This window comes from Streptomyces shenzhenensis (assembly GCF_021462265.1).
Lineage (GTDB): Bacteria > Actinomycetota > Actinomycetes > Streptomycetales > Streptomycetaceae > Streptomyces > Streptomyces shenzhenensis.
This window is the reverse complement of the sequence record NZ_JAJONF010000052.1, coordinates 1-57,671: the sequence shown is the minus strand read 5'-3', so window position 1 is coordinate 57,671 and position 57,671 is coordinate 1. Positions and strand designations below refer to the sequence as shown.

The window sequence follows — 57,671 nt, the reverse complement described above, 5'->3', positions numbered from 1 at the left end:
CCCCGGTCGCGTGCAGCGGCCAGCGGGCGCCCACCCGGATGTGCACGCCCACCGCCGACCGTCCCGACAGCCACTCGATGTAGACGACCTCCGCCCCGTCCCGGACCGCCAGCTGCACGTTCTCGTGCGTCGCCTCGTACAGGTCCTCCAGGTAAGGCAGCGCGACCTGGCGCAGCGCCAGACCGCGCGGCGCCAGCGCGGCCAGTTCCCAGAGACGCAGGCCCACGTGGTAGGTGCCGTCCGCGTCCCGCTCCAGCGCGCCCCATGAGGTGAGCGCACCGACCAGCCGGTGCGTGGTGGTCAGGGAGAGCCCGGCGCGGCGGCTGATGCCCGACAGGCTCAGCGCCGTGTGCCCGTGGTCGAAGGCGGCCAGGACCGCGAGCAGCCGGTCGGGTGCCGAACGGGTGACGGCGGTCATGGCCGGTCGGCGACGCGCAGCAGCAGGGCGTGCAGCGTCGCCCGCTCTGCCGCGTCGAGCGGGCCCAGCAGATCGTTCGTCACGCGTCGGCCCGCCTCGTCGGTGTCCCGCAGGAACGCCCGGCCGGCGCCGGTCAGGACGACGATCCGGCTGCGGCGGTCGTCGGGGGAGGGGCGCCGCTCGGCGAAACCCAGCTTCTCCAGGTCGTCGACCAGGCCGACGATCGCGCTCGGGTCGTAGCCGAGCCGGGTGCTCAGCTCCCGCTGGAGCGAGCCATCCGACGTGGCGAGAAACCGCAGCACCGCGTAGTGGCGCAGTCGCAGCCCCGACTCCTGGAGGAACGTGTTGAAGACCTGCCCCGAGCGCAGGCCCAGGCGGTACAGCAGGTACCCCGTGTCCGCGTGCAGCTCGCGCATCCACGGCTCGTCCGCGTCGATCGAGGTCGGGTTCTCGGGGTGCTGGCGGGTGATGGCGGTCTCCCTGCTACGGGCCCCGGCGGCGGGGCGGTCTGTCGCGCAGATTCCAGCATGAGGCACCCATGGGATGACAACAACTATTGACGTCAACAATTATTGCTCTTAGCTTCGATCTCGAAGTCGCAGGCGGCCCTCCGGCCGCCACCGTCGTCTGTGAAGGGACCGACCGTGCCCACCATCGATCTCACCGGCAAGGCCGCCGTCGTCACCGGCAGCGGCCGGGGCCTCGGCCTCGCCTACGCCCGTGCCCTGGCCGCCCGCGGCGCCCGCGTGGTCGTCAACGACGTGGACGAGACCGTCGCCGACCAGGCCGTGAAGTCCATCGCCGAGGCCGGCGGCACCGCCGTCGCCGAGGTGGTCCCGGTCGGCACCGCCGAAGCCGCGGACCGCCTCGTGAGCAGGGCCGTACAGGAGTTCGGCCGTCTCGACATCCTGGTCACCAACGCGGGCATCCTGCGCGACAAGGTGCTGTGGAAGATGACCGACGACGACTTCGACGCCGTCGTCACCACCCACCTCAAGGGCACCTTCACCTGCGCCCGCGCCGCCGCCGTCCGGATGCGCGAGCAGGGCGAGGGCGGCACCCTGATCCTGGTCGGCTCCCCGGCCGGCCAGCGCGGCAACTTCGGCCAGACCAACTACGCCGCCGCGAAGGCGGGCATCGCCGCCATGGCCCGTACCTGGTCGATGGAGCTGGGCCGGGCCGGCATCACCGTCAACGCGATCGTGCCGGTGGCCGCCACGGCGATGACCGAGACCATCCCCGCCTTCGCCCCGTACGTCGAGGCCATGAAGAACGGCGAGCCGCTCCCGGACTTCCTGCGCAAGGGCGAGGGCTTCGGCACCCCCGAGGACTGCGCGGCCCTCGTCCCCTTCCTGGCCTCCGAGGCGGCCCGCTCGATCACCGGCCAGGCCATCGGCATCGGCGGCGACAAGGTGGCACTCTGGTCGCATCCGCAGGAGATCAGGGCGGCCTACGCCGACGGCGGCTGGACCCCGGACACCCTGGCCGACGCCTTCGCCACCTCGGTCGGCGCCGAACTCCAGACGGTCGGCATCCCGGCGCCCAAGCTCCCGGAGGCATGATGGACATCGCGACATTGACGGCGATCGACGTGCACACGCACGCCGAGGTCTCCGCCAAGGGCCACTCCTCCCTCGACGACGACCTGCACGACGCCTCCTCGGCCTACTTCAAGGTCGAGGGCAAGCGGAAGCCGACGATCGAGGAGACGGCCGCCTACTACCGGGAGCGGAACATGGCCGCCGTGATCTTCACGGTGGACGCCGAGTCCGCGACCGGCACCGCGCCGGTCCCCAACGAGGAGGTCGCCGAGGCCGCGGCCGCCAACGCCGACGTGCTGATCCCCTTCGCCTCCGTCGACCCCTTCCGCGGCAGGGCCGGGGTCCGGCAGGCCCGCCGCCTGGTCGAGGAGTACGGGGTGAAGGGCTTCAAGTTCCACCCCTCCATCCAGGGCTTCTTCCCGAACGACCGCGCGGTGGCGTACGGCCTCTACGAGGTGATCGAGGAGACCGGCACCATCGCCCTCTTCCACACCGGCCAGACCGGCATCGGCGCCGGCGTCCCGGGCGGCGGCGGGATCCGGCTGAAGTACAGCAACCCGCTCCACGTGGACGACGTGGCGGCCGACTTCCCGCACCTGAAGATCATCCTGGCGCACCCGTCCTTCCCCTGGCAGGACGAGGCCCTCGCCGTCGCCACCCACAAGCCGGGCGTGCACATCGACCTGTCCGGCTGGTCGCCGAAGTACTTCCCGCCGCAGCTCGTCCAGTACGCCAACACGCTGCTCAAGGACAAGGTGCTGTTCGGCTCCGACTTCCCCGTCCTCACCCCCGACCGGTGGCTCGCCGACTTCGGGAAACTGCCGATCAAGGACGAGGTCCGGCCGAAGATCCTCAAGGAGAACGCCGCCCGCCTGCTCGGGCTGACCACGCCGTAAGGGACCGCAGATGCGCAACGAGGGACTGGGCTCGTGGCCCGCACGCCGGGCCCGCAAGACCCCGCACCGCACGGCCTTGGTGTCCGGCGAGCAGTCGGCCGACTACCGCACCCTGTACACCCGCACCACCCGCCTGGCCCACGCCCTGCGCGCCCGGGGCATCCGCCGCGGCGACCGCATCGGCTACCTCGGCCCCAACCACCCCGCCTACCTGGAGACCCTGTTCGCGGCCGGCACCCTCGGCGCGGTCTTCGTCCCGCTCAACACCCGCCTGGCCGGCCCCGAGATCGCCTACCAGCTCGCCGACTCCGGCGCCAAGGCCCTCCTCTACGGCCCCTCGCACGCGGGTCTGGTCGCGGGCCTGCCCGGCACAAGCGACGTCCGGACCTACGTCGAAGTGGGCGCCGAGTACGAGGAGTTGCTGGCCGCGGCGGCCGAGGACCCGATCGACGAACCGGTCGTCCCCGACGACACCTGCATCATCATGTACACCTCGGGGACGACCGGCCGCCCCAAGGGCGCGATGCTCACGCACGGCAACCTCACCTGGAACGCGCTGAACGTCCTGGTCGACACCGACCTGATCGCCGACGAACGCGCCCTGGTCTCGGCCCCGTTGTTCCACACGGCCGGCCTCAACATGCTTACCCTCCCGGTCCTCCTCAAGGGCGGCACCTGTGTCCTGGTCGAGGCCTTCGACCCGGCCAGGACCCTCGACCTGATCGAAGAGCACCGGATCACCTTCATGTTCGGGGTCCCCACGATGTTCGAACAGGTGGCCCGCCACCCCCGCTGGCCGGACGCCGACCTCTCCTCCCTGCGCATCCTCACCTGCGGCGGCTCCCCGGTCCCCACTCCGCTGATCGCCAGGTACCAGGAGAGAGGACTGACGTTCCTCCAGGGCTACGGCATGACGGAGGCCGCGCCCGGCACCCTCTTCCTCGACGCCGAACACGCCGTCAGCAAGGCGGGCTCGGCCGGCGTACCGCACTTCTTCAGCGACGTACGGGTCGTGCGGCCCGACCTGACCCGGGTCGACGTCGGCGAGACCGGCGAGGTCGTCGTCCGCGGACCCCATGTCATGCCCGGCTACTGGGGGCTGCCCGAGGAGACCGCGGCCTCCTTCGCGGACGGCTGGTTCCGCAGCGGTGACGCGGCCCGGGTCGACGAGGACGGCTACGTCTTCATCGTCGACCGCCTCAAGGACATGATCATCTCCGGCGGCGAGAACATCTATCCCGCCGAGATCGAGGACCTGCTCCTCGGCCACCCCGGCATCGCCGAGTGCGCGGTGATCGGCGTACCGGACGACACCTGGGGCGAGGTGCCGCGCGCGGTGGTCGTACCGCGCGAAGACGCCGTCCTCGACGCCGACGAGATCCTGGCCTCGCTCTCCGGCCGCCTCGCCAGGTACAAGCTCCCCAAGTCCGTGGTGCTCGCCGACGAACTCCCGCGCACCGCATCCGGAAAACTCCTCAAGTCCCAGGTGCGCAAGCGCTACGGCACCGACTCCTGAGTAAGGAAAGCCACATGACCGTCACCGTCAACGGCCTCGACGAACTGAAGAAGCTCGCGGGCAGCGACCTGGGCACCAGCGAGTGGATCGAGGTCACCCAGGACCGTATCGACACCTTCGCCGACGCGACCGGCGACCACCAGTGGATCCACGTCGACCCCGAGCGGGCGGCCGCGGGCCCCTTCGGCGCCCCCATCGCCCACGGCTACCTCACCCTGTCGTTGTTCATCCCCCTGTTCACCGAGCTGCTGGACGTGCAGGGCGTCACCACGAAGGTCAACTACGGTCTGAACAAGGTGCGTTTCCCGGCCCCGGTGAAGGCCGGCTCCCGGATCCGGCTGGCCGGCCGGCTGACGGACGTCGAGGACGTGCCGGGCGGCGTGCAGATCGTCGTCGACGGCACGATCGAGATCGACGGCGGGACCAAGCCCGCCGCCGTGCTGCAGAGCCTCTCGCGGTTCTACGCGTAGGGCTCGGGCCGGTGCGGTGGGGGCCACCCGTGGACGACGAGCCCCGTAAGGGGCGCGGGGAACTGCGCGACCGGCCCCCACCGGCCCGAAGCCGAACGGGACGCTCAGCCCACCACGTCCCACGAAGACCGGGTCGATCGGGACACGCGGCGTGCACGTACCCCGGCGGCCGGACACGTCCTTCGGCCGCACCCCCCTCGTGTCCGGCGTCTGTCACAGGAGTCAGTGGGTCATGAAGGACGAGACGGGCAGCGCCCGGGAGACGATCCGGACGTCGCCGAGGCGGCCGTGCAGGATCTGGTCGATCCGGTCCGCGTACTCGTAGCCGCCGAGCAGCCAGGGCTTCCCGGCCGAGGCGATGCCGACCGCGGCGGCGTGCGGGTTGCGGGCGACCGGACAGCCCTGCACGTACATCGTGGTGTGCCTGCCGTCGTTGACGACGGCGAGGTGCCACCAGATCCCGGGGTCGGTCTCGTCGCCCCAGTTGGTGGCCAGCTGCCGCTGGTTGAGCGGGTGCACGGCCCACTGCGGGCCCGGACCGTCGGAGATGGAGAGCGTGGCCAGCGGCTCGTCCGGGTCGTCGGTGACGGTGCCGACCGAGCCGTTGCGGCCGGTGCGGCTGACCAGACCGGACCATGCGTTGTGCGCGGCGCTCCAGTCGGCGGGCAGCCGGTAGAACGCCTCGATGGTGTAACCGTCCTTGAAGGTCGCCGAGTTGAGCGGGGCGCCGTCGACGGTCCGCAGGTATGCGCCGGTCAGCGGGGACTTGTAGCCCGTGAACTCCAGACTGCCGTGGCCCGGCTGGTCCGGGTGGTGGTCCGCCGACCAGCCCAGGGTGCCGCCGCCCACCGAGACCACGGTGAGGTCGTTGCCGTTGCCGGACAGGTCACGGACGGTGTCCACGACGGCCGAGTCGAACCGCCAGTAGGCGGCCGTGCCCCGGACCAGCAGCTGCGACGCGGGCCGCGCCGGGCGGACCGGCACCGGGTCGAAGCCGGCGAAGCGCTCCGCGAAGTCGATGCCGACGGAGAAGCGGTCCGCGTCGCCGCTCAGCTCCATCTCCTGCCGCTCCAGCTCGTTGAGGCCCTTCTTGGCCCGGCCGAGGATCCACGGCGAGACCGTCTCCACGTCGATGACGTCGCGGTCCAGGTCGAAGTGGTAGAGGCGGATCATCGCCGCACCGCCGAAGTAGCGGTTCTGGTAGTTCGTCAGGTGCAGGTGCACCTCGTTGCCGGCCGCGTTCTTGCGGGTCGCGCGGCCCGCCGGCCAGTAGTGCCCGTTCAGGGTGAGAAAGATCTGGTCGTGCTCGTTGATCAGCCGGTCCCACAGCTGCTGTCCGTACGACGACAACTCGTCGTCGCCCACGACCAGTTCGTGCGTGGTGAGGATGACGGGTGCCTTCGGGTGGGCGGCGATGACGTCCTTCGCCCAGGCGTAGCCCTTGGCCGACAGCCGCCAGTCCAGCGCCAGGACCAGCCACTCACGCCCGGCCGCCCGGAACAGGTGGCAGGTGTTGTAGCCGTCCGAGGACGCTCCGGCGAACGTCGGCCTGTCCTTGAACCGCTGCGGGCCGAACGCGTCCAGGTAGGGCGTCGCGCCACGCTGGTCGTCCGTGGACGACCTGATGTCGTGGTTGCCGGCCAGCACGCTGTAGCCGACCCCGCGGCGGTCGAGGATCCCGAACGCCTTGCTGATCGCGGCGAACTCCTCCGGCGCACCGTTCTGGGTGAGGTCGCCGAGGTGGGACAGGAAGACGATGTTCTCGTCGGCGGCACCGCCCTGCTCCAGCAGATAGTGCAGCGAGGCCTCGACGGGCGCCGGGTTGATGCTCGGCCCGTCGAAGAGGTACTGGGTGTCGGGCATCACCGCGAGGGTGAAGCGCCGGCTCTCCGGGTCGGGCCGCCGGCCGGAACCGGAGGACGCCTCGGCGACGGCCGGCAGCGCGACCCCGGCGGTGGCGGCGGCACCGAGCAGCGCGGTGGCCCTGAGGAAGTTGCGTCTCCCGGCTCCGGCCTGCGCGGCCTCACCCTGGATGTGGTCATGCGAAGTACACACGAGTGCTCCGTGAGTAAGCAGAAGTGACGGGGAGGGGCGTGGGGGGATCTCAGCGGACGCGCAGGGTCCAGCTCCAGCGGTGGACACCCGGTGCGACGAGGTAGGAGGGGAAGGTGTCGGGACCGCACGACGCCGTGCCCAGGCCCCGGTGTGCGGCGTCGATGTGGACCACGCAGCCGGCCCGCGGCACGAGTTCGTCGTGGTGCGTGACGGCGGTGAGGTCCTCGGCGCGGTAGCGGCTGACGGAGACCTGGCGGGGCCCGTCCAGTTCGACCACGAGTCCGGTGGCGTCCGGCGCCGACAGCGTGAACCGCCGGACGCCGTGCCGGCCGCCGCTCTCCTGGGGCCGCAGATAGGGGGTGAACAACTCGTCCACGGGCGATGAGTGGTGCGCGACCGGGGCTCCGGCGGCGCGGTCGGGGTACGACTCCCAGGGACCCTGGCCGAACCACTCCAGCAGATCGAGCCCGGACACCGTCTCGAAGACCGAGCCGACCCGCGCCACGTCCGTGAACTCCTCGGGCAGCTCGGCCGACTCGTCGACCCGGACACCGCCCTCGACCGGCGTGAACTCCTGCCGGTGCCGTACCACCCCGACCGTGCCGGCGTACTCCGCAAGCACGGTCACCCTCCCCGAGCCTTCGGCCGGGGGCACCCCCCTCTCGCCTTCCTCGAAACCGCGGCGCACCGAGACCACCTTGCGCACCAGCCGGTCCAGGCCCCAGGCGCGCCAGCGCCGCGCCGTCCCGCCCAGCTCGTCGTTGTCGGTGGGCGCCCGCCACAGGGACAGCACCGGCGCGGCCGCCAGCAGCGGGTGCAGCAGCAGCCCCTCGTCGTCCACCCGGACGGCGGGCCCCGCCGGCACCGGCGGCCGGAGCGGGTCCGCCGCCCGGATCCGGATCTGCGGCGCGCAGATCTCCGTACCGGCCGGCGCCCATGCCTGGTCCTCGGCGACCGTCACCCGCAGCGTCAGCCACGCCTCGCCGCCGTCCGCCGGCACCTCGAAGGGCAGCGGTACGGCCGCGGTCTCGCCGGGGCACAGTTCGGGCAGCCCGGCCGGGCCGGTGAGGGTACGGCCGTCGGCCAGCGCCAGCTCCCAGGTGCCGGTCAGCCAGTCGAAACCCCGGAAGTGCTGGTGGTTGGCGAGCACGACGCCCTCGTGCCTGAAGCACCGGATGCGGACCGGTGCCGCGATCTCCCGGTGCTCGTACATCGCGGGCTTGGGGGTGCGGTCGGGGAAGACGATCCCGTCCGCGACGAACGCCCCGTCGTGCGGGGCCTCGCCGAAGTCGCCGCCGTACGCCCAGCGGTGGCCGGGCGCGGCGACACCGTTGTCATACAGTCCGGCGCCCGCGCGCCCGACCGGTCTTCCGTCGCTCACCCGTTGGAGGATTCCGTGGTCCCAGAACTCCCAGATGAACCCGCCCTGAAGCCCCGGAGTGGACTCGATGGCCGCCCAGTGGTCGGCCAGCGTGCCGTTGCTGTTGCCCATGGCATGCGAGTACTCGCACTGGATCAGCGGCTTGGTCTGCTCGCCGGACAGGGCGTGCGCCACGCAGTCCTCCAGCGGCGCGTACATGGGGCAGGCGATGTCGGAGGCCACGTCCGGGTCCGCCCAGCCGCGCTTGGCCGCCCCCTCGTACTGGAGCGGCCGGGTCGGGTCGTGGCGCCGCAGCCAGCCGGCCGCCGCGTCGTGGTTCGCCCCGTAGTCGGACTCGTTGCCCAGCGACCAGATGATGACCGAGGGATGGTTCTTGTCGCGCAGCACCATGCGCGCGACCCGGTCCACGAAGGCGTTCAGGTAGCGCGGGTCGTCGGCGATCTCGTGGGCGTGGTCGTGGGACTCGACGTCCGCCTCGTCGACGACGTAGAAGCCCAGTTCGTCCGCGAGGTCGTACAGGGCCGGATCGTTCGGGTAGTGCGAGGTGCGGATCGCGTTGAACCCGAACCGCTTCAGCAGCACCAGGTCCGCGCGCATGTCGTCGTACGACACCGTCCGCCCGGTGAGGGGGTGGAAGTCGTGCCGGTTGACGCCCCGGACGAAGACCCGCTCACCGTTGACGAGCAGGTCCCGGCCGGCGATCTCGACGTCCCGGAAGCCGACGCGGTGGTACGAGGTGTCGGCGAGCGTGCCGTCGGCGCGGTGCAGCCGGACGGTCAGCCCGTACAGTTCCGGCTGCTCCGCGTTCCAGGTGCGCACGTCGGGCACGGTGGCGTGGATGCGGGCCTCGCCGAGGAAGTCGGAGACCCGGTCGTCCGCGGCGTTGAGCCGGTCGAACGCGGCGTCCTGCGCGAGAGGTTCACCGTCGAGCTCGCCGGTGAGGTACCAGCCCCCGGGCAGTGCCCGGTCGCCCGCCGCGTTCCGTACCCGGCAGTCCACGCGCAACTCGCCGTCCCGCCGCGCCCGCACGGTCACGTCCGCGAGATGAAAGGGGTCGGTCGCGTACAGCAGCACCGAGCGGGTGATCCCGCCGTGCCACCAGTGGTCCTGGTCCTCGATGTGCGAGGCGTCCGACCACTTGACGACGGTGAGCCTGAGGACCGACCGCGCGCCGGGCCGGACGACTTCGGTGAGGTCGAACTCGGCCGCCAGGTGGGAGTCCTTGGAGACGCCCACCGGCCGCCCGTCGACGTGCACGAGCAGTACGCTCTCCGCCGCGCCCACCTGGAGCACGACGCGCCGCCCGGCCCACTGCCCGGGGACGTCCAGTTCCCGTTCGTAGACCCCGGTCGGGTTGGCGGCGGGGGAGTCCGGCGGGAACTCGCCGAACGGCATGGTGACGTTCGTGTACTGCGGCAGGTCGTCCGTGTCCTGCACGGTCCAGGCGCCGGGGACGTGCGCCGTGGACCAGCGGCCGCCGGCCGGCGCGTCGGGAGCCGGCAGCAACTGGAAGCGCCAGTCGCCGTCCAGCGGGAGGGCTCCGGTGCGCCGGTCGACGGCGTTCATGGGGAGCCGGCGCCAGGAGGTCACCTCGGGTGCCTCCCAGGGACGCAGGGCGATCAGGGGATCGGCGGGCCGGGGCCCGGGGACCGACGGATCGTTCATCGGCGGACGGCTCCCTTTTCTGCTGACGGGGGATGACATGGGTTGCGTGGCGAGGCGGGGCGGGGTGGGGTGGGGGAGTCGGGTGGGATGCCGCGCGGGCCGGGCCGGCCCGCGCGGGTCAGGTGCCCTGCACCGCGCCTTCGGTGGCGCCCGCGATGAAACCGCGGGCGAAGACGGCGAAGACCAGCACCAGTGGCAGGGCCGCCATCAGCACCCCGGCCATGACCATGCTGTAGTCGGTGGTGTGGCCGACGTTCAGCTGGGCCAGCTCCACCTGGAGGGTCACGTGGTCGGGGTCGGTGAGCACGACGAGCGGCCAGACGTAGTCGTTCCAGGCGCCGACGAAGGCGTAGATGGCGAGGAAGGACAGCGCGGGCCTGATCATCGGCAGCGCGATGTTCCAGTACTGGCGGAAGAACCCGGCGCCGTCGATGCGCGCGGCGTCGAGCAGTTCGTCGGGCACGCCGTTCTCGATGTACTGGCGCAGCCAGAAGATGCCGAAGGCGTTGGCGAGGGCCGGGGGCACCAGCGCCTGGAGCGTACCGACCCAGCCGATCTTCGACATGAGGATGAACTGCGGCAGGATCGCCAGTTGCAGCGGCAGCATCATGAACAGCAGCAGCGTCCCGAACAGCAGCTTGCGGCCGGGGAAGTCGAACTTGGCGAAGGTGAAGGCGGCCAGCGAGTCGACGAACAGCACCAGGACGGTGGTGACGCTCGCGACGACCACTGTGTTGAGCATCGACCCGAAGAAATCGATGGTGTTCAGCACGTGCCGGATGTTCTCCAGCAGGTGCGAGCCGAAGGTGAACTTCGGCGGGCTCTTGTAGATGTCCTGGGTGGTGTTGGTCGCCATGACGATCGTCCACACGAACGGGAAGACCGAGAGCACGACGGCCGTCATGAGGACGAGGTGCGCGGTCAGGCCCTTGGGACGGCGCAGCCGCCTCGCGCGCGGGGCCGGCCGCGTGGTGTCCGCCGTGGTCACGGCTTCCTCCCTCGTTGGGTGATGCGCCAGTTGACGGCGACGAGGACGATGATCAGCAGGAAGAAGGCCCACACGATGGCCGCGCCGTAGCCGTAGTCGTTGTTGAGGAAGGCCGACTGGTAGAAGTACAGCAGCGTGGTCAGACCGGCCTGTCCCGGGCCGCCGAGGTTTGCGTTGGCGGCGTTGCTGGCGAACAGGACCTGGGGTTCGCTGAAGCTCTGCAGACCGTTGATCGTCGAGATGATCACGGTGAACAGGATGATCGGCCGCATGATCGGGACGGTGATCCGGAAGAACGTGCGGACCGGGCCGGCGCCGTCCATCTTCGCCGCCTCGTAGATCGAGGCCGGGATCGCCTGGAGACCGGCCAGATAGATGATCATGTTGTAGCCGGTCCACATCCAGGTCATCAGCAGCGCGATGACCAGTTTGATCAGCCACGGGTTGCTCAGCCACGGCACCGGCGAGATGCCGACCGTGCCCAGGATCGCGTTGACCAGACCGAAGTTGTTGCTGAACACCGCGCCGAAGAAGATCGCCACCGCGACGATCGAGGTGACGTTCGGCAGGTAGAGGGCGATGCGGTAGAACCCCTTGAAGCGGCGCACCGAGTGCAGCAGCGTCGCCAGCATCAGGGCGCCGAAGAGGGTGGGCACGGTGGACAGCACCCAGATCACCAGGGTGTTGCGGATCGACAGCCAGAAGACCGGGTCGTCCCACAGGAACCGGAACTGCTGCAGGCCCACGAACTGCATGGTGCCCAGGCCGTCCCAGCGCTGGAAGGCCAGGTACAGGGAATAGAAGACGGGGAAGAAGGAGAAGGCGGCGAAGATCAGGTAGAAGGGCGAGATCGCCAGGTACTGCCGCCAGTACGACAGCGGCCCGCGCCGCCTGGGCCGAGCGGTGGTGCCCGCGGGCGTGGCGCGCCGCGGGCGGAACCGGGCCGGGCCCGGCCCGCCGCGGTGCCCGGGCACCGCGGCGGGGCCGGTGACCGGAGGTGACGTCACCTCAGTTCACCCCCTGGCGCCGGGCGATCTGCTTGGCCTGGCTGACCGCGTCGTGCCAGGCGTCGTCGGGCTTCTTGCCCTTGGCCTCGATGTTGGTCAGCTCCGTCATGTAGGGGGCCATGACGGCGGCGTCGGCCGGGGCCTCGTAGCTGTCCGGTATCGCCTTGGCGGCCGGGCCGAAGACCTCGATGACCTTCTGCCCGCCGAAGAAGGCGTCCGGGCCCGTCATGGCCGGCATGGTGTACGCGGCCGGGGCGGCCGGGAAGATGGCGGCGTCGGTGAAGCCGCGGGCGTCGTTGGCGGGGCTGAGGATCCAGCTGATGATCTTGAAGGCTTCCTCGGGGTTCCGGCACTGCTTGGGCAGCGCGAGATAGGAGCCGCCCTGGTTGGAGGGTCCGGCGGGGTTCGCGCAGACCCGCCACTTGCCCTTGGTGTGGGGCGCGGCCTGCTCGATGTCCAGCGCGTGCCAGGCCGCGCCGAGCTCGGTGAGGAGGTTCTTGCCGATGGCGGCGTTCCAGGAGTTGTCGTTGATCTTGGCGTCGATGCCCAGGGTGTAGGGGCGGACGGCCGTGGTCCACGCGCCGCGGATGTGGTCCTGGTCGCCGATGAAGTGGTTGTTCTTGTCGATGAACCGCTGGGTGCCCTGGCCGACCGCGATGTTGAAGACGGCGCTGATGTTGTTCACCAGGTAGGTGCCGGGGTTCTTGCGCTGCAGCTCGGTGCCGAGCGTGAAGTAGTCGTCCCAGGTCCTGACCAGCGCCGCGACCTTGTCGGGGTCGGTGGCCACGCCGGCCTTGGCGAACAGGTCCTCGCGGTAGAAGAGCGCGGTGGGGCCGATGTCGATCGGGAAGCCGATCTGCTTGCCGTCGCCGGTCTGGGCGAGCTTGGCCTTCCAGCCCAGGTACTGCGCGGAGATCTTCTTGAAACCCAGGTCGTTCAGGTCGAGGAAGCGGGAGGCGTTGGGCAGGAAGGACGCCATGTCCTCGCCCTTGATGCCGGTGATGTCCGGCACGGAGGAGCCCGCCGCGAGGGTGGTGGTGAGCTTCTGCTTGAAGTCGCCGCCGATGGACGCGGCGGTCAGCGTGACCGCACTGCCGAAGTGGGTCTTCGCCTCCGCGACCACCTTGTCGCTGAGCGCACCGCCCCAGTACCACAGGGTGAGGTTCTTGCCGTTCTTGGTGCCGCCCGATCCGGAGCCGCCGCACGCGACGGTCAGGCCGGAGGCGGCCGCGGTGAGTGCGGCGGCCTGGAGGAAGCCTCTACGTGAAAGGTCCACGGGTCACTCCTGTTGTTCCTGTTCGTGGTACTGAGGGGCGTTGGTGCTGTGGATCGTGGGGCTGTGGGGCTGTGGGGCTGTGAAGCACTGGGCCTGGTACCTGGGGTTCTGGGCGTGGGCTGCTGTGGATCGGGTGCGGGTCAGTGCGGCCGGGCGGGCGGGGTGACGGGGGCGTGGTGCACCGGGGGGCCCGCTTCCGCCGGCAGCCGGTCGGCGAGGAAGCCGTACGTCGTCCTCAGCTCGGGGTCGGTCAGCGAACGCCACCAGCGGTCGACGCCGTACCAGCCGGGGGCCGCGAGGGCACCGCCGTGGTGCCGGACGGACAGCCCGGCCGCGAGGACCGCGAACCGCAGCCGCTCGGCCAGCGGCCAGCCGCCGAGGGAGGCCGCGACGAAGCTCGCCCCGAAGACGTCCCCGGCGCCCGTCGCGTCCAGGACGTCCACGGGGAGGGCCGGGACCTCCGCGTACTCGCCGGTGGTCTGGTCGACGGCCACCGCGCCGTCCCCGCCCCGGGTGACGACCGCCACCGGCACCAGCTCCGCGAGCGTGCCGAGGGCCGCGACCGCGCTGCCGGTGCGGGTGTAGGCCATCGCCTCGGCCTCGTTGGGGAGGAAGGCGTGGCACAGGGCGAGCTGGTCGAGCAGGTCACGCGACCACTCCTGGGTGGGGTCCCAGCCGACGTCGGCGTAGACGCGGGTGCCGTTCGCGGCCGCCTTGGCGATCCACTCGCGCGGCTCGGCCTCGATGTGCACCAGCGCCGTGCGCGCCTCGGGCGGGTCGCCCATCAGCGTGTCCTGCGAGTAGGGGGGCTGCTGGCCGTGGGTGACGAGCGCCCGGTCGTGACCGGCGGCGAGCGAGACGGTGACGGGGGTGGGCCAGCCGTCCGCGGTGCGGGACAGCGAGAGGTCGATGCCCTCCTGGTCGTACAGGACGTCCCGGCAGTACTCGCCGTAGAAGTCGTCCCCGAAGACCGTGGCGAGCGAGGTGCGCAGGCCGAAGCGGGCCGCGGCCACCGCGAGGTTGGCGATGCCGCCGGGGCCGCAGCCCATGCCCGCCGTCCAGATCTCCTCGCCCGGTGTCGGCGGCTTTCCCAGCCCGGTGAGGACGAGGTCGTAGAAGAGCAGCCCGGTCAGCAGCACGTCGGGCCTGTCGTCGTCCACGCGTACCGCCTCTCGTCAAAACTCGTCATTTTCGATGACCGGAATCGTGCGCCGCTGAGTGAGATTGGTCAATACCCGAGCAGAACTGAGCATGGATTTGATTGAAGATGACGAGTAGTGTTCGCCGCGTGCTGGCAGAACGACGACACCAACTCATCCTGCGGGCCCTTCGCTCCGGCGGCCCCGCGGCTGTGACCGACCTCTCCGAGCAGCTGGGCGTGAGCCCGGCCACGATCAGGCGCGACCTGGTCAAGCTGGAGGAGGACGGGCTGCTCACCCGTGTCCACGGCGGCGCCGTCGTCGACGAGGGCGACCAGCCCTTCGACGAGGTCGCCGAGGTGCGCGTGGCCGAGAAGGACGCGATAGCCGCGTGCGCGGCGGCACTGGTCGAGGACGGCCAGTCGGTGCTGCTCGACATCGGCACCACCGCCTTCCGGCTGGCCCGCCAGCTGCACGGCCGCCGCCTCACCGTCATCACCAGCAACCTGGTGGTCTACGAGGAGCTCGCCGACGACGAGGGCATCGAACTGGTGCTGCTCGGCGGCATGCTCCGCCGCGAGTACCGCTCCCTGGTCGGTTTCCTGACCGAGGACAACCTGCGCCAGCTGCACGCCGACTGGCTGTTCCTCGGGACCAGCGGGGTCCGCCCGGGCGGGCAGGTGATGGACACGACGGTCGTCGAGGTGCCGGTCAAGCGCGCCATGATCGGGGCGAGCGACAAGGTCGTGCTGCTCGCCGACGCCGCCAAGTTCCCGGGCACGGGCATGGCGAAGGTCTGCGGTCCCGGGGACCTGGACATGGTGGTGACCAACGCGCCGGTGGACGCGGCGACCCGGGCCGCCCTGGAGGAGGCCCGCGTCGAGGTGGTGGTGGCGGGAAAGGCTCAGGCTTGAATCCTCTTCCCCGGAGCGGAAGGAGACTGCCGGCTCACGCCCCCCGACCGCTCGGCGGGCGATCGGGTCTTCCGCGATCGACACCAGCCGGGCCGGGACCGGCCCGGGCTCTTGGAGCAAGTGCAAGGAGACGGTGCGTGCCTGGTTCTCACGGCGTACCGCGCAGAGCGCAGCCGTTCATATGGGCAGAGATCCGCCGACGTGGCGGATCTCCTTCTCTCGACGTGTTCCGTGAAGACTCGATCAGTTCGGGGCCTGAACGCGTGGGCATCCTTGGAGGAAGCCGGTGAAACTGACGATTCTGGGCGGCGGCGGGTTTCGCGTGCCGCTCGTGTACGGCGCACTGCTGACGGACCGGGCCGAGGGGCGGGTCACCGAGGTCGTGCTGCACGATCTCGACGCCGGCCGGCTCTCCGCGGTCGCCCGGGTCCTGGCCGAACAGGCGGCCGGCGTCCCCGACGCCCCCGCCGTGACCGCCACGACCGACCTGGACGAGGCGCTCACCGGCGCCGACTTCGTCTTCTCGGCGATCCGGGTCGGCGGTCTGGAGGGCAGGGCGAACGACGAGCGGGTGGCCCTGGCCCAGGGTGTCCTCGGCCAGGAGACGGTCGGCGCCGGAGGCATCGCCTACGGCCTGCGCACCGTGCCCGTCGCCGTCGACATCGCCCGGCGGGTGGCCCGGCTCGCCCCCGACGCCTGGGTCATCAACTTCACCAACCCCGCCGGACTGGTCACCGAGGCCATGGCCAGGCACCTCGGTGACCGCGTCATCGGCATCTGCGACTCCCCGGTCGGCCTCGGCCGCCGGATCGCCCGGGTGCTCGGCGCGAACCCGAAGGAAGCCTGGATCGACTACGTCGGCCTCAACCACCTCGGCTGGGTGCGCGGCCTGCGCATCGCCGGCCGCGACGAGCTCCCGCGCCTGCTCGCCGACCCCGGCCTGCTCGGCTCCTTCGAGGAGGGCAAGCTCTTCGGCGTGGACTGGCTGCGGTCCCTCGGCGCGATTCCCAACGAGTACCTGCACTACTACTACTTCAACCGCGAGGCCGTCCGCGCCTACCAGCAGGCGGAGAAAACCCGCGGCGCCTTCCTGCGCGACCAGCAGGCGCGCTTCTACGAGGCGGTCACCGCCCCGGGTGCCAGGGCCCTGGACGTCTGGGACCGTACCCGCGCCGAGCGCGAGGCCACCTACATGTCGGAGAACCGGGAGACGGCCGGCGCCGGCGAGCGCGACGCCGACGACCTGTCCGGCGGCTACGAGAAGGTCGCCCTGGCCCTGATGCGGGCCATCGCCCGCGACGAGCGCACCACCCTGATCCTCAACGTCCGCAACCGCGACACCCTCTCGGCGCTCGACGGCGAGGCCGTCATCGAGGTGCCCTGCCTGGTCGACGCCAACGGCGCCCACCCGGTCGCCGTCGCCCCGCTGCCCGGCCATGCCACGGGCCTGGTCTGCGCGGTCAAGGCGGTCGAGCGGGAGGTGCTCGCCGCCGCCGAGTCGGGCTCCCGTACGACGGCCGTGAAGGCGTTCGCGCTGCATCCGCTGGTCGACTCGGTGAACGTCGCCCGCCGCCTGGTGGAGGGGTACACGCAGGTCCACCCGGGTCTCGCGTATCTTAAGTAGCCAGCCGCTCGGAAAGCGCTTTCCATCCTTCTTCTGGAGACTTCCATGCACGACGAACGCCGCCGGATCGAGGAGCGCGTAGAGCGCCTCCACAACCAGCGCATCAAGCCCGCGATCTACGCGGCCACCGTCCCCTTCGAGGTGTCCGCCTGGCAGGCCCCGGGGGAGCCGGTGCCCTTCGAGGAGGCCGCGGCCGCCGGGTACGAGCCGTTCGCCATGGACACCCCGTGGGGCCCGCCCTGGGGCACCACCTGGTTCCGGATGCACGGTCAGGTGCCCGCCGGGTTCGCGGGCCGCCGCGTGGAGGCGGTCATCGACCTCGGCTTCGTCGGCGACTGGCCGGGCAACCAGGCCGAGGCCCTGGTCCACCTCCCCGACGGGACCCCGCTGAAGGCGGTCAACCCGCTCAACCAGTATGTACGGATCGCGGACCCGGCGGCCGGCGGCGAGGTGATCGACTACCTGGTCGAGGCCGCCTCCAACCCGGACATCCTGGCCGGCGACTTCGCGGCCCCGACGCCGCTCGGCGACGTCCTGACGGCCGGCGACAAGCCGCTCTACACCTTCAGGCGCGCCGACATCGCCGTCCTCGACGAGGACGTCTGGCACCTCGACCTCGACGTCCAGGTGCTGCGCGAGCTGATGCTGGAACTCGGCGAGCACGACCCGCGCCGCCACGAGATCATGCACGCCCTCGACCGCGCGATGGACCTGCTGGACCTGGACGACATCGCCGGCTCGGCGGCCGCCGTCCGCGAGGCCCTGAGGCCGGCGCTGTCGAAGCCCGCGCACGCCAGCGCGCACATCATCTCCGGTGTCGGCCACGCCCACATCGACTCGGCCTGGCTGTGGCCGATCCGCGAGACCAAGCGCAAGACGTCCCGGACCTTCTCCAACGTGACATCGCTGGCGGAGGAGTACGAGGAGTTCGTCTTCGCCTGCTCCCAGGCCCAGCAGTACGAGTGGGTGCGCGACAACTACCCGCAGGTCTGGGCCCGGATCCAGGAGTCCGTGAAGAAGGGCCAGTGGGCGCCGGTCGGCGGCATGTGGGTGGAGGCCGACGGCAACCTGCCCGGCGGCGAGGCGGTCGCCCGCCAGTTCATCCACGGCAAGCGGTTCTTCATCGAGCACTTCGGCATCGAGACCAAGGGCGTCTGGCTGCCGGACTCCTTCGGCTACAACGCGGCCTACCCGCAGCTCGCCAAGCTGGCCGGCAACGAGTGGTTCCTCACCCAGAAGATCTCCTGGAACCAGACCAACAAGTTCCCCCACCACACCTTCTGGTGGGAGGGCATCGACGGCACCCGCATCTTCACGCACTTCCCGCCCATCGACACCTACAACGCCCGCTTCAGCGGCGCGGAGATGTCCCGCGCGGTCCGCAACTACGCCGAGAAGGGCGGCGCCACCCGCTCGCTGGCCCCCTTCGGCTGGGGCGACGGCGGTGGCGGCCCCACCCGCGAGATCATGGAGCGCGCCCGCCGGCTGAAGGACCTGGAGGGCTCGCCCCGGGTGGAGATCGAGCACCCGGACGCGTTCTTCGCCAAGGCCCGCGCCGAGTACGAGGACGCGCCGGTCTGGGTCGGCGAGCTCTACCTGGAGCTGCACCGCGCCACCTACACCTCGCAGGCCCGCACCAAGCAGGGCAACCGCCGCAGCGAGCACAAGCTGCGCGAGGCCGAGCTGTGGGCGACCACGGCCGCGCTGCACGCGCCCGGCTACCGCTACCCGCACGAGAAACTGGACCGGCTCTGGAAGACGGTCCTGCTCCACCAGTTCCACGACATCCTGCCGGGCTCCTCGATCGCGTGGGTGCACCGCGAGGCCGAGGCCGAGTACGCCCGCGTCGCCGGGGAGCTGGAGGAGCTGACCGCCGAGGCGGTCACCGCGCTGGGCGCCGGCACGGCCCGCGTCTTCAACACCAGCCCCTGTGCCCGTGCCGAGGTCGTCCGGGACGCCGCCGGCACCCCGGTGTACGTCGAGGTCCCGGCGAACGGCAGCGCGCCGCTGACCGCCGCCGCCGAGGCCCCGCAGCCGGTGACGGTCGACGGCCGGGTCATCGACAACGGTCTCGTCCGGGTGGAGATCGCCGAGGACGGCACCCTGTCGTCGGTCCACGACCACCGCGCGAACCGCGAGGTCCTCGCCGGCCAGGGCAACCTGCTCCGCCTGCACACCGACCTCCCGAACTACTGGGACGCCTGGGACGTCGACAAGCACTACAAGAACCGCTACACGGACCTGCTCGACCCCTCCGAGATCACGGTCGTCGACGCGGACCCGCTGCTCGGCTCGATCCGGGTCACGCGCCCCTTCGGCAACGGCTCGACGATCGTCCAGACGGTCACCGTCCGCGCCGGCAGCCCCCGGATCGACTTCGAGACGGACATCGACTGGCACGAGGCGGAGAAGTTCCTCAAGGCCGGATTCCCGGTGGACATCCGTGCCGCGCACTCCTCCGCCGAGATCCAGTTCGGCCACGTCCAGCGGCCCACCCACACCAACACCACCTGGGAGGCCGCCCGGTTCGAGGTCTCCGGCCACCGCTGGGTGCACCTCGCGGAGCCCGGCTACGGCGTCGCCGTCATCAACGACTCGACCTACGGCCACGACGTCTCCCGCACGGTCCGCGAGGACGGAGGCACCACCACCACGGTCCGCCTCTCCCTGGTCCGCGCCCCGCGCGTCCCGGACCCGGGCGCCGACCAGGGCCGTCACCGCTTCACCTACTCGTTGCTGCCGGGCGCCGCCATCGAGGACGCCGTGGCCGAGGGCTACGCCCTCAACCTCCCGCTCCGGGTGGCCGACGCGGCGGGCGAGCCGCGGCCGGTCGTCTCCGTGGACGGCGAGGGCGTGACCGTCGAGGCGGTCAAGCTGGCCGACGACGCCTCCGGCGATGTCGTGGTCCGGCTCTACGAGTCCCGGGGCGGCCGCGCCCAGGGCGTCCTGCGCACCGGCTTCCCCCTGGCCGGCGCCCAGGTGACCGACCTGCTGGAGCGCCCGCTGGGAGACGCGGACCTCGAAGGCGACGACGGCGTCGCCGTCGTTCTGCGTCCCTTCCAGATCCTCACCCTCCGGCTGCGCAGGAGCTGACCGGATGCCGATGCAACCCTGGTTCACCGACGCCAAGTTGGGGATCTTCGTGCACTGGGGCATCTACGCCGTGGACGGGGTCCCGGAGTCCTGGTCCTTCTACGACGGCACCGTGCCGCACGCGCAGTACATGTCCCAGCTGCCCCGCTTCACCGGCGCCCGGTACGACCCGAAGGCATGGGCCGGCCTGTTCGCCCGCGCCGGCGCGAGGTACGCCGTGCTGACGAGCCGTCACCACGACGGTGTGGCCCTGTGGGACACGGCGTACGGCGACCTCAACCTCGGCAGCGACTACCTCGGGCCGTACGCCGAGGCCCTGCGCGAGAGGGGCCTCAAGGTCGGCTTCTACTACTCGCACTCCGACTGGAACCACCCCGACTACGCCTCGACGCGCAAGCCGGGCCGCCCGCCGGAACTGGCGGACAACCGCTACTCGGAGGTGGCGGCCGGGGACGAGGACCTGGCCGCCTGGGAACGCTTCATCGCCTACCGGGACGGCCAGGTGACGGAGTTGGCCTCGCGGTACCGGCCGGACCTGATGTGGTTCGACGGCGAGTGGGAGCGCAGCGAGGAGCAGTGGCGGATCCCCGGACTCGCCGCGCTCGTCCGGTCGTACGTCCCGGACGTCGTCTTCAACGCGCGCATGCTCGGCGAGGGCGACTACGCCACGCCCGAGCAGGGCGCCCCCGTCGTGCCGCCGGACGGCCCGTGGGAGCTGTGCCTGACGATCAACGACTCCTGGGGGTACCAGCACCACGATCACAACCACAAGTCCCTCGCCCAGCTGATCCGCTACTTCACCGAGACCATCGGGGGCGGCGGCAACCTGCTGCTCGACGTCGGCCCCATGGAGGACGGCACCATCCCGCGGCCGCAGGCCGAGCGGCTCGAAGGGCTGGGGGAGTGGATCCGCGGGCACGCGGAGGCGGTGTACGGCACCGGGCGCGGCCTGCCGGCCGGGCACCACTACGGCCCGAGCACCCTCTCCGCCGACCGGCGCACCCTCTACCTCACCCTGTTCGACGTCCCGCGCGCCGAGATCGGGGTCCGGGGCCTGGCCACGGCGGTCCGCAGGGTCACCGTGCTCGGCACCGGCGCCGAACTGGGACACCGGGTGACCGGCGGGCTGCACGAGGCGGTCGGCGTGCTGTGGATCGACCCGCCGGCCGCGGCCGACCTCGACCCGTACGCCACCGTGCTCGCCGTCGAACTGGACGGCGAGCTGGAGCTGTACCGGGGAGCCGGCCGGTTCTGAGCCGGTTCACGCACCCCCACCCGAAGTTCTCATATGAAGAATTAAGAGAACGGTAAGTGGGCAGGTCACGGCGGCTTTCCGGGCCGCCGTGACCCCGTTGGTTCGCCTTCTGGACATCTTCAGTTCGCCTGTGACCCCTGAGATGCGGGCGGCAGGGACGACAGAAAGGCATCACCGTGCGAGACCCGCGAATGTCCGCGATCGCCAAGGGGCTGAAGCGCCGGGGCCGGCTCATGGCGCAGGCGGTGAGCCCGCCGCGCAAGACCCTGGACGCCATCCCGTCCCAGCGTCCGGCCGAGCTGCCGCCCCCGCAGGCCTCGGACGGCTACGCGGCCCCGCGCGCCCCCCGCCTGGTCCGGTCCCCGGCCTTCGTGCTGTCCTCGGTGCGCTCCGGCTCCACGCTGCTGCGGGTCCTGCTGAACAGCCACAGCCGCATCCGCGCCCCGCACGAGATGCATCTGCGCACGGTCCACGTCAACATGTCCCGGGAGTTCACGGCGGAGGCCATGAAGGAGCTCGCCCTCGACCGCGAGGAGCTGGAGCACGTGCTGTGGGACCGGGTGCTGCACCTGGAGCTCAGCCGCAGCGGCAAGGACGTCATCGTCGACAAGACCCCGCCGAACACCCTCATCTGGCCCCGGCTGCACCGGTGTTGGCCCGAGGCCCGGTTCATCCTGCTGCTGCGCCACCCCGGCGCCGTCATCCAGTCCCTCACCAGCCGCCGCGCCGACCCCGACCACGAGGCGATCCGCGCCGAGGTCCTCGGCTACGCGGAGAAGCTCGAAGAGGCCCGCCAGAACCTCACCGGCGTCCACGTGATCACGTACGAGGACCTCACCGCCGACCCGGAGCGGATCACCCGCGGCCTGTGCGAGTACCTCGGCGTCCCGTGGGAGAGCGGCATGCTCGACTACGGCAAGCAGAACCACGGCACGTTCCGGCCGAAGCTCGGCGACTGGAGCGAGGAGATCAGATCCGGCCGCATCCAGGCCGCCCGCCAGGCCGACCCCACCGCCCAGCTCCCGCCCCGGCTCGCCGACCTGGCGAAGGCGTGGGGATACCGGCTCTAGCCGATCCCCACGCCACGGTCCCCCGCTCAGCCGGTGAAGCCGGCCGTGATCGAGGTGAACTGCCAGTCGCTCTGGCTGATCCCGGAGCAGTTGCTCACCACGCCACCGCCCGCGCAGCCGCGGTCCCGGTTGACCGCCCAGAACGCGAGCCGGGCGATGTGGTGCGCGTTCCCCCAGTCACGGATCTGCGTCCAGATCGCCGGGGTCGTGGTCTCCTGCTGGTCGGACAGCCCGTTCATGCCGGAGATCCCGATGTGCGCGTAGGCCGTCGCGTCGTCCCAGCCGAACGTGGACTTCAGCTTGGTCTTCAGGCCCTCGGCCGCGCTCACGGTGTTGCCGTACATGTCGGAGCCGCCGCCGAAGTCGAACGGCATGATCGTGAAGACGTCGATGTCGGCGCCGATCGACTGAGCCTGCTCGATCAGCCGGTTGCCGTAGTACGTCGGACCGGTGGTGGACGTCCCGAAGGTGACGATCGTCCGCAGACCGGCGTTGTTGGCCTTGACCGTCTTCAGGGCGGTCAGGATTCTCGCCTGCACCGCCTCGTTCTCGAACTCGTCCGTGTTCTCGATGTCCATGTCGACGGACTTGAGACCGTAGGCGTCGATCACCTTCTGGATCGCCCCGGCCAGCGCGCTCGCCGAGGAGCAGTTGGCGCCGAGCTTGCTGCCCTGCCAGCCGCCGAACGACGGGGTGACGTCGCCGCCGGCCGCCCGGATCTGGTTGATCGCACTCTGGTCGACGCCGCCGGTCAGCGCCCGGCTGCCGTCCCAGGCCGGCGTGCAGCCGCCCGAGTCCAGCACGAAGGCCATGGTGAAGTTCTTGACGCCGGTCGAGCTCATCACGGCGGACGGGCTCGGCGGATCCCCCCAGCCCTCGAAGAGATAGGGCGCGGCCTGCTTGAAGCCGCTCCCGCCACCGCTGCCCGCGCTCGTTGTCACGGACACCGAGTTGGAGGCCGCCGAGACGTTCCCGGCCGCGTCCCGTGCCTTCACCGTGAACGTGTACGCCGTACTGGCCGACAGGCCGCTCACCGTGGCCGAGGTCCCGGAGACGCCGGCCACCTTGCTCGACCCGCTGTAGACGTCGTACGCCGTGACCCCGACGTTGTCCGTCGCGGCCGACCACGACAGCGACACGCTCGACGAGGTCTTCCCGGTGGAGGTGAGGTTCGTGGGCGCGGTCGGCGCCTGCGTGTCCGAGCTGCCGCCGGGTCCGTCGAGGCTGATGTCGTCGGCGTAGTACGTCCCCTGGGCGTACCACCCGTGGACGTAGATCTCGGCGCTGGTCTGCGACGCCCCGGTGGTGAAGGAGACCGTCAGCTGGCTGTACTGGGACGTCGAGGTGGTCCAGGTGGAGGCGCCGCCGGTGACCCCGAGATAGACGTACGAACCGCGGACCCAGCCGCTGAGCGAGTACGTCGTGCTGGGCTGCACGGCGACGGTCTGGGTGCACTGGGCATTGTCACTGGAACTCGCGGCCCCCGCGAGCGCCTTGGATCCGCCGTGCACGGGCGAGGACACGACCGAGCCGAGGTTCCCCGAGCAGGACCACGGCGTCAGACTCCCCGACTCGAAGCCGGGATTGGAAAGGATGTTGGCCGCCTGCGCCGTACCGGGCAGCGCGATGGCCCCCGCGAGCGCGAGAGCGGCGGACCCGAGCAGGGCGAACATCCGGCGTCTGGAACGTCTGAGCGAGTTGCGCACGCGATCTCCCTGAAGGATGGGGGTGTTCGGGAGTTGCCGAAGATGCAAGGCAGTGCGCAACCAAGTTGGTATGGACCAATCCGCCTGTCAAGAGACGAACGGAAATTGGTCCATACCGGTGAGCTTGAAGCGCCCCCGTAGGGGGCGCGGGGCTGTATTCAATGTGGCGGCTCTGCCGCGTGGGCGCGGCCAGCCGCACTGGACCCGCACTCGGCCCACCGCCTAGAGCGGCAACACCGCAGCCGCAGCCTCGACCGACTCCACTTCCACGGGCAACGCGGGCGCCAGCACCACGTCGGCCTCCTCCCGCCGCACGGGAACCGACGGAAGGACCGGCTTCGGCCCCGACACCACCGCGTAGTCCTGCCCCAGGAACGGCGGCTCGATCACCCCCGGGTCCTCGCCCAGCGCCAACTGCACGGCCGCCCAGGGCGCGTTGACCCCGCAGAGCGACAGCTGGTGCAACCCCCCGGCCGGGCGCGTGTTGACGTCGAGCAGTACGGGCTGGTCGCCGTACATCCGGAACTGGATGTTGGACAGGTAGTGCAGCCCGAAGCCCTCGGCGATGATCCGCGCCGGCCCCAGCCACTGCTCGTCGAGGGTGAACCCGCGCCGGCGGCCCTTCTTGGTGCGGCCCATGGCCAGCCGGACCCGGTTGTCCGGGCCGGTGAGGCAGTCGACGGACACCTCCGGCTCCTCCAGCCGCGGCATCACCAGCCAGTCCACCGGCTGTTCGGCGCGGCGCAGCGCGTCCACGACCAGGTCGAGCTGGACGTAGGGCCCGGGGAACCCGGTGAGGTGGCAGAGCGAGAAGGGGGCGCGCGTGATCACGCGGAAGCCGACACCACCCGCACCGGCGGCCGGCTTGAAGCAGGCCTTGTGTCCGCCCGCCTCCAACTCCTCGACGGCGGCCACGAGTTCGTCCGCCGTGCGGACCCGCGACCAGGGCGGCACCGGGACGCCCACCGAGCTCACCGCGTCGTACGCGGTCGCCTTGTCCTCGAAGACCGCGGCGCCCTGCGGCGTCGGCGCCAGCAGGGCGGTGCCGATCGCCTCGAAGTCGGCCCGGTGGGCCACGATCGCCGACTGGTGCAGCCGGGGCACGAAGACATCGATGCCGCGGCGCTGGCACTGGTCCAGGGCGTACTCGACGTAGGCGGCGGGGGACAGGCCCTCCGGCTCCAGGTCGGCGGTGTCGGCGGCGGCCAGCACGGGGGAGTCGGCGTCACCGTGCGTCGCATGGATCTCGACCGCCCGGTCGCTGGGATTTCTCCGCAGCTGATCCATGAAGAACACGTTCTCCGCGTACGTGCGGTTGAGCCAGACGCGTACGCGAGAGCGCATTAAAGCCGCCTTTCGGGGTTTTCGGGCAGGGCTCAGCGGGCCCGTGCCCGGGCAGGGTGGTTGGAGGAACACCAAACCGCCCTTGACGAAGGGAAGTTCGTGGCGGTGGTGTTGGGGGGATCATACGGCTTTCATGGGGCCCCGCGTGCAACGCCAGTGTTACGGATTTCCCCGTGCTGTCCACGCGCGTTTTCCTGCACCGTCCCCGCCGGTTTCCTTGACGTCCCGCAGGCGCCCCGCGGCCGTCCAGCAGTCGCCCCGCGGCCGGTCTCGAGCCGCCCCGGCGCTGCCGTGAAACCGGCCGGGGGACCGGCTCTGGAGCGACTGCGGAGCGGCTCTGGACCGGCCGGGTGGTCGCCGACGGGCCGTCGGACGCGTGGTCTTGTTCCCGGAGCCCGAAGTGTGTTGTGGTGGGGGCCGACGACATGATCGGAAGGGGTACGGGGTGGAGTCCACGGCCGGTGCCGGGCAGTTGCTGGCCATCAGCGACCTGCACATCTCCTACCCGGACAACCGCGAGCTCGTCGAGAAGATGCGTCCGGAAACGGACGAGGACTGGCTGATCGTCGCCGGTGACATCGCGGAGACCGTCGCGGACATCCGCTGGCTGCTGGAGACCCTCGCCGGACGCTTCCGCAAGGTGCTGTGGGCGCCAGGCAACCACGACCTGTGGACCCACCCCAAGGACCCGGTCACCCTGCGCGGAGTCGCCCGCTACGAACACCTCGTCGGCCTCTGCCGGGAGCTGGGCGTTCTCACCCCCGAGGACCCGTACCCGGTCTGGGAGGGCCCCGGCGGCCCGGTCGTCGTGGCACCGCTGTTCCTGCTGTACGACTACTCCTTCCTGCCGGCCGGCTGCGCCACCAAGGAGGAGGGCCTCGCCTACGCGCACGGCACCGGCGTCGTCTGCAACGACGAGTACCTGCTGCACCCCGACCCCTACCCGACCCGCGAGGACTGGTGCCGGGCCCGGGTCGAGGCCACCGAGCGCCGGCTCGCCGAGCTGCCCGAGGACCTGCCGACCGTGCTGGCGGGGCACTACCCACTGGACCGGCACCCCACGGACGTGCTCTGGTACCCGGAGTTCGCCATGTGGTGCGGCACCACCCGCACCGCCGACTGGCACCGCCGGTTCCGTGTCGCGACCATGGTCTACGGTCATCTGCACATTCCCCGGACCACCTGGCTCGACGGGGTCCGCTTCGAAGAGGTCTCCGTGGGATACCCCCGCGAGTGGCGCAAGCGTTCCGAGGACCCGGGACGGCTGCGCCGAATTCTGCCTATGGAGGTCAAAACCGGTGATCGAGGAGCTGCTCCCGGACTCGGTGGTGGCCGTGGAGATGCTCGGTGACGAGGCGATCCGCGAGGCCCCGCTCTACCCCGAGGAGGCGGCGCTGGTCGCCCGGGCCGTGCCCAAGCGCCGCCGTGAGTTCTCCGCCGTGCGCGCCTGCGCCCGGCGCGCCATGGAGAAGCTCGGAGTCCCGCCGCAGCCGATCGTGAGCGGCGAGCGCGGCGCCCCGCGCTGGCCGCACGCGCTGGTCGGCAGCATGACCCACTGCGAGGGCTACTGCGCCGCCGCCCTGGCCCGCGCCACCGACCTGGCCTCCCTCGGCATCGACGCCGAACCGCATGCCGCGCTCCCCGAGGGCGTCGCCGAGTCCGTGCTGCTCCCCGCCGAGCGGCAGCGGCTCGCCCTGCTCGCGGCCGAACGGCCCGGCGTGCACTGGGACCGTCTGCTGTTCAGCGCCAAGGAGTCCGTCTACAAGGCGTGGTTCCCCCTCACCGGGAAGTGGCTGGACTTCATGGAGGCCGACATAGAGTTCGTCCCGGAGCCCGGTGAGCGGCCGCACGGCATCCTGCGCGCCCGCCTCCTCGTCCCCGGACCGGAGGTCGGCGGGCGGCGGCTGGAGGTCTTCGAGGGCCGCTGGAGCGTGGGCCACGGCATGCTGACCTCCGCGGTGGTCGTGCCGCACCTGTGACGCCGCGCGCGGCTCAGGTGGGTGGGCACCAGTCGTGCAGCAGCCGGAAGAACGCCTCCTCGTTGCCCGCCAGTCCGGCGCCGGCCAGGGCCCGTTCGGCCTCGGCGAGCACGGCGGGCGGCACCACGAAGGGGCGCGGGGCCTCGGGCGGTCCGTCGAAGGCCGCGCGCACGGTGTGCAGGAGCCGCAGATAGGCCTGGACGGCGGCGCGTTCACGGTCGGTCAGTACGGCGGTGTGCATCGGTCGGCTCTCCCCGTCGGTCGTCGATGTCACGCGCCGGACGGCGCGGGCACACCGGGTTGTACGGTGCGCACCCCCCAGCTTGCCGTCCACCACTGACAACGCCCCCGCACCCGGCTCCGGTTCGCCCGCTCAGCGGAAGCGAACCTCACCGGCACCCCGTGGGGAAACGCCTGTCCGCCCTGGAAGGAGAGAGATCCGGCCGGGCCGCGGCGCCCGGACGGCGGGGGAGGCGCCGTCGTGCCGGAGACGGTGCCCGGCCGTCCGCGGCGCACCGCGCACCCGCGTCCGGGGGGCGACGGGAAACTCGCGGCGCGCCCCCGGCCCCGGGCCGGGGGTGTGTCACTTCCCCAGGTACCCCAGCGACGTCTCGATGCGGCCCGCCACGTCGTGCCGGCGCACCGGTCCGCGCAGAGCCGAACCCACCAGCCAGGTACGGCACTTGCTGGCCAGCAGCAGCCCGAAGGTCTCCGCGTCCCGTTCCTCGGCCCGGTCGAAGCGGGTACGGGCGGCCACCCGCTGGAAGGCCGCCTGGAGCGCGGCCTGGTCGGCCTCGGCGCGGGGGTCCGCCTCGGAGCCGGTGGCGGTGCGCGTGCCGAGCAGCCGCGCGGCCACCCCGACCCCCTCCACGTCATGGCCGCAGTGCTCGGCGTGCATGTGCCACAGCTCGTGGCCGAGGATCACCAACTGGTGGTCGGGCACGGTGCGTTCCTCGACGACGACCAGGTCGCGGTCGGCCAGGTCGAGCCAGAGCCCGCTGGCCGTGCCGGGCGGGAAGACGGCCGTACGGAACTGGACGGGGCGGCCTCGGCGGCGGCCCAGCGCGTCGCACAGCGCCCGGTACAGCTCCTGCGGGGGAGCGGGCGCGGCCACGCTCAGCTCCCCGACCAGCTCGCCGCTCAGCCGGCGCATGTCCCTGCCGATGCCCACTCTTCTCCCTCGGCTCACGACTGACGGCTCACGACTCGGGTCGCTTGACGCTCTCCAGGAGCATGTCCAGCCATTCCGCGACCTTGTCCCGGTGCTGGTCGGTGGGCAGCTGAGCGGCCCGCCAGGCGATGCCGCGCACCCCGTGGTCCTGCAGCAGCCGCTCCAGCGGGTCCTCGGCCGCCTCCGCCGCGGCCCGCTCCCGGTCCGCCAGCTTCTGCAGCAGCTCCTGCTCGACGCGTTGCAGGGCGCCGGCGAGCGCCTCGGGGTCCTCGGCGGTGAGGAAGCCGGCGTGCACGCGGAAGAAGCGCTGGAGGGCGTCGCAGTGCTCCATGGTCGGCCGCCGGTCACCGTTGATCAGGGCGCCGGCCTGCTGCCGGGACATGCCCGCGCCGTCGGCGATCTCCTGCTGGGTGTGCTTGCGGCCGTTCGGCTTGAGCCGGGTGCGGCGCAGCAGGTCCAGGCGTTGCAGGAAGCGGGCCTGGACATCGGGCTCGCCCGCCGGCTGCCCGGTCAGCAGGGCCCGGACCACGGGCTCGGGGACACCGCACGCGAACGAGAGCCGTCCGACGTGGAAGACCTCGGCGTGCGGGACGCCGAGCCGGTCGGCGAGCGCGGTGACGCGGGCGACGGCGGCCGGCAGCTGGGCGGTCGCCGTGGCGCCCGGATCCTCGTAGCCATCCGTCACCGACAGAACTCCTACGTCTCTCAGGGGAATCAGGGGCTTCTCACAAGCGGCGCCGTGGGAACTTCCCGGCATGAACCTCCCGGAGATTAGCGGGTCGTTCGAACCCACATCCAGGTCTCGCCACAACTGTGGCCAATTTCGGCCGTCGGCAGGCATGAAATGCCACGATAGTTGACATGACTCAGGGTGGGGCAGCAGGATCGCATCGCCGCGAGAAGGCCGCATAGGCAAGAGGGGTGACCTCCCGATGGCATACCAGGCAGGTGGGCGGCGGCCGGCGCCGCGGCCCGTCCCCGAGGGCCTTGAGGCTCAGGCGTACCTCCAGGACTACGCGTTGCTGCTGGACGCGGTCCCCTTCCCGTCCCTGGTGGTGGACCACCGCTGGGACGTGGTGCTGACCAACGGCGCGTTCGAGACACTTTTCCGGGCGGTCGCCCCGCATCCCACCGCGATGCCGGGGGACAACTTCCTGCGCTTCGTCCTGTTTCACCCGGATGCCGGGACGATTCTCGGCGCCCACGAGGCGGGCTGGTGCCTGCCGATGCTGGCGCAGTTCAGGACCACCCTGGAGGGCTACGGCCACGACCACGAACTCCAGTCGATCCGGCGGGAGATCGCCCAGGACCCCATCATGGAGGCCGCCTTCCGGCAGGGCCTGCCGCACTGGCTGCGCGCCGTCGGTGAGGAGGGCGCACAGCTGGACGGAGCCGTCCGGTTGCTGCTGCACCCGGACCCGCTGCTGGGCGCCACCGAGTGCCGGGTCGTCGGCGAAACCCCCAAGTCCCTTCAGGACATGGGCTATGCGCGTTACACCCTGGTGCTGCGTGCCGCCCCCCGCTCCGCCCCCGCCCCGCGCGGCTCCCGCCGGCCAGGCGGCCTGGGCGCCCATCTGACCGTCGTCCCGGCCCCCGAAGGCTGACCCGGCACCGTCGGCGTTCAGGTCGCCGACGGCGCCGGGCCGGGCACCGAAGTCCTCTCCACCCCGCCTCGCCCCGCGCCCCGCGTCTTTCATCGCCCTCGCCCCGTCTATCCGGCCGCCACCACCAGGACCAGCGGCACGCCCCGGCACGGCACCAGCCGCATCCCGCCGAACGTGCCCGGCCGCCCGCTCTCCAGGACCGCCCCGAAGTCCGGTCCCTTGACCAGTGAACCCGCCAGCTGGGCCGGGTCGGCCGATGCCGCCACCCGGCCGCGGGCGTTGACCAGCCGTGCGGGTCCGGGCAGCCCGCGCAGCAGCGGCAGCGCGGCCGCCTCGAAGTGCCGCAGATACACGTCGGCCGCGGCCACCCCGAGGAACCGGCCGCCCACCTCCACCGGCGCGGACAGCGTGAGGCTGTACTCGTCCGAGCAGAGGTAGTCGACGTACGGGCCCGCCACCGCCCGCCGCCCGGTGTCCCGGGGCAGGGCGAACCAGTCCCAGTGCGTGTAGTCGGAGTAGGCCGAGGTGCGCGGGTCGAGGTCGAGGAGCAGCGGCCGTACGTCCCCGCAGGCGTCGCTCTGCCACCACTCCAGCCAGGCCGGCACGTCGGCCAGCACCCCGGGCGCCGCCACGAACCCGACCCCGGAGACCAGCTCCTGCCGGGTCAGACGCAGGTGGAGACCGGGGCGCAGGGCGGCGAGGTCGGCGGTCACGGGCCGGCGGCCCTCGGCGGCCACCCGGGCCAGCAGCGCGGCCGTGTCGGCGCGGGTCGCCGCGACGGCGTCGAACACCGCCTCCAGGGCGTGACCGACCCGCGCGGCCACGTACTCCTCGGCGGCGTCGAGTGTGGCCGCCGCCGGACCGGAGGGGGCGGTGCTGCGGCTCATGGTGCCCTCCAGCGGACGGGGGAGCGGGCGCGGCGCGGCTACCGGGCCAGCCGCAGGGCGATGAGCCGTGCCGTCGCGTCCCGTACACAGCGCTCGGCCAGCTCCCTGGCCGATGCGTGCGCCCCATCCTGCACGGCGGAGATTACGGACCGGTGACGGTCCGCCACCTCTTCACGATATTCGTCGTCGCCGAGCACAAGGCACAGCAGTGCCCCGATCTCCGTCTGGAGCGCGACCTGCTCCCGGGTGAGCCGTGCCGACTGCGCGGCGGCGGCCAGCTCCACGTGAAAACGCCCGTACACCCGGCTGCGCGCCGCCGCGTCCGGTGCCCCGCGCAGCTCCTCGGTGGTCCGGCGGAGCTGGTCGAGGTCGTGGTCCTCGGTGCGCTCGGCGGCGAGGTGGGCCGCGGTGCCGGACAGGGCCGCCCAGTGATCGCCGAGGTCGCGCAGCTCCTCCGGGCTCCAGCCGCGCAGCCGCTCCGTGAGCCGCTCCCGGTCGGGCACCTCGGGGGAGGACACGAAGCTGCCGCCGCCCCGGCCCCGGCGGGTGACGACGAGACCCTGCTGGCGCAGTGCCATCAGCGCCTCCCGCAGGGTCACCGTGGACACCCCGAGCTGTCCTGCCAGCTCGGTCTCGCCGGGCAGCTGCTCCCCGTCGGCGAGCAGGCCGAGTTCGATTGCGTCGCCTATCCGGCGTACGACGGCGGTGACCCGGGCCCCGCTGTCCACCGGGGCGAAAACGGCTTTTCGGGCGCCGCCGTCCGTTTGGTGCTGTCCCACGGCCCACCACCCTATGCGTTGACCCAACCTTTACCTCGGAAGGGTCTTGAGATGTGAACTATGACTTCATATCTTTCCGATCACCAGGTGCAACGCAAGACAGCGGCAGAAAGGTTCCCGCCCATGGAGGCCAGCGCAATCCGGTTGCGGGATCTGCGGAAGTCGTTCGGCGACACGAGCGCCGTGGCCGGTGTCGACCTGGAGATACGGGACGGTGAGTTCTTCTCGATGCTCGGCCCCTCCGGCTCCGGCAAGACCACGGTGCTGCGCATGATCGCCGGCTTCGAGACGCCTACCTCGGGCACCATCGAACTCGCCGGGCAGGACGTCACCCGCCGCGCCCCCTTCGAACGGGACGTGCACACCGTCTTCCAGGACTACGCCCTGTTCCCGCACATGAGCGTCGAGCAGAACGTCGCCTACTCCCTCAAGGTCCGCCGGGTCCCCAAGGCCGAACGCCTGGCCCGCGCCCGCAAGGCTCTCGCGGAGGTCCGCCTCGACGGCTACGGCGGCCGCCGCCCCGCCCAGCTCTCCGGCGGCCAGCGCCAGCGCGTCGCGCTCGCCCGCGCCCTGGTCGGACGCCCCAGCGTGCTGCTCCTCGACGAACCGCTCGGCGCCCTCGACCTGAAACTCCGCGAGCAGATGCAGATCGAGCTCAAGGCCCTGCAACGCGAGGTGGGCATCACGTTCGTCTTCGTCACCCACGACCAGGAGGAGGCCCTGACGATGAGCGACCGCGTCGCCGTCTTCCACCAGGGCCGCATCGAACAGGTCGGCACCCCCGCGGAGATCTACGAACGCCCCGCCACCGCGTTCGTCGCCTCCTTCGTCGGCACCTCCAACCTGCTCACCGGCGAGGCCGCCCTGCGGGTCCTCGGCGAGAGCGGCACCCACAGCATCCGGCCCGAGAAGATCCAGGTCCTCAAGGAGACCGCCGACCCGGACGAGGAAGGGCACGCCACCGCCGTCGGCACCGTCGCCGAGGTGGTCTACCTCGGCGACGCCACCCGCTTCCTGGTCGACCTGGACGGCGGCGGCCGGCTCACCGCGCTCCAGCAGAACCTCGACACCTCCGCCGAGGACGTCGCCGCCTACCGCGGCACCCGCGTCCGGCTGCGCTGGCAGCGCAGGCACACCGTCCACGTCCCCGACTGATCCGCCGTCCTCTCACGTCCGGATCCGCCGTCCCTCACCTCTGGAGTACGTCGTGCGCCTCACCCGCCCCCTCACCGCGGCCGCCTGCGCCGCGCTGCTGCTGGCCGCCACCGCCTGTGGCTCCTCCGGCTCCGGTTCCTCGGCCGGTCTCAACCCGCCCGACCTCACACCCCTCGCCAAGCTCGGCAAGTCCGAGGGCCAGGTCAACCTGATCGCCTGGGCCGGCTATGTCGAGGACGGCTCCGACGACCCCAAGGTCGACTGGGTCACCGACTTCGAGAAGCAGACCGGCTGCCAGGTCAACTCCAAGGTCGCCGCCAGTTCCGACGAGATGGTCAAGCTGATGAAGACCGGCGAGTACGACGCCGTCTCCGCCTCCGGCGACGCCTCCCTGCGCCTGATCGCCTCCGGCGACGCCGCCCCCGTCAACACCAAGCTCGTGCCCAACTACAAGGACATCTTCAGCGGCCTGAAGAACGGCGCCTGGAACTCGGTCAAGGGCCGGATGTACGGCATCCCGCACGGCCGCGGCGCCAACCTGCTCATGTACGACACCCAGAAGGTCAGCCCCGCCCCCACCTCCTGGTCCGCCGTCTTCGACGACGCCGGGAAGTACAAGGGCCATGTCACCGCCTACGACTCGCCGATCTACATCGCGGACGCGGCCCTGTACCTGAAGGCCACCAAGCCCGAGTTGAAGATCAAGGACCCCTACGCGCTCGACCAGAAGCAGTTCGACGCCGCCGTCGCCCTGCTGAAGAAGCAGAACGCGGACATCGGCGAGTACTGGAGCGACTACCTCAAGGAGATCTCCGCCTTCAAGAGCGGCGACTCCGTCATCGGCACCAGCTGGCAGGTCATCGCGAACCTCGCCGCGGGCGAGGGCGCCAAGGTCAGGGCCTTCGTCCCGAAGGAGGGATCCACCGGCTGGTCGGACACCTGGATGGTCTCCGCCAAGGCCAAGCACCCCAACTGCGCCTACAAGTGGCTGAACTGGATCGTCTCCCCGAAGGTCAACGCCGAGGTCGCCGAGTACTTCGGCGAGGCCCCGGCCAACGCCAAGGCCTGCGACCTGACCAGCGACAAGAGCTTCTGCGCGACCTACCACGCGGCCGACGAGAGCTACTGGAAGAACATCGCCTTCTGGAACACGCCCATCGAGCAGTGCCTGGACGGCCGTACCGACGTCAAGTGCGTGCCGTACGCCAAGTGGGTCCAGGCCTGGACCGAGATCAAGGGCTGAGCTGACCCATGGCCCTGCTCACCCGGACCGCGGGGGCGCTGCACCGGCGCCCCCGGCTCCGCCTCGCGCTGCTGCTGACCGCCCCGCTGCTGTGGCTGGCCGTGCTCTATCTCGGCTCGCTGGCCGTGTTGTTCGTCTCCGCGTTCTGGACGACGGACTCCTTCACCTCCGAGGTGGTGAAGGTGTGGTCGACGGACAACTTCCACGAGCTGTTCACCACGCCGGTCTTCCGGCAGGTGGTCCTGCGCAGCGTCGGCGTCGCTCTCGCGGTGACCGCCCTGTGCGCGCTGCTCGCCTTCCCGGTCGCCTTCTACACCGCCCGGGTCGCCAAGCCGAGCCGGCGCCCGCTCCTGGTGGTCGCCATCCTCACGCCGCTGTGGGCGAGCTACCTGGTCAAGGTGTACGCGTGGCGGCTGATCCTGTCCGAGGGCGGGCTCGCCGACTGGCTGCTGAAGCCGCTCGGCCTGAGCGGGCCGGGCTTCGGACTCCCCGCCACCGTGCTGACCCTGACGTACCTGTGGCTGCCCTACATGATCCTGCCGATCCACACCGCGCTGGAGCAGCTGCCCGACAACCTCCTCGACGCGTCGGCGGACCTGGGCGCCCGCGCCGGGCGGACCTTCCGGTCCGTTGTGCTGCCGATGGTGCTGCCGTCGGTCGCCGCGGGATCGGTGTTCACGTTCTCGCTCAGCCTCGGCGACTACATCACCGTGCAGATCGTCGGCGGCAAGACCCAGCTCATCGGCAACCTGGTCTACGCCAACATCGAACTCAACCTGCCCATGGCCGCCGCCCTCGCCACCGTCCCGGTCGTCGTCATCGTGCTGTACCTGCTGGCGATGCGGCGGACGGGGGCGTTGAGCAGCCTCTGACGAACGGGTGATATGTCACATGCCACTCTCCAGGTCCGCCCGTGTCGCCCTCCGCGTCGCAGCCGCCGTCGGCTTCGCCGTCATCTACGTTCCCCTCCTCCTCGTCCTCGTCAACTCCCTCAGCCCCGACCGCAGCGCGAGCTGGCCGCCGCCCGGCCTGACCACCCGCTGGTGGTCGGCCGCCTGGCACAGCTCCGGTGCCCGCGAGGCGCTGTGGACCTCGGTCAGGGCCGGGCTCGGCGCCACCGCGATCGCCCTGGTGCTCGGCACACTGGTCGCCTTCGCGGTCGCCCGGTACCGCTTCTTCGGCCGGGACGCGCTCTCGTTCGTGGTCGTGCTGCCGATCGCGCTGCCCGGCATCGTCACCGGCATCGCCCTCAACTCGGCGTTCAGCACCGTCCTCGCCCCACTCGGCGTCGGACTCGGTCTGTTCACCGTGGTCGTCGGACACGCCACCTTCTGTGTCGTGATCGTCTTCAACAACGTGGTCGCCCGGCTGCGCCGCACCTCCGGCAGCTACGAGGAAGCCGCGGCCGACCTGGGCGCCGACACCTTCCGCGCCTTCGTGGACGTCACCTTCCCGCTGGTACGTTCGGCGTTGCTCGCGGGCGGACTGCTCGCCTTCGCGCTCTCCTTCGACGAGATCGTGGTCACCACCTTCACCGCCGGACCGGGCGTCCAGACCCTGCCCCTGTGGATCTTCGACAACATGACCCGCCCGCAGCAGGCGCCGGTGGTGAACGTGGTGGCGGCCGTGCTCGTCCTGCTGTCCGTCGTCCCGATCTACGTCGCGCAACGGCTGTCGGCGGACACGGCGACCGCCAGCCGCGTCTGAGTCCGCCGTCGAGACGTTACGCAAAAAACTTGCATAACTTGCGGTAGGCTTGCGGTCATGACGCGACGACTTGCGGACGTGGCCAAGAAGGTCGGGGTCAGTGAGGCCACGGTCAGCCGGGTGCTCAACGGCAAGCCGGGGGTCTCCGAGGCGACCCGGCAGGCGGTGCTCTCGGCCCTCGACGTGCTCGGCTACGAGCGCCCCACGCAGCTGCGCGGTGAACGCGCCCGGCTCGTCGGTCTGGTCCTGCCCGAGCTGCAGAACCCCATCTTCCCGGCGTTCGCCGAGGTCATCGGCGGCGCCCTGGCCCAGCTCGGCCTCACGCCGGTGCTGTGCACCCAGACCAAGGGCGGGGTCTCCGAGGCGGACTACGTGGAGTTGCTGCTGCAACAGCAGGTCTCCGGCGTGGTGTTCGCCGGCGGCCTCTACGCCCAGGCCGACGCGCCGCACGACCACTACCGGCTGCTCGCCGACCGCAAGATCCCGGTGGTGCTGGTCAACGCGGCCATCGAGCACCTCGGCTTCCCGGGCGTGTCCTGCGACGACGCGGTGGCCGTGGAGCAGGCCTGGCGGCACCTGGCCTCCCTCGGGCACGAACGCATCGGCCTGGTCCTCGGCCCCGGCGACCACGTCCCCTCGGCCCGGAAGCTGGCCGCCGCGCGTGCGATCGGCGACGTGCCCGACGAGTTCGTGGCCCGCGCGATCTTCTCCATCGAGGGCGGGCACGCGGCCGCGTCCCGGCTCATCGACCGGGGCGTCACCGGCATCATCTGCGCCAGCGACCCGCTCGCCCTGGGTGCCGTGCGCGCGGCCCGCCGCAAGGGGTACGAGGTGCCCGGCCGGGTCTCGGTCGTCGGCTACGACGACTCGGCGTTCATGAACTGCACCGAACCCCCGCTCACCACCGTCCGCCAGCCCATCGAGGCCATGGGCCGGGCCGCCGTCGAACTGCTGAACGCGCAGATCGGCGGCACGGTCGTACCGCCCGAGGAGCTGCTGTTCGAGCCGGAGCTGGTCGTCAGGGGGTCGACCGCGCAAGCGCCGAAAGCCTGACGGTCAACAGATCGCATCTGCTGTCGAATAATTACAGATTCTGCGCGACATCTTGCGCGGCGGTACTGCCGGTGCTTGAGTGTGCGGCGCCCACCGGTCCCGGTGCGGCGTCCAACCGCTCCTGCTCTGGGGGGTCCACCGATGTCCAGCACCGGGTTCCGCCGTGCTCTCGTCGCGTTCGGCGTCTGTTCCTCACTCGCGCTCTCCGCCTCGGCCTGCGGGTCGGGTGACGACGACGCGGGCAGCGGCAAGACACGCATCACCGTCAACTGCGAGCCCCCCAAGAGCGCCAAGGTCGACCGGTCGTTCTTCGAACAGGACATCGCCGACTTCGAGAAGAAGAACCCGGACATCGACGTCGTCGCACACGACGCGTTCCCCTGCCAGGACCCGAAGACCTTCGACGCCAAGCTCGCCGGCGGCCAGATGGAGGACGTCTTCTACACATACTTCACCGATGCCAAGCACGTCGTGGACATCAACCAGGCGGCCGATCTCACGCCGTACCTCAAGGACCTGAAGAGCTACGGCACCATCCAGAAGCAACTGCGGGACATCTACACCGTCGACGGCAAGGTCTACGGCATCCCGCGCACCGGCTACTCGATGGGCCTGATCTACAACCGCAGCCTCTTCCGGCAGGCCGGCCTCGACCCCGACCAGCCGCCGACGACCTGGGCCGAGGTCCGCGCCGACGCCAAGAAGATCGCCGCCCTCGGCAACGGGACCGTGGGGTACGCCGACTACAGCGCGCAGAACCAGGGCGGCTGGCACTTCACGGCGGAGATGTACGCGCAGGGCGGTGACGTGGTCTCGGCCGACGGCAAGTCGGCGACCGTCGACACCCCCGAGGGGCACGCGGTCCTGCAGAACCTGCACGACATGCGCTGGACCGACGACTCGATGGGCAGCAAGCAGCTGCTGATCATCAACGACGTGCAGCAGATGATGGGTTCGGGCAAGCTCGGCATGTACCTCTCCGCGCCGGACAACATCCCGATCCTGGTCAAGGAGAAGGGCGGCAACTACAAGGACCTCGCCCTCGGCCCGATGCCCGGCGGCAAGGGCACCCTCATCGGCGGCGACGGCTACATGTTCAACAAGAAGGACACCCCCGCCCAGATCCGCGCCGGCCTCAAGTGGCTCGACTCCATGTTCCTCACCCCCGGTGACGGCTTCCTCGGCGACTACGCCCGCGCCAAGAAGAACGACGCGCCCGTCGGCCTGCCCGAGCCACGCCTGTTCACCGGCGCCGCCGACGCCAAGGACCAGGCGGTCAAGAAGGCCAACGCCAACGTGCCGGTGGAGAACTACCAGGCGTTCCTGGACGGCAACCAGTCCCTGCAGATGAAGATCGAGCCGCCGGACGCCCAGCAGATCTACTCCGTCCTCGACGGCACCGTCTCCGCCGTCCTCACCAAGAAGGACGCCGACATCGACCAGCTCCTCAAGGACGCCAACGACAAGATCAACGGCATCCTGGCCCGGGGCTGACCGCGATGACCAAGACGGCCGTAGCGCGCCCGGCCCCCGCGGCGGCCGGCGCCCGACAGGCCCCGGCGCCGCCCCCGGCAGGGGACCGGAGGCGGCGCCGGCTGCTCGACCAGGCCCGCGCCTACGGTTTCCTGCTCGGCGGACTGATCTGCTTCGCCCTGTTCTCCTGGTACCCGGCGATCCGCGCCGTCGTGATCTCCTTCCAGAAGTACACGCCCGGCTCGTCCCCCGAGTGGGTCGGCACCGCCAACTTCACCCGGGTCCTGCACGACCCGGAGTTCTCGGCGGCCTGGCGCAACACCCTCACCTTCACCCTGCTGGCCCTGCTGATCGGCTTCGCGATCCCGTTCGTCCTCGCCCTGGTCCTCAACGAACTACGGCATGCCAAGGCGTTCTTCCGGGTCGTGGTCTACCTCCCGGTGATGATCCCGCCGGTGGTCAGCGCCCTGCTGTGGAAGTGGTTCTACGACCCAGGCGCCGGCCTCGCCAACGAGACCCTGCGCTTCCTGCACCTGCCCACCTCGAACTGGACCAACGGCACCGGCACCGCGCTCGTCTCCCTGGTGATCGTGGCCACCTGGGCCAACATGGGCGGCACGGTCCTGATCTACCTGGCCGCCCTCCAGTCCATCCCCGGCGAACTGTACGAGGCCGCCGAACTGGACGGCGCGGGCCTGCTCCAGCGCATCAGACATGTGACGGTTCCTCAGACCCGCTTCGTCATCCTCATGCTGATGCTCCTTCAGATCATCGCCACCATGCAGGTGTTCACCGAGCCGTTCGTCATCACCGGGGGCGGCCCGGAGAACGCCACGGTCACCGTGCTCTACCTGATCTACAAGTACGCCTTTCTCTACAACGACTTCGGCGGCGCCTGCGCGCTCAGCGTGATGCTCCTGGTGCTGCTCGGCATCTTCTCGGCCGGCTACCTGCGGCTGACCCGCTCCGGGGAGGACGGATGAGCAGCGCCACCCGCACCCTGATCTCCCCGGCGACCCTGGCCCGGCCGCGCGGGAGGGCGGTCTACTGGACCGTCTTCACCGGCGTCGTCGTGCTCTTCGCGCTCGCCTTCCTCTTCCCCGTCTACTGGATGGTGACCGGGGCGGCGAAGTCACCGGACGAGGTCGCCCGGACCCCGCCCACCCTCGTCCCCGAGCACTGGCACCTGTCCGGCTACACCGACGCCTGGGACCTGATGCAGCTTCCGGAGCACCTGTGGAACACGGTGGTGCAGGCCGCCGGCGCCTGGGCCTTCCAGCTGGTGTTCTGCACGGCCGCCGCCTACGCCCTGTCGAAGCTGAAGCCGGCCTTCGGCAAGGTGATCCTCGGCGGCATCCTGGCCACCCTGATGGTTCCGGCCCAGGCCCTGGTCGTACCCAAGTACCTGACCGCCGCCGACCTGCCGTTCATCCACACCAGTCTGCTGAACAACCCGCTCGGCATCTGGCTGCCGGCCGTCGCCAACGCCTTCAACCTCTATCTCCTCAAGCGGTTCTTCGACCAACTGCCCCGCGACGTGCTGGAGGCCGCCGAGATCGACGGCGCCGGAAGACTGCGCATCCTCTGGTCCGTGGTCCTGCCCATGTCCCGCCCCGTCCTCGGGGTCGTCTCGATCTTCGCCCTGGTCGCGGTCTGGCAGGACTTCCTGTGGCCGCTGATGGTCTTCTCCGACACCGACAAGCAGCCCATCAGCGTGGCCCTGGTCCAGCTGTCGCAGAACATCCAGCTCACCGTGCTCATCGCCGCGATGGTGATCGCCAGCATCCCGATGGTCGCGCTGTTCCTCGTCTTCCAGCGGCACATCATCGCCGGGATCAGCGCGGGCAGCACCAAGGGCTGACGGCCCTTCCTCCGACAGAAAGGTTCGCCCAGTGGGACAGCCCAGCCATGCCCTGAAGGACCACGACTGGTGGCGCTCGGCCGTCATCTACCAGGTGTACGTCCGCAGCTTCGCCGACAACGACGGCGACGGCACCGGCGACCTCGCGGGCGTCCGTGCCAGGCTGCCGTACCTCGCCGAACTCGGCGTTGACGCCCTGTGGTTCAGCCCCTGGTACCCGTCACCCATGAAGGACGGCGGCTACGACGTCGCCGACTACCGGGCCATCGACCCGGCCTTCGGCACCCTCGCCGAGGCCGAGAAGCTCATCGCGGAGGCGAGGGAGCTGGGCATCCGGACGATCGTCGACATCGTCCCCAACCACGTGTCCGACCAGCACCCCTGGTTCCAGGCCGCGTTGGCCGCCGGGCCGGGCAGCCCGGAGCGCGACCTGTTCCACTTCCGTCCGGGCCGCGGCCCGGACGGCGCCCTGCCGCCCAACGACTGGCCGTCGCAGTTCGTCGGCTCCACCGAACCGGTGTGGACCCGGCTGCCCGACGGCGAGTGGTACCTGCACCTCTTCACCCCCGAACAGCCCGACCTCAACTGGGCCCACCCGGCCGTCCACCAGGAACACGAGGACATCCTGCGCTTCTGGTTCGAGCGGGGCGTGGCCGGCGTCCGCATCGACTCGGCCGCCCTGCTCGCCAAGGACCCGGACCTGCCCGACCTGGCCACCCACCCGGACCCGCACCCGTTCGTCGACCGCGACGAACTCCACGACATCTACCGCTCCTGGCGGGCCGTGGCCGACACCTACGGCGGCGTCTTCGTCGGCGAGGTCTGGCTCCCCGACGCCGAACGCTTCGCCCGCTACCTGCGCCCCGACGAACTCCACACCGCCTTCAACTTCTCCTTCCTGTCCTGCCCCTGGGACGCGGCCAGGCTGCGCACCTCGATCGACACCACCCTCGCCGAGCACGCCCCGGTCGGCGCCCCCGCCACCTGGGTGCTCTGCAACCACGACGTGACCCGCACGGTCACCCGGTACGGCCGCGAGGACACCGGTTTCGACTTCGCGGCCAAGGCCTTCGGTGTCCCGACGGACCTCGCCCTCGGGACCCGCCGGGCCCGCGCGGCCGCCCTGCTGTCGCTGGCCCTGCCCGGCGCGGTCTACCTCTACCAGGGCGAGGAGCTGGGGCTCCCCGAGGCCGAGATCCCGGCCGGCCGCATCCAGGATCCGATGTACTTCCGGTCCGGCGGCACCGACCCCGGCCGGGACGGCTGCCGGGTGCCGCTGCCCTGGTCGGCCGGGGCGCCGTACGCCGGCTTCGGTTCGCGCGAGGAGCCCTGGCTGCCGCAGCCGGCCGGCTGGGAGTCGTACGCGGTCGACCGCCAGCGGGACGACGCCGACTCGATGCTCGCCCTCTACCGGCGCGCCCTCGCCCTGCGCCCGCGCTTCGGCGACTCCCCGCTGGCCTGGCTGCCCGCCCCCGAGGGCGTCCTCGCCTTCACCCGCGCGGGCCTGACCTGCGTGGTCAACCTCGCCGCCACCCCCGCCGAACTCCCCGGCCACGCCCGCCTCCTGCTCAGCAGCGGCCCCCTGGACGACGCGGGCCGGCTGCCGCGGGACACGGCGGCCTGGCTGACCGACTGAGCCGCGGGTCCCGCTCGCCCCATCCCGCCCCATCCCCCTTTTCCCCCACACCGAAGGGATCGGACATGCAGCGCACCACAGCCAGTACTGTCAGGAGCATGCCAGCACTGGCGGCCGCTGTCGCCCTCGCCGCCGGCATGCTCGTCGCCCTCGCGCCCGCCGCCCACGCGGCAGCGGGCGCCAGCCTCCCCTTCACCTCCGTAGAGGCGGAGTCGGCGGCCACCACCGGCACCAGGATCGGCCCCGACTACACCCAGGGCACCCTCGCCTCCGAGGCCTCCGGCCGCCAGGCCGTGCGCCTGACCTCCGGACAACGGGTCGAGTTCACCGCACCCCGGGCGGCCAACGCCGTGAACCTCGCCTACAGCGTCCCCGACGGCCAGACCGGCACGCTGAACGTGTACGTCAACGGGGTCAGACTGGCGAAGACCCTGGCCGTCACCTCCAAGTACTCCTACGTCGACACCGGCTGGATCGCGGGCGCCAAGCAGCACCACTTCTTCGACAACGCCCGGCTGTTGCTCGGCCAGAACGTCCAGGCGGGCGACAAGGTCGCCTTCGAGTCCACCGGCACCCAGGTCACCGTCGACGTGGCCGACTTCGAGCAGGTCGCCGCGGCCGCCTCGCAGCCCGCCGGATCGGTCTCCGTCGTCTCCAAGGGCGCCGACCCCAGCGGCAACGGCGACTCCACCCAGGCCTTCCGGGACGCCATCTCCGCGGCCCAGGGCGGAACGGTGTGGATCCCGCCGGGCGACTACAGGCTGACGTCCTCCCTGAGCGGCGTGCAGAACGTGACCCTGCTGGGCGCCGGCAGCTGGTACTCGGTCGTGCACACCTCCCGGTTCATCGACCAGTCCAGCTCCTCAGGAAACGTCCACATCAACGACTTCGCGGTCATCGGCGAGGTCACCGAACGCGTCGACTCCAATCCGGACAACTTCGTCAACGGCTCGCTCGGGCCGAACAGTTCGGTGTCCGGCATGTGGATCCAGCATCTCAAGTGCGGGTTCTGGCTGATGGGCGACAACGACAACCTCGTCGTCGAGAACAACCGCATCCTCGACACCACCGCTGACGGCCTCAACCTCAACGGCACCGCCCACGGCGTCCAGGTCCGCAACAACTTCCTGCGGAACCAGGGCGACGACTCCCTCGCCATGTGGTCGCTGTACTCGCCCGACACCGACTCCAGCTTCACCGGCAACACCATCTCCCAGCCGAACCTGGCCAACGGCATCGCCATCTACGGCGGCACCGACATCACCGTGCGGAACAACCTGATCTCCGACACCAACGCCCTCGGCAGCGGTATCGCCATCTCCAACCAGAAGTTCGCCGACCCGTTCTCCCCGCTGTCCGGCACGATCACCGTCGACGGCAACACGCTGGTGCGCACCGGTGCGATGAACCCCAACTGGAACCACCCGATGGGCGCACTGCGCGTCGACTCCTACGACAGCGCCATCAACGCCACCGTGAACATCACCAACACCACGATCACCGACAGCCCTTACAGCGCCTTCGAGTTCGTCTCCGGCGGCGGGCAGGGGTACCCGGTCCGGAACGTCAACGTGACCGGCGCGACCGTGCGGAACACCGGCACGGTGGTGGTCCAGGCCGAGGCGCAGGGCGCCGCCGCCTTCCGCGACGTCACCGCCACCGGCGTCGGCGCGGCAGGCGTCTACAACTGCCCCTACCCGGCCAACTCCGGCTCCTTCGCGCTCACCGACGCCGGCGGCAACTCCGGGTGGGCCGGCACCTGGTCGGACTGCTCCAGCTGGCCGACGCCGGGGCAGGGCAACCCCGACCCGGACCCGAACCGCAACCTCGCGGCGGGCCGCCCGGCGACCGCCACCGGCTCGCAGGACGTCTACACGCCCGGCAAGGCCGTCGACGGCGACGCGAACAGCTACTGGGAGTCCACCAACAACGCCTTCCCGCAGTCCCTGACCATCGACCTCGGCTCCGCCTACGCGGCCCGCCGGCTGGTGCTGAAACTGCCCCCGTCCCCGGCCTGGGCGGCCCGCACCCAGACCGTCACCGTGCTGGGCAGCACCGACGGGTCGAACTACTCGACCGTGGTGGGCTCCACGGGGTACCGCTTCGACCCGGCCAGCGGCAACACCGTCACCGTGCCCCTGCCCAGCTCCACCAGCCTGCGCTATCTGCGGCTGACCGTCACCGCCAACGACGGCTGGCCGGCGGGCCAGTTCAGCGAGGTGGAGGCGTATCTGACGTCGTGACGGTGTCCGCCTTGCGGGGCAGCCCGCGCTCGGCCGCCTGGATCTGCTCGTACACATGGGCAGCGGCGGCCGTCGCGGTGAGGGCGCGCTTCCCGGCGCGCGCGACGGCGGTGGACCGCGCGATGGCGGCCCGCCGGACGGAAACCGCACGCGCCGAGGCGTACGTGCTGCTCGACGGCGACCGGGAGGACGGGTGACGACACTGGCCGCCCCGGTCCGGGACCAAAGCGGCCGAGCGGTGGCCGGGGTGAGTCTCGCGATGCACTCCGGCCGGAGGCCCACCGTGGCGGCCCGCCGCGATCTGCTGCCGCACCTGCCGGCGGCGGCGCGGATCGAGGCGGACCCGCGGATCACAGATCCAGCACCAGACGCGCCCCTCGGCAGCGCGACACACAGATGAGCATGGTCTCCCCGGCCGCCCGCTCCGCCTCGGTGAGCACCGAGTCCCGGTGGTCGGGGTCGCCCTCGAGGACATCCGTCTCGCACGTCCCACAGGTGCCCTCGGTGCAGGAGTAGAGCACCTCGACGCCCGCGGCCCGGACGGCGTCGAGCACGGAGACGCCGGGCACGACGGTGAGCGTACGACCGCTCCGCGCGAGCACGACCTCGAACTCCCGCTCCGCACCGCCCTGCCGGGCCTTCGGCTGGAACCGCTCGACCCGCAGCACCCCGGCCGGGCAGCGCTCCTCCACCGCGTCCAGCAACGCCCCCGGACCACAGCAGTACACGAGCGTGCCGTCCGGGACGTCGTCGAGCACGGCGGCCAGGTCCAGCAGGCCGGTCTCGTCCTGCGGGGCGACGCTGACCCGTCCGTCCCCGTACCGCGCCAGCTCGTCCGTGAACGCCATGGACCGCCGGGTCCGGCCGCCGTACAGCAGCGTCCACTCGGCGCCCGCGGCCTCGGCGGCGGCGAGCATCGGCAGGATCGGGGTGATGCCGATGCCGCCCGCGACGAACCGGTAGCGCGGTGCGGATTCGAGCCGGAAGTGGTTGCGCGGCCCGCGCACCCGCACCTTGTCACCGACGCCCAACCGCTCGTGGACGTACGCGGATCCGCCGCGCCCGTCCGGCTCCCTGAGCACCGCGATCCGCCAGCCGGAGCGGTCGCCGGGATCGCCGCAGAGCGAGAACTGCCGCTCCAGTTCAGGCCCGAGTACGACGTCGACGTGCGCGCCGGGATCCCAGCCGGGCAGTTCCTCGCCCAGTGGATGCCGCAGGGTCAGGGCGACGACTCCCTCGGCCGCCGACACGCGCTCCGTGACGACGAGTTCGGCTTCGTACAGGCTCATGGGGAGGCTCATGGGGTGCGCTCCGGGGGCTGGTGGCCTTCGGGGTGCCCGAGCATCCACTCCCACATCCCGACCGGGTCCTGGGCGGTGTGCTCGGCACCGCAGTGACAGGTGCCGTGCAGCACGTCGGTGCCCGGCAGCCAGTCGACGCGGTAGATCTCGCCGGTCCCACCGGGCCTGCCGGTGCCGCCGGTCTCGCGGGCCCTGCCGGCCGGCGTGGTCACAGGGCCTTCTCCACGGGCTTGTCGCCCTCCTCGACCAGCCGGGCGAGGATACGGCGGGCGGCGAGCCCGCCGGTGTCGATGTTGATGCTCAGCTCCTGGTAACCGGCCCGCTCCGAACCCAGCGTCCGCTGGAGGAGATTGAGGGCGTCCACGTCCTGCATCACCACCGTGTGGTTGTTGCCGCGCAGGAACTCGGTGACCTCGGCGTCGTCGGTCGCCCAGTCCCGGGAGACCATCCAGAAGTCGTACACCTTGCCGTCCGCGGACGGGGTGATCGCGTAGGTGATCTCGGTGTGGAACCCGTTCGGGTCGCTGCCGTCGGCCTCGGGCAGCACGCCGACCGGCGCGATGCGGCTGTGCAGCAGGTACAGGCACGGCGCGTGGTACTCGATGTCCTGCCAGCGCGTGATCCGGCCGTCGATCCCGGTCGAACGGGCGTAGAACGGCGGGCACTCGGCGTCGTCCATGCGCCGGCTGACCCGTACGATCCCGGCGCCCTCGTCGACCTCGGTGGTGATGGGCGTCTCGGCGACCTCGGGGGTGCCTATGTAGCCGCCGTGCAGGTAGGTCTCGTGGGAGAGGTCGAGGAGGTTGTCGACGAGGAGGCCGTAGTCGGCGTCGATGGGTTCCATGCCGCGCACGGTCACCCAGCCGGGGGAGTCGAGGTGGCGGGCGCGCGGGATGGTGTCCGGGTCGGCGAGGGCCGGGTCGCCGACCCACACCCACACCAGCGAGTCCTGCTCGGCCACCGGGTAGGAGGCGACCCGGGCGGTGCGCGGGACGCGTTTCTGCCCCGGCACGTACACGCAGGCGCCGGTCCGGTCGTAGGTGAACCCGTGGTACCCGCACACGATCCGGTCGCCGTCCAGACCGCTCTCCGACAGCGGGTAACGGCGGTGCACACAGCGGTCGCTGAGGGCCACGGGCGAGCCGTCCTCCTCCGCCCGGTAGAACACGAGCGGTTCCCCGAGGACCGTCCGCCCGAGCAACTCGCGCCCGACCTCGTGACTGTAGGCGGCGACGTACCACTGGTTCCTGGCAAAAGCGGTGATGTGAGGCATGGCGTTCGGCTCCCGTCGTTGGGTCGTGGCGACATCGTCTGGACGGGCTCCGGGGGACGCAATACCGCTTCCGCCTCACGGAAGGTTTGACATAGAAGGCCTGTTCAGAGGGCTGATCTGAATATGCCTTGGTGCTCGACCTCGATGGAGGGTGCCGCCATTTCTTCCGTTCTTCGCCTGCTGCTCGTGTCGCCGCAGCGTCGATGACTTGCGACGAATGACCGATCTAGCTTCATTGTGGCAATTACCCGGCCGCATACGGCTGGGTCATGCAGCCGGGTTGCGTGAGCGGCTGCCGCAGTCGAAGGGTGGTCACCGGCAGGCTCCTGGTCTGCATCTGGTAAACCGTCCCAACGGCTACTGGTCGGCACGAGACGGTCGGCACAGGCGGGTCCAGTTGTCGTTCCGGGGCTGAGCGGCGCGGCCATGGGAGGCTCGGGCGGCCGGTGCGCTCCGTGCTAGCGTGGAGCGTTTGCAGCGTCGCTGTGTCGGTGCCCGGTGCGGGTCCCTGGCCGGCGGCCGCGTCCCTGCCGCGCCTTCCTCGGTACGGTCCCTTTGGAGGAAGGCTTTCTATGAGCGAATCAGCACGGGTCGATGCCCAGCAGCAGGACGAGGTGTCGGGCGCCACCGAGGCTCTGCCCCCGGCGGCGTCCTTTGCGGAGCTGGGGCTGCCGGCCGAGATCCTGCGGGTGCTAGCCGAGCACGGTGTGAGGGTGCCCTTCCCCATCCAGGCGGCGGCCCTGCCCAACGCGCTCGCGGGGCGGGACGTCCTGGGCCGGGGCCGCACCGGATCCGGCAAGACACTCGCCTTCGGCCTGGGAATGCTCGCCCGGACGGCCGGGCGGCGCGCACAGCCCAAGGAGCCGCTGGCGCTCGTTCTGGTACCCACCAGGGAGCTGGCGCAGCAGGTCGGTGAGGTACTCACCGCGTACGCCGAAGCGCTGGGGCTGCGGCTCGCGACCGTGGTGGGCGGAGTGTCCTTCGGACGGCAGGCCGCCGCGCTGCGGGACGGCGCCGAGATCGTCGTCGCCACGCCCGGCCGACTGCACGACCTCATCGACCGCAAGGGATGCCGGCTGGGACAGGTGCGCATCACGGTCCTCGACGAGGCCGACCAGATGTGTGACATGGGGTTCCTGCCGCAGGTCACCGAGATACTGGACCAGGTGCGACCCGACGGGCAGCGCATGCTGTTCTCCGCCACCCTCGACCGCGACGAGCTGGTCCAGGACTACCTGCGCGACCCCGCCGTCCACTCCGTGGACCCCTCGTCCAGCGCGGTCTCCACGATCGAGCACCACGTCTTCGTCGTGCACGGTCCCGACCGGTACGCCGTGACCACGGAGATCGCCGCCCGGGACGGCCGCGTCCTGCTGTTCCTGGACACCAAGCACGGCGTCGACCAGCTCACGCGGCATCTGCGGGCCAGCGGTGTGGCGGCCGCCGCCCTGCACAGCGGGAAGTCCCAGCCGCAGCGCACCCGGACCCTGGCCCAGTTCAAGAACGGGCAGGTCAGTGCCCTGGTGGCGACGAACGTCGCCGCACGCGGCCTGCACGTCGACGACCTCGACCTCGTGGTCAATGTCGACCCGGCCGCCGACCCCAAGGACTATCTGCACCGCGCGGGCCGCACCGCCCGGGCCGGCCGCTCCGGCACCGTCGTGACACTCGTCCTCGCGGGACAGCGCCGCGAGACGAGTCAGGTCATGGCCGACGCCCATGTCACCCCCGAGGTCACCAAAGTCCGGTCTGGAGAGGCGGAGCTGAGCCGCATCACCGGCGCCAAGGCCCCCTCCGGAAAGCCTCTCGACCGCGGGGCGGCCGCACCGCGCCCCAAGAACCACAACGCCCCGTTCCGTGGCCTGGGCAGCACCAAGGACGCGAGGGGCGGCTCCGGTGGCAGGCCGTCCCGTAAGAGCAGCGAGGCCCGCAAGCTCGCGGAGGCCCGCGAGGCCGCCCGGGTGCGGCGCGGCGGCTGAGCCCGGATTCCCGGACTGCGCTTAACCTGGCGCTTTCCTGCCGGCTGCCGTGGACCTGCCCGGTCAGGGGCCGCACCTTGCCGCCACCGTCGAAGAACGCGGTGACGTCCGGGCACAGCAATGAGGCAAGCCGTTCGGCGTCCTCGGTGAGGCAGGCCTCGCGGACGGCGCGAGCCAGGGCTTCCTGCTGCTGTGGCGTCGTGGGCCGGGAGCGTTGCACCGTCAGCCAGCGCCGGGCACGATCGGCGAGTTCCGCGGCCTCGGGCTCCGTACGGCCCACGATGCCGGCGACCGTTCCCTCGGCCATGCCGCAGACGCGGAGCACGAACGTCGCCCGCTCTGCCGAGGACAACGACTCGAGCACGTTCGGCACGACCCGGCCGGCCCCCTCCTCCGTAGCCGCGGGCCGCCGGCGGGCGTCGTCCTCGTGGCCCGTCGCACCCGGCCCGGCCGGCGCGAGCCGGTCCAGACACAGTCGGTCCGGCATGCCGGAAGGTCGGCTGCCTTGATGAGGGCCGGAGTTCGGGAACTTGAGGTAGGCCGGGCGTCTTCCATGGTCGAACCGTTCGCAGTCCCAACAGCGCAACTCGTCATACACGGGCATGACAAGTCATGCGACCCATGGAACGGATTTCGGCATCGGCACCCACAACACGAGGCGGATAAGCCATAGTTTGGTCTCTGAGGTCCAGCGGACGGACCTGACATAGGGGTCGGGGGCGCCTTTATGGGGGAATCGGGTTCCAAAACAAAGGGTCGGCGCTGGGCGGTCGTGGTCGCCGCGCTGGTGCTCGCAACCTGCGGGATCACCTGGGGAGTCGTACACCTGACCAGGACGAACACGGTCACAGTCGGTGCCGCCAAGGCCGGCAACGAGGTCGACCCGGCGGTCGCGAAAAAGGAGTTGAAGGCGCGGGTGTCACCGCTGACACCTGTGGTCGTTCGGACACCTGGTGGGTACGAAGCCGCGTGCTATGACGAGCACGGACACATCACGTTCTGGCGGCGCACGGCCTCCGGCTGGCGGGAACTCGCCCAGTCCGTCTATCCGAAGGACGTGGCCGACGGTCCGGGCAGCTACGACGAGCACGGTGTGAGCGTCCAGGGCGCGACACCGTCGGGGTCGGCCGACGCGGTCTTCATCGTCAACGGCCCGTTCACCGGGGACGGTTCGGGCAATGCCGTGGCGTTCGGCAACGGCCCGGATGGCTGGGGGCTCCTACTGCCCCGCAAGACAGGGCAGTTGGTGTCGTCCGGTTCCGGGAGCAGTTCCATCAACCCGGGGATCTACCTCAGCGAACGCTTCACCCAGGGCATGCTGGAGACCGATGAGAACACCGGTGTGTTCTCCACCGCGTTCGGAGCCGGGTTCCCCCTGCGCCGCTACTGGTACGGGACCAAGGACCGGCTCGTCGAGAAGCGCGACAACATCGTCACGGCCACCACCGCGTCGGCACCGCAGGGCACCGTTCCCGCGCTTCCGTCCGCGGCGCCACCCGACGGTACGTACGGCGGTCTGCTGGTCGACGCCACGGTGGCCGACGGGCACGTACAGCCCGGCACCGATCCGCAGATCAAGCTGACGGTTCAGAGTTCCCCAGTATCGCCGGCTTGCGCGAAGACGGGCAGCTGCCGTCCGTCGGGAGAAGCCGGGACGACATCGGTCACCGCCCCCGCAGACGCCACCACGGTGTATCCCGTGACGGCGGACGGCCGTGACGCATCGATCACGGGCCCGCTCTGGCCGCTGACCGGCCTCGCGGACTCCCTGTGGGGCGAGGACAGCAGCACCGAGATCAGCTCGCCGTACACCGACCCGGGCTACTACAAGGACCGCGGCAACAGCCCGTGGCACATCCCGGCCGCACTGCACGCCACCGCGTTCACGGTGACCAGGAGCGAGGCCGTCGAACTCACCTTCCGTCACGGCGGGTTGGTCGACGTACGGCAGCTCGCCCCCCACGGGCTGAAGCGGCGGGCGTACGGCCGAAGGCGACCGGGCCTGCGACCCGGTCGGGGGAGGAACCACCATGCGGATCACAAGGCAGAGACGTGAACCCGAGCAGGAAAGCGCGGGCAAAGAGGTGCCCGACGCCGAGCCACTACCCGTCTCAGCGGCGCAGCTGTTCGACCTGTGTCGCGCGGCGCTCGCGCAGGGGGTCGAAGCGCCCGACGCACTCGACCGCGTGCGGGAACAGGTCCCGCCCGCCGACGCCGAGGCGGCATCCGCCGTGATCACCGCGGCCAGGGTACTGTCCCAACCGGGCGACGCCCGGGCCCGCTTGGCGCCCGCGCTGGACTACTGGCGCAGGTCACGTCTCCTCACGCCGACGGCGGCGCCGGATCAGCGCCTCCCCACGGACGACGCCGTGGAGCGAGCCCCTGCTGGGCTCACACCCACGACCGAACCGGCCCTCGCCACGTCGCCACCGGACACGGTCCTTCCCCTGTCCGCTCCGGCGCCGTCTCTCCGTACATTCGGCGCGACGGACACGCTCGACGCTTCCGAAGGCATGCCGTCCGATGCGTCATTGGCTCTGGCTGCTGTGCTGCGGGAACTCGCGGACGGAGAGCAGGATCCGGCTGAGCCGCTCGCCGCGATGACCCTCCTGGCGCTCGCGGGCGGCCGGCGCCCCGTGGTGGTGGCGGAGGTGGAACACGTGGTCGCCGCCGGGGAGGACGGCGGGACGCGCCTGATGTTCGCGGTGATGGACGGCGGCCCGCCGGGCCTGCATCCGGATCCCGAACGCATGGCGCTGTTGCGCCCCACAGAGGAGTTCGCCCGCGCCGTTCAGGCCGCGTGGGCGGCATGTGCGCTCGCCGCGCAGGGCCGCAGCGTGCTCTGGGCCGCCGAGAACATGGACGGCGAGCCGCTGCACACAGCCGGCGGCGACCTGGGCCAGGCGTTCGCCGCAGCCCTGGCGGATGCCGAGGTGAGCTTCCGCCGCGCCAGCACCGTGTCCCGGCGGCCCATCACAGTCCTGCCGTGGCTGCGCCGGCGTGTCTCGTCCTCCCGGACCCTGGTCACGGGGCTGGTCGCAGCGATGACCGCGACCGCGCTGGTCCTGCTCGTCCTCAACCTGACCGGCTGGCATGCCGGCGACGAACGCTCCGCCGTCGCCGCCCGGCTCTCCGCCCGCGCGTTCGGTGTCGCCGCGGAGAGCCCTCAACTCGCGGCGCAACTCGCCCTCGCCGCCCACCAGCTGGATCCCAGCGACCAGACTGCGGGACTGCTGAGGCAACTCAGTGAGGATGAACAGTACGTCGCCCGACGCTTCAACACCGGCACGGGCACGCTCGACGCCGTAGCCCAGGACGACGGCAGGCAGATGGCCTTCACCGCAGGGCCCAACGGGGGCGTTCGAGCGTGGAGTTCGTGGGACGGAACGTCTCTCGGGCGAGTGAGCGGCACATCCGACATCGTCGCACTGGCATGCGATCCGGCGGCACCGTTGCTCGCCGGTGCCGACAGCGACGGCGACGTCCTGCTGTGGCGCACGGGCGACCTCTCCCGTACAAGCACTCCCGTGCGGCTCCGCATGCAGTATCTCGGCGGCAGCGAGCGACGGACCGTCGGCCTCGGCTTCAGCCACGACGGCACCCAGGTCTACCGCATCGCAGGCGATGGCGAGCTACGGGTGTGGGACACCAGGACACACAAGGCCCTGACCAGAACCAACGACGCTCTGAAAGCCCCGGGCCACCAGATGGTCAACCCCGTAGCCGTCAGCGATCCCTACACCACGGGGAGCACGTACGCCTCGGAGAGCCTCCTGATCGCCACCGACGACTACGGCATCGTCTCCTACGATTTCAAGACGCGCCGCACGGCCAACGTGCTCAGTGCGGGGCAGGCCCGCGGCCCGATCAGCTCGCTGACCGCCGACAACTCGACCGGCACGCTGACCGCGGCGGTGGGCTCACCAGCCGGCTTGTCCCTGTGGACCTTGGGCACGACCCACCACGAGACCTATCCCTACGCAGGCATCACCACCGCGGTCGATGCCCTCACCAGCCGGTCCGACGGCACGCTCGCGGTGGGCACGGACCGCGGGGTCAACCTCGTCAGCGCCGACGGCGGCGTGACCACCTCACGCCCTCAAGGCGGATACGCCGGGCAGTTCGCCAGCTCCACCACCCCGGACGGGCACTATCTGGTGGTGGGCGGCGCGGGCGACACCGTAACCATCCTCGACGTCGACGGTGCGGGCCTGGCCCCCGCCACAGGCGCGGCATCCACCGTCCTCGCCTACGACAGCCGAGGCGACCTGCTGCTCAACAGCCTCGACGGCCACGACTGGACCACCGGCCTGTACACCGTCCGCCCCGACCGTGCCGCCCCTGGCCGCAACGAGTCCACCACCAAGACCCGCCGCACCTTCCTGCCGGGAGCCGACTGGTGGCGGAAGGGATCGGAGTTCTACGCCAACGCGGGCGCCCTGACCACATCCTTCGCCGCCGTCGCCGGGCAGGACCCCGACTACCGCGCCACGGTGCTCGTCTGGGACGCCAGGACGGGCAAGGCGCTACGGCACATCGTCTTCCCCGGCGATGCGAACACGATGGTGACGGACGCGGACCTGCCGCCGAACATCGCAGTGTCCGTACTGTTCGACGACCGGCTGCACCTCATGGTCGCCCGGGACAGCTCCGGCCAGATCGCCGCCTGGTCGACCCGTACCTGGCGCCTCGCCCTGCGCGTCAGCACGGGCACGGTCGGAGCCGGCGGACTCGCGCTGAGTCCCGACGGCACATCGGCCCTGCTCACCGTGGGCTCCTCGGGGACGTACGACGTGGCCGTCAAAAACCGGCTGGTCAGAGTCGACCTGCGCACCCGTCACGTGGACAGCGTTGCTCTGGACCGGTGGGCTTATGGAGTGGCGTACGCACCGGACGGTTCGCGTGTCGCGGTACTCACGACCGACGACACCGTCAGCTTCGCGAACCACTCCGGCCGGCGCCTGCCGGACGCCCCGGTCATCCGTCTGCCCGGCGCCGCAACCAGCCTCGCCTACAGCCCTGACGGGCGCTATCTGGCCGTGGGAGACGGCGTCGGCAAGGTGCTGGTGTACCGCACGGCAGACGGTCAACTAGCGTATCCAGCCTTCGAATTGCCGAGCGGACAGTCGGCGGTCGACGTGGCCTGGGATCCCTCGGGGACACTGCTGACCGCGACCGGTGGCATGCTCGGCGACCATCCGCACGCCGAGAACACGTACTTCTGGTCGATCACCCCCGAACGCTGGGTCACACGGGTGTGCGCCCTGGCCGGCAGCGGGCTGACCCGTACGGCCTGGGCCCAGTACGTCGGCTCGTCCACCCCGTACCACACACTCTGCGACCGAGACGGCTGACCGGCCCGCACGAACGAACGAGGGAGAATGCGGATGCGACGAGGCACGTCCAACTGGGGCGCGTACCAGCCGGGACGACACAACACGTCCGCCGGCAGCCGCGCCCGGCGCCGGCAGGCGGCTGCCGCGGCGCGACGCGGCGGCGGGACCGCGCCGAGTACCCCCAGCGGCTTCTGGCCGAAGGCCAAGCGCCAACTCACCAAGCCCGCCGTGTTCCTGGCAGCGGCGGTCACCGCGGGCATCGGCACCGTGCTGACCGGCTCGGCGGAGAGTGCCACAGGCTGGGTAGGTCATCACGTCATGGCGCTGTTCACCAGTGCCCCCCCGCCGCCGAAGCCGGCGATCGCCTCGGTCGCGGCCATCCGCATCGGCGGTGGCGGCACGGTCGTCTTCGCACAGCCGGTGCATCCGACCGAACGGCAGATCGAGGCCGACACCAACAGCCTGACCGGCCCGGGCGTCCTCCCGGACGAATCGGCCGTGCAGGTCATGGTGCGCAATCCCGGCCACGCGACGGCCTACGTCACGAACGTGCGGGTCATCAAGACCTGCACGGCGCCGTTGTCCGGCACTGTCCTCTTCGATCCGCCGCAGGGCAACGGCGGCGAGAGCGACGTGGGAATCGGCTTCGACCTCGACTCTCCGCACCCGGTGCCACGAGCCTTCTCGGGGGACACCATGAAACTGGGCGGTGGCTACTTCCTCGACCACACGGTGGCGATTCTGCCCGGCGAACCACAGACCTTCCTTCTGTACACCCACACCAGCCGGTACTACTGCCGCTTCCACTTCGACATGACCGTCCATGTCGACGACCGGACATACCACCTCACCATCAACCGCAAGGGCCACCCATTCGAGATCACGGCAGGATTGATCGACGACACGACGAACAAGCCGACCCTGGGTGCCTATCAAGTTGCCTACGTGCCCGGATACCAAGCACGTACGAGCAGGGGGCTGGCGGTGACCGCCGCGACCCCGAACTTCGTGGAGGTCGACCCCAGAACATGGAAGCAGGGACCACCGACGACTCGATAAGAAGCCGTTGTCCTATCGATCACGAGGACGGTGACTCTGGCAAACCAGTGAAGATCAGGACGTGGAACCAACAGGGCGTACAGCGTCCGACCGTGCCCGTCGCGAGTCCTTGGAGGATCCTGGCGCACAGCAGAGCGGGAACGCCGTCAGCGCCCGCGAAGACCACGACTGCCGCCTGGGCGACGATGGAACCGAATATCACGGGCCGGCGGCCGGCATGGTCCGACAGCGAGCCGACGACGAGAAGGGCCAGCAGGATCGCCACCGCGTACACGCCGAAGATCACTGTGGTGGTGATCGGTGAGAAGTGCCACTCCTGCTGGTACATGGTGTAGAGCGGAGTGGCGCGCTGGCCCCCGCGAGGAAGAACACCATCACCGAGGCCTGCGGTGGAGCGCCACGACCGCGGCGATGATGGCGTCGTCTGCGTGGTGGTGGATCACCGGTCTCTTGCCGGTCGTCTCCACGTTGAACGACCTCGGTCGGCCGTCGTCGCTGGAGCGGAGCGTCCGGCAGGGAGCCGGCTGCCGGGGCCATGGGCCAACCGTCCGGCCCTCGTCCGTGGTCATCGGGACTCCTGGAACGGACGGTTGCCCTGGGACGCAGGGTGTGCGTTCTCAGTCCGGGAGCGTGCGGGCTGCGATGGCCGAGGCACTGATGGCTGCGGGGAAGCCCGCGTAGAACGCGAGCAGGGCCAAAGTGGCCAGCGCGCCTGGCTCCGCCCGCGGCGGACCGCAAAGGGCCCCGGCACCAGGACACCGCGTCCCGGTCCATCTCCGCCCGCACGGCTACCTGCAGTCGAGGGTGGGGTATCTCTGTCTGCTCGGTTCAACCGGTGTCGGCGCGCGTTTGTTCCACGCAGGCGGGCGGCAGCGGGAACCAGCGCATGCGCTCGAAGTCGGCCGGCAGTCCGGTGGGGCCGTCGTCGAGCCGGTCGGGCGCGGCGGCCAGCACCGCGCGGGCGGCGTCGAGTTGACCGGCCAGCGCCTCCTCGCCCAGCCGGCGGTGGCGGACGGCCGGAGCGGAGATTCGTCCGTCCGTGCCGAAGCGCACCTCGGTCAGTCGCAGCGGAGCGTCGGCGGGGCTGTTGTGGTGGTGCCACTGCCCGGTGTGCGCATCGAAGCGGTAGTCGGGGAGGAGCCGGTGGCCGTGGCGGGCGATCAGGCCGACGGCGTCGATGAGGTAGTCGCGGACGGTGTCGCTGATGAAGTAGTTGAAGTTGAGGCGGATCCAGCCGGGTTTGATGCCGTCGCAACCCTGGACGACCTCGTCGAGCAGGGCGTGGGAGGTGGAGGCGTCGATCGCGAGCAGGCGGTGGCCGTAGGGGCCCGCGCAGGAGCAGCCGCCGCGGGCCTGGATGCCGAAGAGGTCGTTGAGCAGGGCGACGGCGAAGTTGTGGTGCAGGTAGGTGTGTTCGTCGTGGCGGATGCGGAAGGAGACGATGGAGAGCCGCCGGGCGTGGTGGTTGCCGAGGATCTCGATGCGGGGGTTGCGGTCCCAGTGCGCCAGCGCGCGCCGCCAGTGGCGCTCCTCGGCAGCCTGGATGGTCTCGGTGCCGACGGCCGCCTTGAGGGCGAAGACCAGCCCCGCCCGGATGGACTCGACGATCGCCGGGGTGCCGCCCTCCTCGCGGGCCACCGGGTCCTCGAGATAGCGGTGGCCGCGTGGATCTACGAAGGCGACCGTGCCGCCGCCGGGCGCGGTGGGCACCGGGTTGCGCACCAGTTCGCGCCGCGCGACGAGCACGCCCGGGGTCTGCGGGCCGCCGACGAACTTGTGCGGGGACAGGAACAGCGCGTCCTTGTGGTCCCCGGCGCCCGGAGCGCTCTCGGCCATCCGCATCGGGACGTACGGTGCCGCCGCCGCGTAGTCCCAGAAGGACAGGGCGCCGTGCGCGTGCAGCAGCCGGGCGACGCGGTCGGTGTCGGTGAGAATGCCGGTGACGTTGGAGGCGGCGGCGAAGCTGCCGATCAGCAGCGGGCGGCCGGCGTAACGCCGTAGCCCCGTCTCCAGCCGGGCAAGGTCGATGTGGCCGTCCGGATCCTCGTCGATCACGACGACGTCGGCGATCGACTCCCGCCACGGCAGCTCGTTGGAGTGGTGTTCGTAGGGGCCCAGGAACACCACTGGCCGCTCGTCCGGCGGCGGCCGGTCCGGGCGGCGCAGTTCCAGAATGCCGACCAGCTTGTTGACCGCGGCGGTGGCGCCGGAGCCGCAGAAGATCACCAGATCGTCCTCGGTGCCGCCGACCGCGTCGCGGATGATCCTGCGGGCGTCCTCGCGCAGCCTGGTGGTCTGCAGCCCGGTGCTGGAGCTTTCGGTGTGGGTGTTGCCGTACCACGGCAGCACCTGTTCGCGGACGAAGTCCTCGACGAGGTTCAGGGAGCGCCCGGAGGCGGTGTAGTCGGCGTAGACGATGCGCTTCGGGCCGTAGGGACCGTCCAGTACCTCGTCGTCGCCGATCAGGCCGCCGCGGATGCGCTCCAGCAGTGCGGACACGGTCGGTGCCGAGGCGGTGCTCACGGTGCCAGCTCGATGGCGGTCTCCGGTGGCTGGTGGAGGGTGTTGTGGACC

At 71.0% G+C, this 57,671-nt stretch carries 47 protein-coding genes (1 of these 47 running past the window's edge); 27 read left to right on the top strand and 20 right to left on the bottom strand.

Annotated elements, in window-relative coordinates:
* Positions 1-418: the 5' portion of an IclR family transcriptional regulator gene (locus LQ326_RS40210; protein ID WP_234544023.1), read on the bottom strand. The gene continues 362 nt to the left of window position 1, outside the view; 418 of the gene's 780 nt are visible here — the first part of the coding sequence; its start codon is at positions 416-418; its stop codon lies off the left edge, out of view.
* Positions 415-834: a MarR family winged helix-turn-helix transcriptional regulator gene (locus LQ326_RS40205; RefSeq protein ID WP_234544036.1), complete on the bottom strand. Its 420-nt coding sequence runs from the start codon at positions 832-834 to the stop codon at positions 415-417. The genes LQ326_RS40210 and LQ326_RS40205 overlap by 4 nt, the downstream gene beginning before the upstream one ends.
* A 228-nt stretch (positions 835-1,062) precedes the next feature.
* On the opposite strand from LQ326_RS40205, the gene LQ326_RS40200 reads away from it, so the two are divergent.
* From LQ326_RS40200 to LQ326_RS40185, 4 genes are read left to right on the top strand one after another with little or no spacing between them, the layout of a single operon-like run.
* Positions 1,063-1,980 (top strand): SDR family NAD(P)-dependent oxidoreductase, encoded by a 918-nt coding sequence (locus LQ326_RS40200; protein WP_308402127.1) that lies wholly within the window; start codon positions 1,063-1,065, stop codon positions 1,978-1,980.
* Entirely contained in the window at positions 1,980-2,855 is an 876-nt protein-coding gene (locus LQ326_RS40195) for an amidohydrolase family protein (RefSeq protein ID WP_234544034.1), read from the top strand. The genes LQ326_RS40200 and LQ326_RS40195 overlap by 1 nt, the downstream gene beginning before the upstream one ends.
* A 10-nt stretch (positions 2,856-2,865) precedes the next feature.
* Positions 2,866-4,371, top strand: a complete 1,506-nt coding sequence (locus LQ326_RS40190) for an acyl-CoA synthetase (RefSeq protein WP_234544022.1) — start codon at positions 2,866-2,868, stop codon at positions 4,369-4,371.
* Positions 4,372-4,385: 14 nt separating this feature from the next.
* Positions 4,386-4,841 carry a MaoC family dehydratase gene (locus LQ326_RS40185; protein WP_181805486.1) on the top strand — a complete coding sequence of 152 codons (456 nt, stop codon included), beginning with the start codon at positions 4,386-4,388 and terminating at the stop codon, positions 4,839-4,841.
* Positions 4,842-5,063: 222 nt separating this feature from the next.
* Here LQ326_RS40185 and LQ326_RS40180 read toward each other — a convergent pair whose 3' ends face one another.
* The 6 genes from LQ326_RS40180 to LQ326_RS40155 form a co-directional block, all read right to left on the bottom strand.
* Complete coding sequence (locus tag LQ326_RS40180) at positions 5,064-6,896, bottom strand: LamG-like jellyroll fold domain-containing protein (protein ID WP_234544021.1); 1,833 nt, start codon at positions 6,894-6,896, stop codon at positions 5,064-5,066.
* A gap of 49 nt (positions 6,897-6,945) precedes the next feature.
* Positions 6,946-9,942 carry a glycoside hydrolase family 2 TIM barrel-domain containing protein gene (locus LQ326_RS40175; RefSeq protein ID WP_234544020.1) on the bottom strand — a complete coding sequence of 999 codons (2,997 nt, stop codon included), beginning with the start codon at positions 9,940-9,942 and terminating at the stop codon, positions 6,946-6,948.
* Positions 9,943-10,060: 118 nt separating this feature from the next.
* Positions 10,061-10,930: a carbohydrate ABC transporter permease gene (locus LQ326_RS40170; RefSeq protein ID WP_234544019.1), complete on the bottom strand. Its 870-nt coding sequence runs from the start codon at positions 10,928-10,930 to the stop codon at positions 10,061-10,063.
* Positions 10,927-11,904, bottom strand: coding sequence for a carbohydrate ABC transporter permease (locus LQ326_RS40165; RefSeq protein ID WP_234544033.1), 978 nt, complete (start codon positions 11,902-11,904; stop codon positions 10,927-10,929). Before LQ326_RS40165 ends, LQ326_RS40170 begins: the two co-directional genes overlap by 4 nt.
* Positions 11,905-11,938: 34 nt before the next feature.
* Positions 11,939-13,213 carry an ABC transporter substrate-binding protein gene (locus LQ326_RS40160; protein WP_234544018.1) on the bottom strand — a complete coding sequence of 425 codons (1,275 nt, stop codon included), beginning with the start codon at positions 13,211-13,213 and terminating at the stop codon, positions 11,939-11,941.
* A gap of 140 nt (positions 13,214-13,353) precedes the next feature.
* A complete protein-coding gene (locus LQ326_RS40155; protein WP_234544017.1) occupies positions 13,354-14,373 on the bottom strand; it encodes a carbohydrate kinase family protein in 1,020 nt (339 codons plus the stop codon).
* Positions 14,374-14,501: 128 nt separating this feature from the next.
* Here LQ326_RS40155 and LQ326_RS40150 point away from each other — a divergent pair, with 128 nt between their 5' ends.
* The 5 genes from LQ326_RS40150 (at position 14,502) to LQ326_RS40130 (ending at position 22,308) form a co-directional block, all read left to right on the top strand.
* Positions 14,502-15,266 (top strand): DeoR/GlpR family DNA-binding transcription regulator, encoded by a 765-nt coding sequence (locus tag LQ326_RS40150; RefSeq protein WP_234544016.1) that lies wholly within the window; start codon positions 14,502-14,504, stop codon positions 15,264-15,266.
* Between the two features lie 286 nt (positions 15,267-15,552).
* Positions 15,553-16,890: a 6-phospho-beta-glucosidase gene (locus LQ326_RS40145; RefSeq protein ID WP_234544015.1), complete on the top strand. Its 1,338-nt coding sequence runs from the start codon at positions 15,553-15,555 to the stop codon at positions 16,888-16,890.
* A gap of 45 nt (positions 16,891-16,935) precedes the next feature.
* Positions 16,936-19,983 carry an alpha-mannosidase gene (locus LQ326_RS40140; protein WP_234544014.1) on the top strand — a complete coding sequence of 1,016 codons (3,048 nt, stop codon included), beginning with the start codon at positions 16,936-16,938 and terminating at the stop codon, positions 19,981-19,983.
* A gap of 4 nt (positions 19,984-19,987) precedes the next feature.
* Complete coding sequence (locus LQ326_RS40135) at positions 19,988-21,238, top strand: alpha-L-fucosidase (RefSeq protein WP_234544013.1); 1,251 nt, start codon at positions 19,988-19,990, stop codon at positions 21,236-21,238.
* Positions 21,239-21,414: 176 nt separating this feature from the next.
* Positions 21,415-22,308: a sulfotransferase family protein gene (locus tag LQ326_RS40130; RefSeq protein WP_234544012.1), complete on the top strand. Its 894-nt coding sequence runs from the start codon at positions 21,415-21,417 to the stop codon at positions 22,306-22,308.
* 26 nt (positions 22,309-22,334) lie between these two features.
* On the opposite strand, the gene LQ326_RS40125 is transcribed toward LQ326_RS40130, so the two are convergent.
* Positions 22,335-24,014: a carbohydrate binding domain-containing protein gene (locus LQ326_RS40125; RefSeq protein ID WP_234544011.1), complete on the bottom strand. Its 1,680-nt coding sequence runs from the start codon at positions 24,012-24,014 to the stop codon at positions 22,335-22,337.
* Between the two features lie 222 nt (positions 24,015-24,236).
* Entirely contained in the window at positions 24,237-25,358 is a 1,122-nt protein-coding gene (locus LQ326_RS40120; RefSeq protein ID WP_234544010.1) for an ATP-grasp domain-containing protein, read from the bottom strand.
* Positions 25,359-25,803: 445 nt separating this feature from the next.
* Between LQ326_RS40120 and LQ326_RS40115 the strand changes: the two genes are divergently transcribed.
* Together LQ326_RS40115 and LQ326_RS40110 are read left to right on the top strand one after the other, a co-directional pair.
* Complete coding sequence (locus tag LQ326_RS40115; protein WP_234544009.1) at positions 25,804-26,709, top strand: metallophosphoesterase family protein; 906 nt, start codon at positions 25,804-25,806, stop codon at positions 26,707-26,709.
* Positions 26,657-27,337 (top strand): 4'-phosphopantetheinyl transferase family protein, encoded by a 681-nt coding sequence (locus LQ326_RS40110; RefSeq protein WP_234544008.1) that lies wholly within the window; start codon positions 26,657-26,659, stop codon positions 27,335-27,337. The genes LQ326_RS40115 and LQ326_RS40110 overlap by 53 nt, the downstream gene beginning before the upstream one ends.
* A gap of 13 nt (positions 27,338-27,350) precedes the next feature.
* Here the strand turns inward: LQ326_RS40110 and LQ326_RS40105 are convergent, their stop codons facing one another.
* From LQ326_RS40105 to LQ326_RS40095, 3 genes are all read right to left on the bottom strand, one after another.
* Positions 27,351-27,578, bottom strand: coding sequence for a hypothetical protein (locus LQ326_RS40105; RefSeq protein WP_234544007.1), 228 nt, complete (start codon positions 27,576-27,578; stop codon positions 27,351-27,353).
* Positions 27,579-27,920: 342 nt separating this feature from the next.
* Complete coding sequence (locus tag LQ326_RS40100) at positions 27,921-28,490, bottom strand: M48 family metalloprotease (protein ID WP_234544032.1); 570 nt, start codon at positions 28,488-28,490, stop codon at positions 27,921-27,923.
* A gap of 46 nt (positions 28,491-28,536) precedes the next feature.
* Entirely contained in the window at positions 28,537-29,193 is a 657-nt protein-coding gene (locus LQ326_RS40095) for a helix-turn-helix domain-containing protein (RefSeq protein WP_181809424.1), read from the bottom strand.
* Positions 29,194-29,440: 247 nt separating this feature from the next.
* Between LQ326_RS40095 and LQ326_RS40090 the strand changes: the two genes are divergently transcribed.
* The gene (locus LQ326_RS40090) at positions 29,441-30,112 is read left to right on the top strand and encodes an MmyB family transcriptional regulator (RefSeq protein WP_234544006.1); all 672 of its coding nucleotides are present in this window, start codon (positions 29,441-29,443) and stop codon (positions 30,110-30,112) included.
* A 107-nt stretch (positions 30,113-30,219) separates the two neighbouring features.
* Here LQ326_RS40090 and LQ326_RS40085 read toward each other — a convergent pair whose 3' ends face one another.
* Both LQ326_RS40085 and LQ326_RS40080 read right to left on the bottom strand, forming a co-directional pair.
* Entirely contained in the window at positions 30,220-30,999 is a 780-nt protein-coding gene (locus tag LQ326_RS40085; protein ID WP_234544005.1) for a cache domain-containing protein, read from the bottom strand.
* A gap of 38 nt (positions 31,000-31,037) precedes the next feature.
* The gene (locus LQ326_RS40080) at positions 31,038-31,778 is read right to left on the bottom strand and encodes a FadR/GntR family transcriptional regulator (RefSeq protein ID WP_234544004.1); all 741 of its coding nucleotides are present in this window, start codon (positions 31,776-31,778) and stop codon (positions 31,038-31,040) included.
* Between the two features lie 123 nt (positions 31,779-31,901).
* On the opposite strand from LQ326_RS40080, the gene LQ326_RS40075 reads away from it, so the two are divergent.
* From LQ326_RS40075 to LQ326_RS40025, 11 genes are all read left to right on the top strand, one after another.
* A complete protein-coding gene (locus tag LQ326_RS40075; RefSeq protein ID WP_234544003.1) occupies positions 31,902-32,933 on the top strand; it encodes an ABC transporter ATP-binding protein in 1,032 nt (343 codons plus the stop codon).
* A gap of 52 nt (positions 32,934-32,985) precedes the next feature.
* A complete protein-coding gene (locus LQ326_RS40070) occupies positions 32,986-34,176 on the top strand; it encodes an ABC transporter substrate-binding protein (protein WP_234544002.1) in 1,191 nt (396 codons plus the stop codon).
* 8 nt (positions 34,177-34,184) lie between these two features.
* Positions 34,185-35,048 carry an ABC transporter permease gene (locus LQ326_RS40065; protein WP_181805945.1) on the top strand — a complete coding sequence of 288 codons (864 nt, stop codon included), beginning with the start codon at positions 34,185-34,187 and terminating at the stop codon, positions 35,046-35,048.
* A 19-nt stretch (positions 35,049-35,067) separates the two neighbouring features.
* Positions 35,068-35,883 carry an ABC transporter permease gene (locus tag LQ326_RS40060; protein ID WP_234544001.1) on the top strand — a complete coding sequence of 272 codons (816 nt, stop codon included), beginning with the start codon at positions 35,068-35,070 and terminating at the stop codon, positions 35,881-35,883.
* 57 nt (positions 35,884-35,940) lie between these two features.
* Complete coding sequence (locus tag LQ326_RS40055) at positions 35,941-36,936, top strand: LacI family DNA-binding transcriptional regulator (protein WP_234544000.1); 996 nt, start codon at positions 35,941-35,943, stop codon at positions 36,934-36,936.
* 141 nt (positions 36,937-37,077) lie between these two features.
* Positions 37,078-38,430 carry an ABC transporter substrate-binding protein gene (locus LQ326_RS40050; protein WP_234543999.1) on the top strand — a complete coding sequence of 451 codons (1,353 nt, stop codon included), beginning with the start codon at positions 37,078-37,080 and terminating at the stop codon, positions 38,428-38,430.
* 5 nt (positions 38,431-38,435) lie between these two features.
* Positions 38,436-39,392: a carbohydrate ABC transporter permease gene (locus LQ326_RS40045; protein WP_234543998.1), complete on the top strand. Its 957-nt coding sequence runs from the start codon at positions 38,436-38,438 to the stop codon at positions 39,390-39,392.
* Positions 39,389-40,270 carry a carbohydrate ABC transporter permease gene (locus LQ326_RS40040; RefSeq protein ID WP_234543997.1) on the top strand — a complete coding sequence of 294 codons (882 nt, stop codon included), beginning with the start codon at positions 39,389-39,391 and terminating at the stop codon, positions 40,268-40,270. Before LQ326_RS40045 ends, LQ326_RS40040 begins: the two co-directional genes overlap by 4 nt.
* 31 nt (positions 40,271-40,301) lie before the next feature.
* Positions 40,302-41,906, top strand: coding sequence for a glycoside hydrolase family 13 protein (locus tag LQ326_RS40035; protein WP_234543996.1), 1,605 nt, complete (start codon positions 40,302-40,304; stop codon positions 41,904-41,906).
* Between the two features lie 98 nt (positions 41,907-42,004).
* The gene (locus tag LQ326_RS40030) at positions 42,005-44,149 is read left to right on the top strand and encodes a discoidin domain-containing protein (protein WP_234543995.1); all 2,145 of its coding nucleotides are present in this window, start codon (positions 42,005-42,007) and stop codon (positions 44,147-44,149) included.
* Entirely contained in the window at positions 44,146-44,346 is a 201-nt protein-coding gene (locus LQ326_RS40025; protein WP_234543994.1) for a hypothetical protein, read from the top strand. The genes LQ326_RS40030 and LQ326_RS40025 overlap by 4 nt, the downstream gene beginning before the upstream one ends.
* A 153-nt stretch (positions 44,347-44,499) precedes the next feature.
* On the opposite strand, the gene LQ326_RS40020 is transcribed toward LQ326_RS40025, so the two are convergent.
* From LQ326_RS40020 to LQ326_RS40010, 3 genes are read right to left on the bottom strand one after another with little or no spacing between them, the layout of a single operon-like run.
* The gene (locus LQ326_RS40020; protein WP_234543993.1) at positions 44,500-45,438 is read right to left on the bottom strand and encodes a PDR/VanB family oxidoreductase; all 939 of its coding nucleotides are present in this window, start codon (positions 45,436-45,438) and stop codon (positions 44,500-44,502) included.
* 8 nt (positions 45,439-45,446) lie between these two features.
* Positions 45,447-45,662 carry a hypothetical protein gene (locus LQ326_RS40015; RefSeq protein ID WP_234543992.1) on the bottom strand — a complete coding sequence of 72 codons (216 nt, stop codon included), beginning with the start codon at positions 45,660-45,662 and terminating at the stop codon, positions 45,447-45,449.
* Positions 45,659-46,723: an aromatic ring-hydroxylating oxygenase subunit alpha gene (locus LQ326_RS40010; RefSeq protein ID WP_234543991.1), complete on the bottom strand. Its 1,065-nt coding sequence runs from the start codon at positions 46,721-46,723 to the stop codon at positions 45,659-45,661. Before LQ326_RS40010 ends, LQ326_RS40015 begins: the two co-directional genes overlap by 4 nt.
* A gap of 572 nt (positions 46,724-47,295) precedes the next feature.
* On the opposite strand from LQ326_RS40010, the gene LQ326_RS40005 reads away from it, so the two are divergent.
* The 4 genes from LQ326_RS40005 to LQ326_RS39990 all read left to right on the top strand — a co-directional run bounded on the left by LQ326_RS40005 (position 47,296) and on the right by LQ326_RS39990 (position 55,097).
* Positions 47,296-48,702, top strand: a complete 1,407-nt coding sequence (locus LQ326_RS40005; protein ID WP_234543990.1) for a DEAD/DEAH box helicase — start codon at positions 47,296-47,298, stop codon at positions 48,700-48,702.
* 772 nt (positions 48,703-49,474) lie between these two features.
* The gene (locus LQ326_RS40000; RefSeq protein ID WP_234543989.1) at positions 49,475-50,758 is read left to right on the top strand and encodes a hypothetical protein; all 1,284 of its coding nucleotides are present in this window, start codon (positions 49,475-49,477) and stop codon (positions 50,756-50,758) included.
* Positions 50,759-51,233: 475 nt separating this feature from the next.
* Positions 51,234-54,056, top strand: coding sequence for a WD40 repeat domain-containing protein (locus LQ326_RS39995; protein WP_234543988.1), 2,823 nt, complete (start codon positions 51,234-51,236; stop codon positions 54,054-54,056).
* Between the two features lie 33 nt (positions 54,057-54,089).
* Complete coding sequence (locus tag LQ326_RS39990) at positions 54,090-55,097, top strand: hypothetical protein (RefSeq protein ID WP_234543987.1); 1,008 nt, start codon at positions 54,090-54,092, stop codon at positions 55,095-55,097.
* 19 nt (positions 55,098-55,116) lie between these two features.
* On the opposite strand, the gene LQ326_RS39985 is transcribed toward LQ326_RS39990, so the two are convergent.
* Together LQ326_RS39985 and LQ326_RS39980 are read right to left on the bottom strand one after the other, a co-directional pair.
* Positions 55,117-55,425 (bottom strand): MFS transporter, encoded by a 309-nt coding sequence (locus LQ326_RS39985; RefSeq protein ID WP_234543986.1) that lies wholly within the window; start codon positions 55,423-55,425, stop codon positions 55,117-55,119.
* A 500-nt stretch (positions 55,426-55,925) separates the two neighbouring features.
* Complete coding sequence (locus LQ326_RS39980) at positions 55,926-57,620, bottom strand: aminotransferase class V-fold PLP-dependent enzyme (RefSeq protein WP_234543985.1); 1,695 nt, start codon at positions 57,618-57,620, stop codon at positions 55,926-55,928.
* Positions 57,621-57,671: the final 51 nt, after the last annotated feature.

Bases quoted from the DNA above. Each gene is read 5' to 3' on its own strand.
- LQ326_RS40205 (WP_234544036.1), bottom strand. From the start codon at position 834: ATGCGCGAGCTGCACGCGGACACGGGGTACCTGCTGTACCGCCTGGGC.
- LQ326_RS40195 (WP_234544034.1), top strand. From the start codon at position 1,980: ATGGACATCGCGACATTGACGGCGATCGACGTGCACACGCACGCCGAG.
- LQ326_RS40190 (WP_234544022.1), top strand. From the start codon at position 2,866: ATGCGCAACGAGGGACTGGGCTCGTGGCCCGCACGCCGGGCCCGCAAG.
- LQ326_RS40185 (WP_181805486.1), top strand. From the start codon at position 4,386: ATGACCGTCACCGTCAACGGCCTCGACGAACTGAAGAAGCTCGCGGGC.
- LQ326_RS40175 (WP_234544020.1), bottom strand. From the start codon at position 9,942: ATGAACGATCCGTCGGTCCCCGGGCCCCGGCCCGCCGATCCCCTGATC.
- LQ326_RS40140 (WP_234544014.1), top strand. From the start codon at position 16,936: ATGCACGACGAACGCCGCCGGATCGAGGAGCGCGTAGAGCGCCTCCAC.
- LQ326_RS40135 (WP_234544013.1), top strand. From the start codon at position 19,988: ATGCCGATGCAACCCTGGTTCACCGACGCCAAGTTGGGGATCTTCGTG.
- LQ326_RS40120 (WP_234544010.1), bottom strand. From the start codon at position 25,358: ATGCGCTCTCGCGTACGCGTCTGGCTCAACCGCACGTACGCGGAGAAC.
- LQ326_RS40105 (WP_234544007.1), bottom strand. From the start codon at position 27,578: ATGCACACCGCCGTACTGACCGACCGTGAACGCGCCGCCGTCCAGGCC.
- LQ326_RS40100 (WP_234544032.1), bottom strand. From the start codon at position 28,490: ATGCGCCGGCTGAGCGGCGAGCTGGTCGGGGAGCTGAGCGTGGCCGCG.
- LQ326_RS40090 (WP_234544006.1), top strand. From the start codon at position 29,441: ATGGCATACCAGGCAGGTGGGCGGCGGCCGGCGCCGCGGCCCGTCCCC.
- LQ326_RS40085 (WP_234544005.1), bottom strand. From the start codon at position 30,999: ATGAGCCGCAGCACCGCCCCCTCCGGTCCGGCGGCGGCCACACTCGAC.
- LQ326_RS40075 (WP_234544003.1), top strand. From the start codon at position 31,902: ATGGAGGCCAGCGCAATCCGGTTGCGGGATCTGCGGAAGTCGTTCGGC.
- LQ326_RS40065 (WP_181805945.1), top strand. From the start codon at position 34,185: ATGGCCCTGCTCACCCGGACCGCGGGGGCGCTGCACCGGCGCCCCCGG.
- LQ326_RS40060 (WP_234544001.1), top strand. From the start codon at position 35,068: ATGCCACTCTCCAGGTCCGCCCGTGTCGCCCTCCGCGTCGCAGCCGCC.
- LQ326_RS40055 (WP_234544000.1), top strand. From the start codon at position 35,941: ATGACGCGACGACTTGCGGACGTGGCCAAGAAGGTCGGGGTCAGTGAG.
- LQ326_RS40050 (WP_234543999.1), top strand. From the start codon at position 37,078: ATGTCCAGCACCGGGTTCCGCCGTGCTCTCGTCGCGTTCGGCGTCTGT.
- LQ326_RS40045 (WP_234543998.1), top strand. From the start codon at position 38,436: ATGACCAAGACGGCCGTAGCGCGCCCGGCCCCCGCGGCGGCCGGCGCC.
- LQ326_RS40040 (WP_234543997.1), top strand. From the start codon at position 39,389: ATGAGCAGCGCCACCCGCACCCTGATCTCCCCGGCGACCCTGGCCCGG.
- LQ326_RS40030 (WP_234543995.1), top strand. From the start codon at position 42,005: ATGCCAGCACTGGCGGCCGCTGTCGCCCTCGCCGCCGGCATGCTCGTC.
- LQ326_RS40020 (WP_234543993.1), bottom strand. From the start codon at position 45,438: ATGAGCCTGTACGAAGCCGAACTCGTCGTCACGGAGCGCGTGTCGGCG.
- LQ326_RS40010 (WP_234543991.1), bottom strand. From the start codon at position 46,723: ATGCCTCACATCACCGCTTTTGCCAGGAACCAGTGGTACGTCGCCGCC.
- LQ326_RS40005 (WP_234543990.1), top strand. From the start codon at position 47,296: ATGAGCGAATCAGCACGGGTCGATGCCCAGCAGCAGGACGAGGTGTCG.
- LQ326_RS39990 (WP_234543987.1), top strand. From the start codon at position 54,090: ATGCGACGAGGCACGTCCAACTGGGGCGCGTACCAGCCGGGACGACAC.
- LQ326_RS39985 (WP_234543986.1), bottom strand. From the start codon at position 55,425: ATGTACCAGCAGGAGTGGCACTTCTCACCGATCACCACCACAGTGATC.